The following is a 57,671-nucleotide window of genomic DNA, read 5'->3' as shown; positions in this document are numbered from 1 at the left end:
GTAATCTTCTCCTGGTTTAGAGGAAACGCGGAAACTGCGGTAAAAAAAGAGAGTTGATTTAGTCTCTGCGGAGCAGGACTACTGCTGCGACTGCACCAAGGAGACCAAGGACTGCAATTCCCATCGGGGAGGAGGTCGGGGTCGGGTTTGGCGTCAGCGGAACATCAACAACGGTGGTCTTGCCGCTTGCGGGCATGTCGAGTGGCTTGGTTGCGGTCTGGTAACCAGCTGCTGAGACTCTGACCTGCGTTATCGGGGTTCCGGTAGCGTAAACTGCGAACTCTGCTTGGCCGTCTTTGATGGTGCCGGTCTCGGCAACTGTGCCGGAGACAGAGATAAGTTCAACGGTTGCGCCGTTCACGTTGGATTTAACCTGGATAACACCGCGGTCGCCTCCCATCGGCTCTTCAGGAGTCAGGGTAACGGTGACACTTGAGGTCTCGCCTTTTGCCGGCATGGTGACCGGGACTGTTGCGGTCTGGTAGCCAGGTGCTGAAACCTTCACCTGAGTGTACGGAGTTCCGGTGGTGTAGACAGAGAACTCTGTCTGACCGTTGACAATGGTCTGTGGTTCGCTTTCGTCGCCATTGACAGAGACTAAGACTACAGTTGCACCGTCAACGTCGCAGGAGACCTGGATTACTCCGCGGTCGCCGCCAACAGCGGTGGATGCCGAGACTGCTCCGGCAAAGAGTGCCAGAACAACTGCGGCGATAAGGATCATAGTGAGCTTTTTCATAATATTTTCCTCCTGAGTTCTTTGGGAACTTTGAGTCAATTAGTGTATCTTCTTTTATACTCCTAAAACCTTTTGCTATTCGCGGCATTGTGGTATGATTTTTGAAATACTCACGAAACGCATGCTTTTCGCTTGCGAGGTATGGTGAATGATGCCTGATGAAACACAAACTCTATTTCGTATTCCCAAGATAGAGTTAGGGAATGCATTCGTATGTTGAAAAGATTGCAAGTGTCGGGGCACAGGCGAATCCGACTTTTCAGACTCTTGGTATTGAACCGGTTTCCTGGGGGGGCGGTAAAGCTGTTCTGAAGATGAACGTGACTCCTGCTATTCATAACGGTTCAGGGTTTATGCAGGGAGGATTTTATGTGATTCTTGCTGACGAGGCAATTGCTCTGGCGATTTTTGCGGAGCTTGATGCGGAGAGCGGGGCTGCGACGATTTCAGAGACGACGAACTTTTTCCGCGGCGTGAATGAAGGTGTGATTTACGGAGTTGCACATGTTGTTCGGAAAGGAAGGAGAATTGTGTTCGCCGAGGGAGAGGTGCGGAAGGGATCTCCCGACGGCGAGCTGTTGTCAAAGACGATTGTGTCCTATACGATGACGAAGGCATAACCAATCAATTTTTTTCGGAAAGGCTTGTCACTCCTGCGTAAATAAATATGAGAACAAATATTGGCGCAAGTATCATTGCATATATTCCCCACCCAAGCAGAGCCATTGCGTTGATGCCGGCCATATGCATGTAGCGTGCGTACCAGCCTCCGCCAAACGCGAGGATCACTGCTGCTATGGTGAAGATGATTGAGAGTTTCTTGGTGAGTTCGACACAACGCGTTTTTGGGAATACGGCAAGAAGCAGGTAACAGATCAAGGGGCTGAAGAGGCACAGCATCATTGCGGATAGCAGCGATAAACCTGACGCGTTGAGGAGAACAAACACGGCAAATGCTGCTGCTATTCCAATGAAAATGTAAACGAAGTATTTCGATGCCGGTTTCATGTCCCGGAGATAGAGGTATGCTCCAAGGCAGGGGAGAAGAAAGAAAAGGATGACGAAAATAGTCTGAGAAACTCTGCCGAATGAGTCATAGTACGGGATAAAGATCGCAAACTGCGGCAGGCAGATCAGGGACGCAAGGATAATTCCCATCTTTGCCTGAAGATTGTCTGACATATTTTATAATAATCTTCAACTCTATATATTTTTTATGAGCAAATCCTCATCAGATCAGTCGCGGGTGATGAACTCTTCTTCGGCAACCGGTTTTCCATACCGGTCTATTTCTCCGCGGTAAATCCGTGTGGAGGATACAGCTTTTCCGTCATCAGCAAGGACGCACTGGATCTGATACAGATCGACCATGGGTTTTCCCATCTCCTTTCGTTTGCGGTTGATCTCGTTTCCAACCGGAAATGTTTCGTAGCTGACGACAAGAGCGTCAAAGTCCTGAGTTAAGGCACTGCCGTACTGATCATACAGCGGTTCAATCTCATAGGTTGCGGCAAACTTCTGCTTCTCAATCCATGCGGTGAGTTCATTGAACCGCACTTCGTAGCTTCTGACCGGATGCTGTTTTCGTGCAGCAAACGGATCAGCAGAAAGACCGATTACCACATGGCCTCCGCTGCCCGCAGTGGTGAATGCCCGCCGCAGCAGCAGCTGGTGTCCGATGTGGAGGGGATCAAATGTCCCGCCGACCATGACTTTCATCTGGGGTTTTGTATGGGCTGAGAAAAGAAAAGGATGTTGGTACTGCTGAATAATTTTTGAAACGCGAATAAACGCGAATAGCACGAATAACGCGAATAGCGCGAATAAAAAAATCGCCAATGGCGATTTTCAAGAATTTTCAGACTTGATTATTTTTGGAAAATTTTTCCATTCCAAAATATGATGACTATTTTTATTATTTGAAAAATCGCCATTGGCGATTTTTTATTCGCGCTATTCCGCGAAGCGGTGAGCAGGCCGCAGGCATGCGATTCGCACTATTCGCGTTTACTCGCGTCTCGAAATATTCGGAATATTTTTTATCCGCTCGGACCGTAATTGATATCATGAAAAAGCATGTTGTGTGTGGAATCCTCTGCTTCTGTCTGATCGCCGCAGTGATGATCTCAGGATGTATCGGAGTTCCTGATGCTGAAAAAAAACTGATCGTCGTTGGCATCGGAGAAAATAATCCTCCGTACGGATATCCTGATGAAAACGGCACTTATGTCGGTCTTGATGTTGAGTCCATCGAATGGATCGCCCAACAAAACGGCTATGACATTGCCTACATGGGGCTGCCCTGGACCAACATCGTCAACAATGTCGCCAACGAAACAGTGGACATCATCTACTGCGGCCTCACCATCACGCCTGAACGAAACGAGATCGTTGACTTCAGCGACCCCTACATGATCGTGAACTTTGCAATCGCTGTTCTGCCCAACTCCTCACTCACCAAAGAGGATGTCCTCTCCGGCAATGTTTCCATCAGCACACAGACCGGTGGAACCTCTCATGCATGGACCGAGAAAAATCTCAACGAAACCGGCATCCTTGGCAAGGGAAACCTCAGGCCGCAGGCAACCATTGATGACGCATTTGCCATGCTTGCTGACGGAAAATGTGACGCAATAATCTATGACGAGGTCACCGTGAACTCGTATGTTGCAAAAGGACTTGCAAAAAAAATCGGTGTGATTGAAGTCAACGAGCTCTACGGTGTTGCTGTCCGCAAAGGAGACAACGAAACCTTGCAGATGATCAACAAAGGCATTGCTGATCTTCAGGCTTCACCCAAATGGCAGGAACTGTTGGACAAGTACGGTGTCATTCTCTCCTGAACGTTTGGCGCCGGAAAAATTTCTGACTTGGTGAGCAGAAATTTTTCAAATGAAAAAAATAATTTTTTTTGGTGAAATTTTCGTGCCATCTCCTGCGGAAATGTAATTAGGGAAACCCGTCCAATGAATACCACAAACAATTTGGAACTCCCATGCATACCATCACACGACACATAACCGATCTTCTCCGCGGAGTCGCCATGGCAGTTGCCGACAGCGTGCCCGGCGTTTCCGGTGGAACGATCGCATTCCTTCTCGGCTTTTATGAGAAGTTCATTAACTCTGCCCACAATTTCCTCATGGGAACAAACGAAGAACGAAAAGCTGCATTTCCTTTCCTTTTCAAACTCGGTATCGGCTGGGTCGCAGGATTTTCGGTCTGTGTTCTGATCCTCTCAACTCTGTTTCACACGTATATCTATGAGATAAGTTCAGTTTTTATCGGTCTCACGCTGATTGCTGTGCCGATTGTGATCATAGAGGAGAAGGAGTACATCAAAGGCAAATATCTGAATCTGATCTTTACGGCGATCGGTATTGCTGTTGTGCCTCTTTTAATGATGCTGAGTCCGGCTACCGGAGGGAGCGGGGTTGATCTGACGCAGGTGTCCATCGGCCTTGCAATCTATCTTTTCATCGCGGCAATTATTGCGGTGTCCGCCCTCGTGCTTCCGGGAATTTCAGGTTCGACCCTTCTTCTTATCATGGGTCTCTACATTCCGCTGATTTCTGCGGTCAGTGCGGTGATGCATCTGGATTTCGCGTATGTTCCCATGCTGATTGCGTTCGGCCTTGGTATGATCGCAGGTCTTGCCATTAGTGTGAAGGTGATCCGTCACTGCTTTGCCTGCTATCGGCCGCAGACGATTTATCTCTGTATCGGTCTTTTGATCGGATCGTTGTATGCAATCGCTCTCGGTTCAACGACACTGGCCGAGCCGATGCCTGCGATGAGCTGGCAGACGTTCAATGTTGGTTTGTGTATTCTCGGTGCGGCGATTCTTGCGGCTCTTCAGCTGCTGAAGAAACGTACTGAGAAAAATGTGAATATGAAACGCGAATAACGCGAATCGCATGCCTGCGGCCTGCTCACCGCTTCGCGGAATAAAAAAATCGCCATTGGCGATTTTTAAAAAATATTAAAATTATTTATTTTGAAAAAGATCTCTTCGCTCAAATATACCAACGAAATTTATTTTTTTTTTGAAAAAGATCTACTCGTTCAAATATACCAACGAAATTTATTTTTTTTATTTGCGCTATTCGCGCTATTCGCGTTTCAAAAAAAAAATTATTCATCCAGCGTCGCACGAATCGCACGGCGGACACTCTCTTCCGAAGTAATCCCCGGCATCCATCCGGTCGCCTTCAGCAGATCAACAGACAGCCGCATCATCGGAACATCGCCGACCCATCCGCGGTCGCCGCCCGTGAAATTGAACGAAACATTACGAAGACACATCTCCTCAACAATCAGCTCCGCAATCCGCCGCACACTCACCCAGTCCTCAGACCCGATATTAAACACATTAAAAGTTCCCGAAGAAACCGTTGGCGCATACACCATTGCAGCAACACAGTTTTCTACCGCAAGATAGGACTTACTCTGCCTGCCGTCGCCGAGAATCTCCAGCTCCTTTGGATTCTGCTGAAGCTTCTGCACAAAATCATAAATCACCCCGTGCGTACTCCGTGAACCGATAATATTTGCAAACCGGTACACCCACGCCTTCATCCCATACGTCGCCGCATACGCAGAAATCATCGCCTCGCACGCAAGCTTACTTGCCCCGTATATCGAAATCGGCACCATCGGCGAATAATTCTCAGGCGTTGGAATAACACTCGCCTCACCGTAGACGGTTGAAGTCGACGTAAACACAATCTCCTTCACACCATACTCCTTCATCGCCTCAAGCACGCGAACCGTCGCGGTCACATTATTATTATACACCTCAAACGATTTTCTTGCTGACCCCCGCACATCAGGATCAGCCGCAATATGATACACACGGTCAGCGCCCGCAAGAGCATCCTGCCAGCCGTCTTCCAAAAGATCAGCATGGCGGAACTCGGTCAGAGCGCCGATATTTTCCTCAAGATTCATCATCCGGCCGGCAACCATCGAATCGATAACCGTAACCGTATCCCCACGGGAAAGGAGGAGGTCAACCAGATGCGAGCCGATAAAACCCGCCCCACCGGTAACAATACAGTGCATACAAAACTATTCGCGCTCAGCAGAGATTAACTCCGCGATTGTCCCGCAAACCAACCTGCCACATTCCCCACAAATGCGATAACCAGAAACGCCAGCGCATACACCAGAGCCGAGACATTATAGTAAAGATACACCGTCGGCAGAAACAGCAGCGCCACCAGCAGAGAAAACATCGGATGAAACGCAGAAAAAAATCCGTAAAAAAATCCTGAAGCAAAACAGATCAGCGGCAGAATAATTAAAAGCATTACCATAAAAAAGCCGGTGTCTCCCCCAAAAGTGGGGAGAACATAAAACGCAGCTCCGCAGACAAGCAGAAACGGAAGCATCTCTTTTACTGCGGAAAAAAATTTCATGATTCAGACTCTGGCAACAACAAGTCCGGTGTTGTCAACTTTTGTTTCAACCGCTATCTCAAGACCAAGCTGGGATACGATCGGCTGCATCTCGGCAGCGGTTTTTTCCGTAACCACACAGATCGACGGACCAACCGAACTCATTGCCACAAACTCAAGACCTGCGTTTCGCAGAGCATTCATGTGACTGTAGAGAACAAAGGTGTGGTGCTGGACCTCGGCACGTTTGGAACCGCGGAACTCAATCTCCCACATGGTATCACCCATCTTTTTCAGATTGTTTCTGGCAAGAGAAGGGATCATGTCCATCATCAGCATGTAGGCTTTGAGTTCGCGGTCGCGGTAGTCAAGAGTTCTCGCACGATTCATGAGAAGCGTGAACTCTTCGAGACCTGCGTTGTCATCCTCAGCATGAATTCTTGGAATGAGGACGAAGACGTTTTTGTCCTCGGCGAACGGGTGGTTGTAAACACGGGTCAGCCGATCGCCAACAAAGGTCATGCCGCCAAAAATACTTGCGGCAGAGCCTACGCCGGTTTCAAAACCGAACGCGACTTTGCCCTCTTCTTCGGTCTCTTCCACATAATTGTGGCCGATGACCATTCTGACATCCTCAAGGCTCAAGGGACAGCCGACCGCTTCGTTCATGGCGCTGACAACCGCAGTTGCGACTGTGCAGGTCGAACCAAGGCCTACATGTTCGCGGCCTTGATCGGCAGTTTTGATTACAAAGCCGCCGGTGTATCCGGTTACTGCTTTGAATGCTGCGACGAGGTGTTCGATGAGAAGTTTGCGGGGCGAGTCGATGATGACATGTTGGTCCGTGCAGGAGACGGTTGCTTCCGAATAAATCCGGAGGGCAAACCCGAGTCCGCCGCCGCCGGGAGTTCCGGGGCTGAACCGGTTCATGTCAAGAACGGAGAGGTGGATGCGTGCCGGGGCACGGGCTATTATGGTGTCTCCTGTCGGGTATGGTTCTTTTGCGACGGTTATGTCTGCAGTGTGCAGGCATTCGCCCGGATAAAAAGAACTGAACTCATACTCAACGAGATCGAGATCTCCACCCCGAATCTTCATGATGGTCATAGGTTTTTCCGGGTGTTATGTAGCGGCTGAAAAAATATAATGGTTTGGTCTGTTCCAGGAACGTTTCGTGGAGAGGCACCACTGATAAAAGCGACAACATCTCAACAAACATACTGAACAGAAGAAAAAAACAACGACGTCCCGGCTGGGACTTGAACCCAGGTCAAAAGCTCCGCAGGCTTCTAGGATATCCTCTACCCTACCGGGACATTACACCTATGTGCTCTAATACATTAGAGCAGCAGTGATATAAACCCACCGTTTCGTATTCTAACCCATTCTGTGAAAAAATTAGATACTGATCAGAATACTCTTCGGCTCGGTAAACTCATAGATGAAATCAGTACCATTTTCCCGACCGTATCCAGAATCCTTGGTGCCTCCAAAAGGAATTTCCGGTGGAAGGACCAGATGTTTGTTCACCCAGACAACACCGGATCTGATCTCCTCGGCAGCAGTATACGCAGTCGTAATATCCTTTGTCCATATCGACGCGCCAAGCCCGTAGGGAGTACTGTTGGCAATCTCGATTGCACTCTCCAGTGTCTCAAACACAATCACCGGCATCACAGGACCAAAGATCTCTTCACGCACCGCGTCAGGTGCTGCATCCGCAATCAGTGTCGGAGCATAGAAGTTACCTTTTCCTTCCAGTTTTTTTCCGCCGCACACAATCGTTCCAGCTCCCTCATCGACAATCCTGTCCACTGCGGATGCAACAGTATCACGCTGGTCGGAATTATTTAACGGTCCCATGTTCACCTTCTCAAGACCGTTGCCGACCGACAGTTTCTCAATTGCTGCTTTTGCTTTCCGCACAAACTCGTCTGAAACTTTTGCATCAACCAAAATCCGCTTCGCTGAAGTACAGACCTGACCGCAGTTGTAGAACCGGTTGCGAACAGCTCCGGTAACTGCTGCATCAATATCAGCATCTGCTGCAACAATGAACGCATCATTTCCGCCAAGTTCCAATGTCAGCCTCTTGAGTGCAGGAGCTGCGGCAAGAGCGACCGAGCGCCCGGTCGCAACAGAGCCGGTAAAGGAAACATGCCTGATATCAGCATTTCTCACCACCGCATCTCCGACAACTGAGCCTGAACCGGTCACCACATTCATTGCGCCGCCGGAAACTCCGGCATGAACGAGAATTTCCGCAAGTCTGAGAATGGTCAGCGGAGCGGTGTCTGACGGCTTTGCCACGACCGCATTCCCACAGGCAAGAGCAGCCCCTGCTTTCCATCCGAAAATCATCGCAGGCATGTTCCAGGGAACGATCGCACCACAGATGCCGATGGGTTTTCTGACGACGTTCATGTACCCGTACTTCGGAAGAGATGCAGCGTTGCCGCGGATGCTGCCGGTCATCGATGCATAATACTCAAACACGTGAGCGGTTCCAAGAATCTCATCCTTTGCTTCGCGCAGCGGTTTTCCCTGCTCGGTTGTCAGGAGTGTCGCAAGCGAGTCGGCCTCGGCACGAATCTGTGCTGCTGCGTTTATCAGGATGCGGGATTTATCCGCAGGACTGATGTTTGCCCATTTCGGCTGATCCGCTTCCGCCGCATCAACTGCTGCCAAAACATCGTCTGCGGTTCCGGCAGGGATGGTATCAATTACGTTTCCCGTCGCCGGATTAACAATCTGAGTGCGTTTTCCCGAAAGACTTTCGGCTGCCCTGCCGCCTACAAACATCTGCATAGTACAGGTATTATATTACGACAAAGAGGTTTAGAGGTGATCATCATGGCAAAATATCGTATTGCCGCCCATGGGATTTGTCGATAAAGTATACTCTCACAAAAAGATTTAGTTGGCTTTTTTTCAGATAAAAATAATTAAATTATTTCGCGGTATCACAGCTCCTGCGAAGCAGTGAGTACGACGGGACGGCATGTGGAAAGCACGCATTCCGTGGGAGACCAGAAATTAATAAACAACAACACGTCACAAACAAGGCAAACAAAAAAAAGTATTAGTAATACCCAAACCCGCGCTGGATTGTGCGGGTATCATTGAAGGTCTTGGTGAAGGATGAATGGAACTCGATTTGAGGAACCGTCACCCCAAACTCATGCTCAGGATACCAGTAAGTCTTATCGCCGTAACTCATACCAACGTTCGTAACAGATATCTTTGCCATATCATTATCCACATACAGGAACGTAATCTCCTGACTCTGTCCGCTGCCTGACGGCGGCGGGTTCAGAACTTTAAGCAGCCGGTTTTTGAGATCCTGCTTACCGAACAAAAACACCAGAAACGCAATCCATGGATCAATCGAGTAGTTGATCGTGTAGACCGCATCAACTCCCTTGCTTAAATCCACATCAACCGAGTCCACCGTAATGTATCCATAGTGATTCGTGAGAGCGGCATTCTGAAGCAGGATAAGTTTTGGCCCCGCATCCGCCGTATCATTCTCAATCGCAGCTGCAGCGCCTGCAAACAACGGCAAAACCAAAAATGCCGCAACCAAACACATGGCAACAGTACGCTGTAGCTTCATGATAATTCTTTATTGCACTCTTTATCAATATCTTTTCCTATGCAAATGGTATTGTCATGAAGTCCTGCCTTGCACAATAACAGTCACAGGAAGAGAGGGACATCCACAAAAGCATCAACATCGAACAGACCACGCGGCGTAATCTTCAGATGAGGAGTCACCGTCAGCGACAGAAACGACAGATGCACAAAAGCACGAGGGAACGTACCCGTGCGATTCAGATGCGAAGTCAGCGCATCAAACCTCTCAAGAAGAACCTCAACCGGCTCGTCTGTCATCAGTCCCGCAATCGGAAGAGGGAGAACAGTCGCCTCATCCCCGATCACAACAGCCATCCCGCCGCCGGCATCCGCAACCGCATGAACAGCTGCAAGAATCTCTGCATCAGTTGCACCGACAGCAATAATATTGTGGGCATCATGCGAGATGGACGCAGCAATTGCTCCCGCATGAATCTCAAATCCCTTCACCAGCCCAACAGAAAAACCGCGGCCTGCATACCGGTCAACACAGACGACCTTTTGAACACCATCCATCCCTACCGGCGCATGAATATTCTGCGTCACAATCTCTCCAAGAATCAGACCGATAACCCGAGCAATCCCCGAAACCGGCAGAGTGAGATCAGCGGCTGTCGGGAACCGGCAGTCAAACTTCGGCGAAACAAACGCTGCCGATGCGGATGGTGTAGAAATTTCTGATGCTAAAACACCGCACTTGTAAACCTGAACAACTCTGAACTCAGGTGAATCAGCAAGGACACAGAAATCAGCGAGACGTCCGGGCGCTATCAGACCGCGATCATGAAGCCCGAAACACTCTGCCGCAGAAAGGGTCGCCATACGAAGCGCCAGCTCAAGCGGCATACCGGACGCCACCGCAACGCGAATACAGTGATCGATCGAACCCTCGCGGACAAGAGAGTCAACATGACGGTCGTCGGTACAGAAACAGCAGCGGGACACCGTAAACGGCGTTACGACAGACGACAGCACCGCAACATCCTTTGCCGCATCACCCTCACGCAGGAAAATGTACATGCCGTGCCTGAGTTTCTCCCGCGCCTCCTCGGCAGCGGTACACTCATGATCGGTTTTGATGCCGTGCGAGATGTACTTACACAGATCCTCGCCGGTCACGCCCGGAGCATGACCGTCAACATGGTCGAAGAGTTCAAGCTTTGCAAGAACCTCGGGATCGTCATGAATAACACCGGGGAAATTCATCATCTCCCCAAGCCCGAGAACGCGGGGATTGCCCACATACTTTTTCAGGTCATCAGCGGTTACCACCGCTCCGCCAATATCAGCAGGAGTTGCCGGAACACAGGAGGGCACCATGAAAAAAATATCATTCGGCGCGTCATCTGCGTCACGGATCATAAAATCAATGCCGGCACAACCGCAGGCGTTTGCGATCTCATGCGGGTCGGCAACAGCGGTCGTTACTCCGTGGGACAAAACCGCACGCCCAAACTCACGGGGAACAAGCAGCGTGCTCTCGATATGTACATGCGCATCAATGAGTCCGGGAATTACCCGCGCACCTTTTAGATCGGTAACCACATCGCCGGCAAGCTGATTGCGTGCGCCAACTGAGATCACGACACCGTTCTCAACGGAAAAAGAAACTGACTGCCACTCTCCTGTGGAAGGTTTGAACAGGAGAGCGTTGTCAAAGATATGGATCATACTACCTCAAAATTTTTGATAAATGCCGCAAGCCGTGCGGATCCTTCATCTCGTTCCCTGACATAGAGCCGGACCGAGTAGGAACCGGGGGCAAGGTCGATGGGAAACTCACATACTTCGCGACCTTTGGAGAAGGTTTCTGCAAGTGACAGAACATCACCGATCTGTTCGGAAGAGAGCAGATCATCTACCCGAAATATTACACACTGAACCCAGACATCCTTTGGTTCGCCGTTGTACTGAAACGCTGCTACCAGATGTCCATTCTGATACACAGGATCCTCAGCGTCCACCAAAGCTCCCCCTGCCGTGATAATGATGACTACAAGGAAGCACACTATTATACCTGTCAGAATCAGTACGAGCTGTTTCATAACTCTTGGATCCGATACAAAAATTATTCGTCGGCGCGTTCGATGACGACCCGTATTATATCGCCGGTTTTCAGACCATGACCTTTGGGGACGTCGATGTTGAACCAGAGTTTTCCCTGCTGTGACATCAGGCAGTCCTTTGATCCTTCAATATCTGCAACGAACTCTATGGTTTCGACAATCTCAGCAATCTTTTTTCCCATAGATAAAAATGAGAAGAGAAACTTAATTAAGGTATTGCCTCGCCTTGACCATCCATGTGGTGCTGGTGGAGTAGCCCCACTGAACAATTTCCAGTTCCATGCACTTCTCTGCAAGAAGGGCAAGGTTCGTGCCTACCGCACGTGATGAGATGCCAAGCTCTTTGGCGATATATTTTGCTTTGAAAAATCTGGTGCCTGAGGATACACCGGCTTTCAGATAGTTGATAATCCGCTGCTGTGTGGAGTTGTATTCTGTTGTCTGTAGCTCCAAGTCACTTACCATAAGTAAGTCTTTGGTTTGAATACATATAAATCCTTCTTGTTGATTGGGAAATCATGATGAGGCAGGCATCCCCAGAAATTGGGCTATGAAGAAATACCGCAGAAATTTCGGCAGTTGCGAGACGTTACTTTGCGTAAGGATCAAAAAAGAAAGTGGGGAAGTATTTAGACTATTATTTTGTTCGTTACCATCCAGGTGGTGCTATTTGAGTAGCTCCAGCGCTGAATATCCAGTTCATCACAGATCTCGGAAAGGATGGCAAGATTGGTTCCGACCTCCTTGGAGGAGAGTCCAAGGTCTTTGGCAATGTACTTTGCCTTGAAGAAACGGCTTCCTTTTGCCACGCCGGCCATCAGATATCCAAGGATCCGAGACTGGGTGTCGTTATATCTTTCACGAATTGTTTTAGGTTCGGTCATAGTGACTTACCTCATGTAAGTATAGGATGTTTTACATAATAAAGGTAGTGCTTGGTACACAAATTTTTCTCTGGAAAATCGCCATACGAAGGTAGTTACGAAAAAAATTGCAGTTATTGTCTCTGAACTCTTCAGAGTTAATCTACTGGGAACTCAGAGATCTTTTCAATCATTTTGGCAATGACTTCAGACCGCATGCCTTCGACAAACTTGATGCTGCCGACGACAAGATGGCCTCCGCCGGAGATGCCTGCGCCCGGCATCTCGTCACGCATGGACCGAACCATCTGAGGGATGTTCATTTTCACGCCGCGGGAACGGATGACCGCAAAGTCCGGGCCAAGACCAAGGGTTACGACCGGCTGGTTCACATAGCGTTTGCAGAGGATATCATGCACTTCGCCGGAGGATTTGCCCGGCGGCGGGAACGTGAACCGGTGGGCAAACATCTCAACATCAGCAAGGAACAGATTTGCACCGGATGAGAGTTTCTGATCCTTGACATGCGGCATCATAGTGCTCATCTGATCCTCGATCGCTGCGTTTGCTTCGGTGACGAGGAGAGTCACGAGACGGTTGTGGCGTTCGGGAGCGTTGTTAAGATTCAGAATGTCTTTGACGATCTCGCGTCCGTCGTTAAATCTGAGCCAGTACTGCTCATAGTCTAACGCAAGAGCCATGTCTTTGCATTCGTCGCGGGTGTATTTTCCTTCAATTAAAGCAAGGTATGACCCGAGTTCAGGAGCCTCGCTGCGGTCGGCAACGCCTGCAACGCCCGGCAGGTGGAGAATTTTCTGTTCAACAGCCGGATTGATCAGGCGGGCAATCTCGGTTCCGAGCATTCCAGCGGTCACCCCAAAGTCGCCGCCGACATGGTACGGGTTGACGTGGGCAAGCAGATACTTGTCGATGGTGTCGTCAGGGTGGTGGTGGTCGGCAACGATGACGTCAAGCTGATAGACCTCGGTCATCTTGTAGGAGGGCATGTCCTCTTCGGTTGAGCCGTTGTCCATCAGCAGGATCAGCGGGAGTTTCTGACCGAATCTGACGTTGTCCTTCAGCATCATGTCAAGGTCGCGGGTGACGTCCTCAATCTCATAGAACGGTGCTTTGGACGGTGAGCGGCGGAAGAGGAAATTGTCCTGATCCGGGTCGCCTCCGTTGTCGCGGATGAACTGGAGGACTGCGGTTTCAACGGAAACTGCGGCACAGATACCGTCAGCGTCTGCGTGGTGACGGAGAATGATCGGCTGCTGGGTGAGGACCGCGCGGCGGATAATTTTTGCGAGTTTGCGCATCTCAGGCCACAGGGCTTTGAGAACGTCACTGTCAATGAGCGGCGCAACTTCTTCGGGAGGTTCAGCGCGTGCTTCAAGAGCTTTGTTGATGCGGGATCTGACCGAGTCTGCTTCAGCTCCTTTGAGGACATGCATGTCGGAGACTTCGATCTGCATCTGGTTGTTTCTGCGGGTTGCCTCGCCGAAGATTCGGACGATGTCGCCGAGGTTTACTTCTGGGTAGGAGCGAACACCTGCTTCAGTGAAGGCTGCGGCGTCTTCAACGCCTGAGTCATCACAGACGGTGAAGATGGTGGGACCAGACGTCTGTTTGATCTGCACAACGTCTGCTTCGATGGTGACGTTTCTGCCAACCTTGTTTTTGAGGTCGGAGAGACGGGAGAGGGTGATCTTTTTGGTGACCAGCTGCGTGTCATAGCTCCCTTCAGGGATGTCAACCTCGCGAAGGTCAATGTTGCCGTTCGGGCGGATCTGATTTACCTGTACGAGGATCTGATCCCGTTCTTTTTTGTCGCTTTTGATGTTGCTTTTATGCAGCAGTCCTTTGACGCGGTCGTTTAAGAGAACAAACGTGCCAAACGTTGCGAATCCCTGAACTTTTCCCAGATATATTTGGCCTTCTACGATATCATCCACTTCACAACCCGGGCCAAGCCGGTATACCATGTTATTATCCATTTTTTGGTTACTCCGAATCTTCAAAGTCTTCTATTTCGTCGGTGTCTGCTCCGCAGAGACCGTACAGTTTTTCTTCTCCGTCACGTCTGCCCCGGGCAACGAGTAGGTCGCCTGCATACAGGCATACATTGCGTCCCGGACGGTACGTCCAGTGGTTGCCGTGTTTGACGGCAAAGATCACCATGCCGGTAACGGTTCCGACATGGGATTCAGCGAGGGATTTTTTGTCAAGAGGGGACCCCTCATGAACAGATACCCATGAGATTATTTCGTCCGATTCACGGACGATTCTCTTGATGATTGGCGGGACGTCAATCTCACGGAGAATGACGTCGGCGATGGAACCTGCAGCGTCGGAGATGGATTCGGCAAACGAGGACATGTAGAGCATGCCGCGAAGGCTTGCAACATCGTCGGTACGTTTTGCTGCTTCGAGGGTCCAGAGGTCCAGTTTAAGCCGCATTTCATCAAGCTCTTCTTCGAGTGCCATGACTTCGTTGGCGAGGTCCATGTTTTCGTGAAGAAGGGCGGTATAGGCAAGTCCGACAGAGAGTTCGCTGATGTTTTTCATCTCGATCATGAGGGCCGCAGCCCGGTCGAGATCGCTGATCGCGGCTGAGTCGCAGCATTCGTCGTCAGGGACAGGCTGACCGGCCAGTTCGCAGAGAGCTGGGAAGCCATAGTCCGGTCCGCGGCCGACGAGGACGTCGCCGGCACGAAGTACGGCATGTTTGTCAGGGTCATAGAATCTCTGACGCATGCGCCGGATCATGATGATCCGGATGCCGGTTACGGACTGGAGTTTGATGTCTCCGAGCCGTGCGCCGTCAAGGTCGCTTGCGGCACCAACGACGACACGGTGGGTGGCTTCTTCTGCTTCCGGCAGGGCTTTTCTAAGGTTTGCCGGAAAAGAAACGTTGCGCATGATGCTCTTAGCAATGTCCGCGGCCTGGTTTGAGATCCGCTGAGAGGCTTCTGCGAGCTGCAGAAGACCGCTCATTGGTTCGGTCTCTTCCAGGCGGCGTACGCTCATCATGCTGGTGATACGCGCCTGATAGACGAGGTCGTTCATCCGTTCTTCGAGTTCGATGACTTCGTCTGCAATGGCGTTGCTTTCAAACAGCACCGCTGAGTAAGCCAGATCAACCATCAGTTCCGAGATGTCCTTCATTTCGACTAAGACATCTTTGAGGTTGATGGGTTGATAGTCGCGATCCATCATGCCTTACTAGTATAATGAGGTTTTCTGACTACTTAAGTCATGGTTTTGAACGGGGTCATTTTTCTTTCAGTGTCGTCCGTGGCATTATCGCTGAGTCGCCCACGATTCACATGCCTCCGGCCTGCTTACCGCTTCGCAGTTTCGCGGGAACACACGGAAAAAATATCACGGAATTTAAAAATAATTAGGAATTATCGCGGCAGTGAGCCTCAACGTATTAGATTTTATTTCTCCTTGGTTTCGTTTGAGTAATATCGGTGGTCATGAATCATGAATCATGAATTGATCACACCATATCAAAAAATCAGATTGACCGCCCGCGTCCCTCCTCTCGCACGAGAAGTGACGCTCTCCCGCTGTCTTGTTGTTTATTTATGGAACTAATATAATATAAACCTGCACAATTTCCTGATTCAGAAAAGAAAAAAAGAAAAAAATACCGGTCTCACTCATCCTCTGGAGCAGTGATCAACTCATGATTCATGATTCATGATCATGATTCATGATTCATGATCATTGACTCACGCACAACTCAGTGAAAAACATAGACGAAATCAGAAAACAACTCATTTCCGTGAAATTCCCGTGGGCGGCTCTGCAATAACACCGCGGATCACAAACCACAGGATCAACAATCGATGAAAAAAAAGATTATTTCATCACCGCACCGACATTGGCACCGTCCACGCCCCGGGCGTACCGTGCCAGCCAGCCGCTGGTGATCGTAGGTTTTGGCATTACCTGAGCCTGACGACGCTTCGCAAACTCCTCATCGCTCACAAGAACATTGATCTTACCGGAGGGGATATCGATCAGAATCGTATCTCCTTCCGCAACAAGACCAATCTCTCCGCCTGCCGCAGCCTCAGGGCACACATGACCGATCGAAGCTCCGCGGCTTGCACCGCTGAACCGACCGTCCGTAATCAGCGCAACAGACCGGTCAAGACCCATACCCGCAAGAGCAGACGTCGGATTCAGCATTTCCCGCATACCGGGTCCGCCTTTCGGACCCTCGTACCGGATAACAACCACATCGCCAGACACAATCGTACCAGCATAAATCGCAGCAATCGCTGAGTCCTCTGAATCAAACACCCGTGCAGGACCGCTGTGAACAAGCATCTCATCAGCAACAGCACTGCGCTTCACCACGCAGCCTTCCTTTGCAATGTTGCCCCAGAGAACCGCAATACCGCCTGTACTGCTGTACGGATTTTCGATCGGCCGGATAACGTTTGGATTCCTGTTTGTGACTCCGGCAATATTCTCGCCAAGCGTCTTGCCGGTCGCAGTCATAACCGACGTATCGATAAACCCGCCTCTCGCAAGCTCAGCCATCACCGCAGGAATACCGCCCGCAGCATCCAGATCCTGAATATGCGTCGGTCCTGCCGGAGCCAAATGACAGAGATTCGGCGTTACCGCACTCACGGAACTGATAACCGAAAGGTCCAGCGAAACATTCGCCTCATGAGCAATTGCCAAGAGGTGCAGCACACTGTTCGTACTGCATCCAAGCGCCATATCACTCGCAAGAGCATTCTTGAACGCCGCAGGAGTCAGGATTTTTCGTGCCGTGATATTTTTCTCCACAAGCTCCATGACCCGCATACCCGCATGCTTTGCCAGCTGAACTCGTGCAGCCATCACCGCAGGAATCGTACCATTGCCGGGGAGAGCAATACCGATCGCCTCAGCAAGACAGTTCATACTGTTCGCCGTGTACATCCCTGCACACGACCCGCAGCCCGGACATGCATTGTGCTCAATCCGGTTCAGATCAGCGTCCGTGATAGCATTCACTTTGCGTGCGCCGACCGCCTCGAAAAGTTTCGACAGACTGATCTCATCCCCGCCTTCAACACCCGCAAGCATCGGACCGCCGCTGCACATCACCGCAGGAATGTCAAGACGTGCCGCAGCCATAATCATGCCCGGCACAATCTTGTCGCAGTTGGGAACAAGCACAAGACCATCAAAGCAGTGCGCCATCGTCATCGTCTCAACACTGTCAGCAATCAGTTCGCGGCTTGCAAGCGAGTACTTCATGCCGGAGTGTCCCATCGCAATACCATCGCAGACGCCGATTGACGGAATCAGAACAGGTGTTCCGCCTGCCATGCGGACACCGGCCTTCACCGCTTCAGCAATTTTGTCCAGATGAATGTGACCCGGCACAATCTCGCTGTACGCAGAGACCACACCGATCAGCGGACGGGACAGTTCCTCCTCCGTATATCCCATTGCGTAAAACAATGAGCGGTTCGGTGCCCGCTCAACACCGCGGGTCACCGTATGGCTTCGAAGCTCCATCGCACTCACTTCTTTAACCAGCACATCATTTTTCTGAGTTTTGCGCCGACCTTTTCCACCTGATGCTCAGACTCGAGCTGGCGGGTTGCAAGGAACTTTGCACGGCGGCCTGCACGGTTCTCCGTGACCCACTCGCTGGCAAACGTTCCGTCCTGAATCTCGCGGAGGACTTTTTCCATCTCCTTTCTGGTCTCGTCAGTAATGATGCGGCGTCCGGTCCGGTAGTCGCCGTACTCGGCGGTGTCGGAGATTGAGTAGCGCATGAACGAAAATCCGCCTGAGTTGATCAGATCCACGATCAGTTTCATCTCGTGAACGCACTCAAAGTATGCCATCTCAGGTGCGTAGCCTGCCTTAACGAGCGTGTCAAAACCTGCCTTCATCAGTTCGGTTACACCGCCGCAGAGAACAGCCTGCTCACCGAACAGATCGGTCTCGGTCTCTTCACGGAAACTGGTCTCAATGATGCCGGCTCTGCCTGCACCAATTCCGCAGGCATACGCAAGAGCGTACTCGCGGGCTTTGCCGGATGCATCCTGATGGATAGCAATTAAGGATGGCACACCGCGTCCTTCGGTGTACTGGCTGCGGACGGTGTGTCCCGGTCCTTTGGGGGCGACCATGATCACGTCAACGTTTGTTGGCGGTGCGATCTGTTTGAAGTGGATGTTGAATCCGTGTGCGAACATCAGCACATTGCCTTCGGTTAAGTTCGGGGCAATCTGGGAGGTGTAGATGTCGGCCTGCTGCTCGTCAGGGACGAGCATCATGATGAGATCAGCAGCCTTTGCAGCGTCTGCGACCTCCATTACCTTGAGGCCTGCTGCCTCTGCTTTTGCTCTGGATGCTGAGTCTTTTCTCAGACCTACCACCACGTTTACGCCGCTGTCTTTGAGGTTCTGAGCGTGTGCGTGTCCCTGGCTGCCGTAGCCGATGACAGCCACGGTCTTTTTGTCGAGGAGTCCTAAGTTGCAGTCTGTGTCATAGTACATTGTTACCATAATATTCACCTTATTTTTTAATTCCGCGTTCGAGGGCGGTAATGCCCGTGCGGCACATCTCAATGATGTCGTATTCGCCAATCACTCCAAGAAATGCGTCGATTTTACTCGGCGCGCCGGTCAGTTCCACAATCATGCTGTCGACCGACAGGTCGACAATGGTGGCTCCGTAGATATCGGCAACCTCACGGATCGCACTGCGTTTTGATTCGTTTGCTGATAGTTTCACGAGCAGCAGTTCCCGTAGAAGGGAACGGCAGTCGTTGAGTGCAAAGATGTCACGAGTCTCTTCGAGTTTGCGGGTCTGGCTGATGATCTGGTTGATAACCGCTTCGTCGCCGGAGACGACGATGGTGATCCGCGAGATATCAGGATCGTTTGTCGCAGATACCGTGAGTGAGTCAATGTTGTAGCCGCGTCTGCCAAAGAGGCTTGCAACGCGGGCCAGAACTCCTGAATGGTTGTCCACGAGAACGGAGAGTACTTCTTTTTTCGTCATCTGCAATCACTTCGTTATCATGTCCCGGACAGTGCCGCCGGCAGGAATCATGGGCAGGACTTTTTCATCTTTGTCAATCAGGCATTCTATCCAGATCGGTTTGTTGTCGGCAAGCGCTTGCGTAAACGCTTTTTCAAACTCGGCAGGGGTTCTGACGCAAACGCCGGAGAGTCCGAAGCCTTCGGCAACTTTGGCGAAGTCAGTCTTACGCTCGGGCGAGGTGCTGGAGTAGCGGCCGCCGTAGAAGACGGTCTGCCACTGCCTGACCATGCCGAGAACGGTGTTATTGACGATCACGGTAATGATCGGCAGGTCATAGCTCACTACCGTACATGCTTCGTTCAGATTCATATGGAAACTGCCGTCGCCGGTGATGTGGACCACACGGCGGTCGGGGTTCGCAATTTTTGCGCCGATTGCAGCACCGTATCCAAATCCCATGGTTCCCAGTCCGCCGCTGGTTAAGAACGAGCGTGGCTGGGTGCGTTCGCAGTACTGAGCGGCCCACATCTGATGCTGGCCGACGTCGGTGGCGATGATGGCGTCTTCTCCTGCGAGTCGTGCGATGGTTGATACGATCTGATGCGGACGAAGAACTTCGCTGCTGTCTTCAGGGACATAGTCCTCGGTCTGCCATTTGGTAATCCGTTCCCGCCACTCGGTGTGTTCTGCTGGTGCAATCATCGGCAGCATGGCTGCGAGGATTGCGCCGACGTCGCCGATGAGGCTTGCGTGGGCGATCACGTTTTTGCTGATTTCGCTTGGGTCGATGTCGATGTGGATGATCTTTGCATGCTTTGCAAACGCAGTTGTGTTGAGGGCGACGCGGTCGCTGAATCGTGTGCCGATCGCAATCACGAGGTCACTTTCGTCAATGGCTTTGTTGGTTGTAAAGCAGCCGTGCATTCCAACCATGCCGAGGTTCAGGGGATCGGAGTCTCCGATGACGCCGGTTCCCATAATTGTGTGGCATGCGGGAATGTTTGCGGTATGAATGAGGTCGGCGAGGACGACTTCAGCGCCGCTGCTGACTACGCCGCCGCCGAAGTAGATGATCGGCCGGGCAGCTTGGTTGATGTCGTTTGCTGCGCGACGGATGTCGTCTGCTGCCGGCAGGGCAGGCTGCGGAATTACCACCGGACCAAGCGGTTCGAACTCGGTTTTGGCTGCGGTGACGTCTTTGGGGATGTCAACGAGAACCGGACCACACCGTCCGGTCTGGGCGATTCTGAATGCATCCCGTAGAACGTCTGCCAACTGTGTTACGTCCCGCACAACGAAGTTGTGTTTGGTTATGGGCATGGTGATTCCGGCGATATATACCTCCTGGAAACTGTCGCGCCCGATGAGACTGGTTCCAACATTGCCGGTTAGTGCAACGAGGGGGACGCTGTCCATGTAGGCGGTAGCAATTCCTGTAACAAGGTTGGTTGCTCCGGGCCCGGATGTTGCAAGTACGACGCCGGTTTTGCCGGTTGAACGTGCGTATCCGTCAGCCGCGTGAGAGGCTCCCTCCTCGTGGGCTGTCATGATGTGACGGATTTTGTCACGGTATTCGTAGAGGGCATCGTAGATGTTGAGAACCGCTCCTCCGGGGTATCCGAAGATGGTGGTGGCTCCCTGTTCGATGAGAACTTCTGCGATGATCTCTGCACCAGTTAGTAACATGTTCTTTTCCACTGTTTAGTTCCGGGTACCGTCCCGGACTAATCTTTCCATTAACGCAAATGGCCTAAGACGTTAATCCTTATAGATATGTGCGTGTGTGTTGAAATAGCTTTGGAAGATGGTAGGGAAACAGGGAAAATATCCAGATAAATCTGTTGAAATAATCGGATAATAGTGGTTCTCTGGTGTGATTTTGAGACGGGTTGTCTCGCTTGGAGTAACCACAGAACTTCTATTGAAATAACCATGGATCACCTGTCTTTGTGAGAGACAGGACGCAAAGTGCACCACCAAATTTTTTTGGTTTTTTTGGTTTTTTTCCTCTCTGAAATGTATCGGTATCCGAATTGTTAATGTGTTAGAAATAAAAAATAGATAACGGCGAATTTATCATGCAAACAGAATACTGTGAGTTATGTGGTGCACCTCTCACCAAGAAGGGCAGACTGGTGCAGATTGAGGGTGCCAAACCAATGAAGGTTTGCGATAAATGTGCCAAGCTTGGCACAGAGGTCCAGGCACCAAAGCCTGCAGGCGCCGGATACGGGAGACCGACGCTGACGAGGAAACCTGCGGCCGCCGGTTCCGCTCCGTCACCCAGTCGCAAACGTGATATGTTTGATTATATTGAAGGGGATGTGGTGGAGGATTTCGCAAAGCGGATCACTGCGGCACGTCAGGACAAGGGGTATTCCCAGAAGGATCTCGCTTTTATTCTGAAAATGCAGGAGGGCGATATCAAGAAGCTTGAGCGCGGAGACCGTGCGCCGACCGAGGCGGAGCGTACCAAGCTTGAGAATGAACTTGGTATCCAGCTTCTTGATTCAGGCAGTGATGCAGACGCGCTTCAGCAGGGCGGTGTTCCTGCAACGACGCTGGGCGATGTGCTGCAGGTTAAGAAGAAATAAGCGGACTGTTTCAAATGGCATCTCCACTTATTCTTATTAATTTTAAGTCGTACCGCGAGGGTGCGGGAAATAATGCCGGTCAGATAGGGACTGCGGCAGAGCTTGTGATGCAGGAGTCGGGAGTGACGATCGGGGTTGCGCCGCAGTTTACGGAGCTTCATCCGTTCTGTAAGCATTATGAGATTCCGGTGTATGCCCAGCATATTGATCCTGTTGAGGGTGCGTTTACGGGACGTGTTCCTGCGTTTACGGTTCGTGCGGCAGGTTGTGTCGGGTCGCTGATTAATCATTCGGAGCGCAGGTTAACGATTGCTGATATTGAGGCAACGGTTGCTGCGGCAAAGTTTCATCATCTGGAGTCGGTGGTCTGCACGAATAATGCGGCGGTGTCGGCGGCAGCGGCAGCGTTTGCGCCGACGTATGTTGCAATCGAGCCTCCGGAGCTGATCGGTTCAGGCATTTCGGTTGCTACGGCAAATCCTGAGATTATTGAGAGCTCGGTTGCAGGGGTGCACCGGGTGAATCCTGAGGTGAAGGTTTTGTGCGGGGCAGGTATTCAGTCAGGCGAGTGCGTGAAAAAGGCGTTGTCTCTTGGAGCGGACGGTGTGCTCCTTGCGTCGAGCGTGGTGAAGGCGAAGGATCCCGAGGCTGTCCTGCGCGATTTAATTTCAAAGATCTAATGTTTGCATGATTTTATTGGGGATTTCCCCTCGAATACTTTTTTTTGGTAATGTTCGTCAGTTATCGTATTTCAGCCCACGGAACACACAGACCACACGGAAATTTCACGGAAAAACATCACGGAGCAGACGTGAACATCACGGAATTCACATTTGAAATAATATTTCTGTGATGTTCACGTCTGCTCCGTGATGTTTTTCCGTGTGTTCCGTTTTTCCGTGGGCTGTCGAACTCAAACAGCAAAAAAAAAATTATTTGCGCATCTGTACAATCAGATACGCTGTGTTCTGCGCAAATTTCCGCATCGTTGCGATGCCTTCTGCGTCGTCAGCAACCGTTCCTGCTGCATGGCCGAATGCAATATTCCAGTAGCTCGAACCCGGAACAATCATATCAGAGATGAAAAACATCATCAGCATCTCCTGTAATGTTGCCGAGTGACCGCCGCGGCGTGCGACAACAACCGGGCCGCCGACTTTTCGAGACAGCCAGTTGCCATTTACCCGGGCAACCATCGCAACGCGCTGCAGGAGATTCATCACATCCCCGCGTGCGGTTCCAAAGTAGACCGGAGCACCGACAATAAAACCGTCAGCTTCGCGAATATCAGGGAGCATCTCGTTTAAACCGTCCTGCAAGGAACATTTGCCAAGCTTTGCACACTGACCGCAAGCGATGCAGGACTGAATCGGATTTCCGCGGAGCGAGAGAATTTTTGCGGTGAGGCCTGCCGCTTCCAGCTCCTCTTTGCATACATTCAGCAAAAACTCCGTGTTGCTGTCTGCACGCGGACTTCCTGAGATTAAAACTACGTCTGCCATTATGAGTACTTGTTGTGTTTTTGGGATTATCAATCCGCCACAATATTACAGAGGGATTTTGCTCCGCATGCATTCAGAGGATTTTCATCCTGAGTCGTAAGTCGCAACTCGTAAACTAACTACCAGGAAAAAGAAGGATCAATAATTTTTCCAACTGCCCCTACTTTTTCCCCTCTGCAATTACTCAGCTGTATTGATGTTTAGTGAGATAAAATAACAACAGGACTGAGTTGTTGTCATATTTCGTTGCGAAATGTGGACATGAGCCCGCTCTTTTTGAAACTGTTATCAGGATACGAGTTGCGAGTGTTGATTTGCGAGTTACGATCACAAACCTTCTCAAACACCGGACAACCGCCAAAGCCATTTTTTTCTCACAGCGCACACTACTACTATAATAGACATGTACTCAATATCCACCCACTGTCTCCATGCAGAGTCCCTTCACTCAGCCCTCGACAAACTTGTCCCCTATACCAAAAACGTCGAGATCATGAGCGACGGCCCGCATCTGTTAACCGATACCAAACTCCTCGAATCCTACAGCTTCAGGTACAGCATTCACGCTCCCTCACGCGGCGTGAACATTGCATCCGTTCTTGAACCCATCCGCCGTGCATCAGTCGAGGTGATCGCCGACACCTTTGCCCTTGCCGCAGAAGTTGACGCACCGGTTGTTGTCCATCCCGGCTACTTTGCCTGGGAGTACGAGTATGAACTTGCCGAACAGCACCTTCGCGCCTCCCTCGCACAGATTCGTGCCGAGTCCATTCAGTACGGCGTGACCTACTTTATTGAAAACATGGGCAACTGGGGCTACTTTTTCCTCAAAGAGCCAAAGGACCTCCCCCTGCTTGACGGTGCCCTCTTCTGCCTTGACGTCGGCCATGCAAATGAGTGCGGCAACCTTGACCGGTTCCTCCCGTCCTCCTTCGCCCACGTGCATCTCCATGACAACGACGGCAAAAGCGACAGCCATGAGTCAGTTGGTAAAGGAACCATTGACTTTGACGCGGTAATGAAACGTGTCGCTGAAAACAATGTCAAGACTCCGGTCATCGAGGTTGAGTCCTTTGACGGAGCACTTGAAACCCTCGACATCCTCACAAAACGTTATGGATCCTAAACACATGGTAAAACTTACCTGGGAACAGCGGCTGATTATTGCGCTTATCTGCATATCCGTCATCGTCTATATAGTAAAACTTCTCGTGTTCGGCGACGACGGCGAGAGCAACACGCTCTCCTACATCTTCAACAGCCTCGGGTTTCTGCCGATCAATATTCTGATTGTAACGATCATCATCAACCGGCTTCTTTCAATGCGGGCAAAACAGCAGCAACAGGAGAAGATGAAGATGGTTATCGGTCTTTTTTTCTCAGAGATGGGAGTGCGGCTGCTCAGACTGATTACTGCGTCAGATTCCAACGCAGAGGAGATCCGAAACATCCTGGCGGTGCACAAGGCATGGACGCCCGGGGACTTTTCCCAGGCAAAGCAGCAGCTTGCCTCCTGCCGGTTTACTGCGTCACCTTCTGCTGCAGATCTTATTGAGATCCGCGGTCTTCTTGAAAAGCATCATGAGTTTCTGCTCAGATTGATTGAAAATCCTGTTCTTCTTGAACACAACAGTATCTCAAAACTTTTACAGGATCTTTTCCACCTTGGTGAGGAGCTTGCAAGCCGCGGAAATATTGCTGATCTTCCAAAGACCGATATTGCACATCTTGCGGGTGATGTGAACCGCGTCTATCCGCAGCTGACCTTTGTCTGGCTCGATCACATGGAGTATCTTGCGGCAAACTATCCGTATCTGTTGTCGCTTTCGATCCGAAAAAGTCCGTTCACGCCTCAATGCGATGTGGTTGTTCGCGAGTGAGTATCAGCTTCAAAATAATTAAAACGCGAATCGCATGCCTGCGGTCTGCTCACCGATTCGCGCTATTCGTGCTATTCGCGTTTATTTCGTGCTGAAGTCCAGCCGGTCCCACCACTTCGTAGCAGGTTTACCGGCGGTTTTCTCCTCTGCTTCCCGCTTCTCCTCAAGATCGATCACATGATGCATGACCCGCACCTCTTTTTTCAGCTCGTCCATACTCCGCAGAAGCAGATCCACATTCTTCTGCATCTTAGCAAACTCCTTGAAGTCACGTTTTGGTGCGGGCGGCATTTCCCCTTTCTGCTCGGCCTGAAAGAGGCCGGCCTCGATCAGCCTGAGTACTGCCTCATTGCGGTCGATCTCCTGTTTTTTTGCAAACAGATCGATTCGTTCCGACAGTTCAGTATCCAGTGTGAATGATAACCTGAGCGCCATCTCTCCTCACATAGTGGTTGGGTGCCGGACACTGATTTAGTTAACCGTTGAGAGCGCAACAATCCGCTCCACATCAAGACAGCCTTCCAGATGCCGTGCAAGGACCGCATACGGATCACCGGCATCTCCGGCAGGAGTGTAAGAAACATTCTTTTTCCCGGCAAGATAGCCGACAAGCGCATCAACCGCTCCGGCATTTGCAAACAGTCCGTGCATGTAGGTGCCGAATATGAGTCCGGTATCATCAACGCATCCCTCATCCGTGAACGCGGGAGTTCCTGCAACACTGCTTTTGCCTGAGTGTATCTCGTAACCTGCGGCAATGTTCATTCGGGAAAGGATTGGCCCCTGCCCTTTTGAGACCCTTTTCACCTGACGGGTGATCTTGTCATAGTGATCAAAGATGGTGTGCACAGGAAGGAGGTTCAGCCCTTCGTAGTCTGCAATGATCTCACCCTCGATCGCGTTGTCGAAGATGGACGTCCCCATCATCTGATATCCGCCGCAGATACCGATCACCGGTTTTCCGGTTTTTGCATAGGCGACTATCTGATCTGCAGCGCCAGATTCTCTGAGCACTGCAAGGTCGCTGACCGTGTTTTTTGTTCCGGGCAGGATGACCGCGTCATATGCGTTGAGCAGTGTTCCCGGCTCAACGTACTCAACTGCTGCTGCTTCTTCAAGTAAGGAGAAGTCGGTGAAGTTTGCAATGTGAGGGTAGCGGATGATGGCGATTCTGATATTTTTTTCAGCAGGTGTTTTGTCTGCAAGTGAGAGTGAGTCCTCTTCCGGGAGTGCGAGTTTTATCCATGGCACGACACCAAGCACCGGTACTCCGGTGAGCTCTTCGAGAATTTTTTTTCCTGATTCAAAGAGCTGGGCATCACCACGGAATTTGTTGACAATGATTCCTTTCACGAGAGGGCGGACATCGTCGGGCAGAAGGGCGATCGTTCCATATATCTGTGCGAATACTCCTCCGCGTTCGATGTCACCGACAAGGATGATTGGTATCTGCAAACGTTTTGCGAGCTGGATGTTGGCGATGTCGCGGTCGTAGAGGTTTACTTCGGCAGCTCCTCCTGCTCCTTCGACGATGATGTTGGTGTACTCGCGTTTCAGCCGGTCGTATGCCTGGACTGCTTCACCAAGCAGGTATTCGGTCTCTGTGTAATAGTCGGTGATTTTGGTGTCCTTCCAGGGTTTTCCAAGGAGCACAACCTGCGAGACTGCATTTCCTTTGGGTTTTAAGAGTACCGGATTCATGTCTGCGACCGGACGGGCGCGGGCTGCGAATGCCTGGGTTGCCTGGGCGATGCCGATCTCTGCTCCTTCTTCGGTGATATAGGAGTTCAGGCTCATGTTCTGCGCCTTGAACGGTGCTACAGGGATGCCCCGGTCGCTGAGTATGCGGCAAATTCCTGCGGTTATTGAGCTTTTACCTGCATGGGAGGAGGTTCCGAGGACCATCAGAGACATGAGATACTCGTTTGCGGTGCGGAAAAATAATTATTTGGTTTGGGTTTGACACAGGTTTGTTTGGGTTACCCCAAACAAAGCCACATAAAAAAATCCCCATAAACGAAAATCGAACTTATGAGAAAAACAGAATTCAAAAAAAAATTATTTCCTCTCTTCGAGGAGTTTACGGATTGCCGCAACTTCAGCAATGAGTGAAGCCATATCGGCGTTGGCCGCTGGTTGTGCCGTCACCACCGGTGCACCACCGGTTGCCGCAGGGCTTGGGGCAGTGCCGCGGACGAAGTCCATGATGAGTGCCCGCAGGGGTTCCGGCTCTTCGATACCTTCAAGCGAGATCTCCGCAGACCCGTTCGTTCCCGAGTATCCGGCAGTCTGGATTTTAAGATTTGAGATCCCGAAAATTCTCATAACCGGGCCCTGGACAATGTCAACATTGGTGATTCTGTTGTAGGGAACAATACCGGTTTTGCGGAACCAGACACCACGCTTCCAGGTCATCTCGGTCTCGTTGAGATGATAGACGACCGACTTGTAGTAGAGAACAACCCATACAAGTCCGAAGATCAGACATGCGATGAGAATTACTGCTGCGGCAATGGCAATGGATGCGCCAAGACCGAATACGTCGCCAATGAACACCCATCCCAAACAGAGAGCCCAGATGAAGGCTATAAGTAAGATCGTGGCGATTGCGAGGTAGGGCTTGTACTTCAGTGAAGGTTTGAAGTCTTCTCCAAGTTGAATCATTATAGGGATACGTCGTAGTGAGATGAGATAAACTTTCTTGAAAGTCTGGTCTTACCAGATTGGTAAAAATGAGTGATGCATAAGACATGCATCAATTTTTTCGCATGAGATTATCACGCAGCTAATACGTAAATCCGGACGGCATGTACATACCCCCCGCTGAAGAGTAGGTGTGCGTCTCACCGGTTTGCTTGTCAACAATCGTGTAGTGAACTACCCCGTTTGCATCAGTGGTCCAGGTCATGGTACTGCCGTCTTCAGTGACCGCAGTTCCTGACTGTTGGTTTCCAACAACACTGGAACCGTCAGTTCCCTGATAGTTGACATCACCGCCCTTACTTCCGGTGACAGTAGAGCCGTCGGTTGTTTTTCCTGAATAGGAACCGTCAGGGTTGACCCATGCTTCATTTCCTTCCTCGTCAACAGCGTAATGGGATCCGTCAACATTCTGGTAGACCGTAGTCCCGTCCTCAGTGTATACCGGAGTCCCCACAGAAGGAGTTCCCACACAACCAGCGGAGGCAACCAGCAGAACAATACACACTATCAAAACAATCAGCAATCGCTTCATACATGAGTATCTTCTTGCTATGGGGTATATAGTAGTTCTTATGAAATATTCAGAGTTCGCATGGCTTTTTCCAAAATATTTCAGCACAATAGTATATCAATATCAAAATTCAACCTCATTTGAATCGATAAAATCAAAAATAACGCAGTGTGCATGAGGACATCTCTTCTGAAAAAAACATGCGCGAAACATTGAACAACAGAAATCAGGAAAAGTACGGTGACTCTGTTCGAGGGCCGAGAATATTCATCTCTTTTCACGACCCATACATACACATGAAATTCTCGCGGGAGATCGAACTCAGGGGTCACATCGTTGACTCAGGCATTCTTGCCAAAGTAATGGACTGCGTTGTTGAGTACAACGGAGACTTTGAAACCGAGGAGTTCAGCCTCGGTCGGCAGAAGACCGACCCGAGTTACGCCCGCATGCAGATCTCCGCAAAAACTCCCGAAGAGCTCACCCAGATCATCAGCGAACTCCGCAGGCTTGGTGTACTCGTCACCGGAGAAGAAGAGGTCACTCTCCAGAACGTCATCAAAGCAAAAGTAGCTCCCGAAGGCTTTTACTCCACCACCAACCACCCGACCTACATTCATCATGATGGTGAATGGATCGCTGTTGCCAATATGAAGATGGATGCACTCATCCGCGTTGATGCCGCAACGAAAACTGCGTCCTGTGTTGTACAGGGAAAACTTCTTCCAGGGGACAATGTCGTTGTCGGTGAAGAAGGTGTCCGCGTCGATTTCCCCGAACGTCCCCGTGAGATCGGTGTCTTCGAGTTTATGGGAGGCGAGGTCTCGTCAGAGCGGCCCAGCAAAACCATGATCCGCCAGATCGCAAAGGAACTTCTGCAGATCAAACAGTCAGGCAAAAAAATCGCACTCGTCGGAGGGCCTGCGATCATTCACACCGGAGCTGCGGAGGCCGTATCTGCTATGATTCGCGAAGGATACATCAATGTTCTCTTCGCCGGCAACGCTCTTGCAGCGCACGATCTTGAGTACAGCATCTTTGGAACTTCGCTTGGGATGGACCTCCGCACCGGCGAGCTTGTCAGCGGCGGCCACCGCCATCACCTGTATGCTATCAACAAAATCATGGACGCAGGTTCCATCTATGCGGCGGTCAAAACCGGCATTGTAACAAGCGGCATCATGCATGAGTGCATCAAAAATAATGTTCCGTTTGTCCTCGCAGGGTCCATTCGTGATGACGGCCCTCTGCCTGACGTCATCCAGAATGTGATTGATGCACAGGATGCGATGCGAAAACACATCCCTGAGCTTGGTATGGTTTTAATGGTTGCAACCCTCCTGCACTCGATTGCGGTCGGTAACCTTCTCCCCTCCCACGTCAAAACCATCTGCGTCGATATCAATCCGGCGTCTGTCACGAAACTCATGGACCGCGGGACATCCCAGGCGATCGGTATGGTCAGTGATGCAGGAACGTTCATGCCCCTCCTCCTTGAGGAGCTGCGTGCTCTCTCCTCTGCATAATTTAAATGCAGCAGCCCACGGAAAAACAGAACACACGGAAATATCAACATCACGGAGCAGACGTGAACATCACGGAATCCGAAAACAATTCATTTCCGTGATGTTCACGTCTGCTCCGTGATGTTTTTTTTCCGCGAAATTTATGTGTGTTCCGTTTTTCCGTGGGAGACTCAACGATAATGCCGCAGCCGCCCCATCGATACTACCGCATAACTCACCACATTTATCAGCAATGAGTATCAACTCATATCTGTATGAATCCTCGAACGGTGGTGCTCTCAATAACTCTCCTCCTTCTTTTCTGCGGTCCGGCCTGTGCAGGAGTTGCCATGGGTCCCTATATTACCCAGACAACCGAAAATTCGAACGTCATCAGTTTTGTAACCGACAACATCTCTGAAAGCATCATTGAGATTCAGGGTTGTGATGCAGTCAGCAGTCAGCCTGCACGGTATCATCATGTGCAGATTGAAAATCTCAAAAAAGATACTCAGTACCTTTACCGTGTCACCGCTGACGGAGAAACCACTCCCTGGTACCAGTTCAAAACATTTGGCAGCGACAAAATCACCTTTGCCGTCGTCGGCGACACCCAGCAGATTGTCAACGAAACCACCAACATCCTTGAGTTTTCAGAAACAAAACGACACGGCCTTATTGCATCAGAGATCGCCTCAGCACATCCAGACATCGTTATTCACACAGGAGACCTCGTCTACGACGGATCCGTATATGAGTACTGGACCGACTTTTTTGCAGCAGCCGACCCTTACATCCACAACGTCACCTTCATCGCAGCGCCCGGAAACCATGACATCCCCTACATCACCTACAGCCTCTGGCATGATCTCTTCGGCGACCGGTATTACACCGCTGACGCTGGTCCCGTCACCTTCATCATCCTTGACACCAGCGTGAAAATCCGTCCCAACTACTACCCAGACGACGTCGTTGTCCTCCCCGACATCGATACCCAGCTCGTCTATCTTGAGAGTGAGCTCGGCACATCTGAAGGCAGAAAAATTGTCATTTTCCACCAGCCGCTCTTCAGCTCAAACGACCCTTACCGCCAGCAGGTAACCGATGCACAGCGCGAAAAAATGCTGGAGCTTTTCGATTGCTACAACGTGGACTTCGTCTTCGGCGGGCACGAACACTGGTATGAGCATTATCTGATGAATGGTACTCATCACATCATCGCAGGAACCAGCGGTGCTGCCATGATACCGCAGGGAATCGCACCCGCACGCGAGTTGAAAAACTCCCAGTATCACACCCTCGGCTGGCAGCTGTTTGAAGCAACCTCTGATTCAATCACCGGCAAACGGCTTATCGCAGCAGACATCAGCCCTGACAATCAGGATGTCCTGAAGATCTATCAGTCAGCAGTCGCAGAAAAATACCGTGTCGGAAACCCTTTTGCGACAATTTTTGCCGCATGGCAGAAAAAATAGATTATTGTGTTAAAGGCATGTTCCAGGAAAACTCGTTTTCCAGAACATACTCCCACTCTTCTCTGCAGGAACAGCCTTCGTCCCACACCTTCTGCAGCTCGGACTTGTCCGCAGACAGTGAGTAGGCATTGATTGCCGCAACGATCTCCTTGTCGCAGGTTCCGCAGTTGTGCGGTCCGCGGCGGAATCCTCCACCGACCGGATCGCATGCAACCGGCACGTTTGCCTCCAGCAGAACTTTGACCGCAGACCACAGATACGGCGGCCGGAACGATCCGCGCTGCCAGTACTGCTCAACCTCTGTTCGTCCCTGCACCGTGCACAGGTTCATCGAGATCATATCTGCATAGGGCGCTGCCTCGGCAATCGATGTCTGCATATCTAAAAGTGCCTCGTTCTCGGTTAAAAACAACGGCTTCATCATCAGATATGCTTTCACGCCGACACCTGCTTCATGACACACATCTGCAGCGCGGATGAAGTCTGCGAAGGAAAATCCTTTGTCGATTGACTTTTCCCGGATGGCATCGTTTGTTGTCTCAAGACCGATCGCAACGGTCAGCGGATGTGCCTGACCCTGATCCAGCGTTTTGAGAAAACGTGATAAGGCCTCCTCGGTTACATACTCAGCGCGTGACTCGGCAATCACCGGTTTTCCGGCAAACAGATTTCCAAACGAGTCCAGGACCTCAAGCGGCACCTCATTTGGGTCGAACACACTGCCTGAGGTAAAGATCTTTCCAAGGCCATACTCCCCGGCCGAAAAATTTTCAGAAATCCAGGCAATCTGGGCATTCATGTGGGTGATAAGTTCATCACGCGACGCGCAGCTGTTGCGGTCATTTTTGTACCCGCACATCCTGCAGCGGTTCCAGCTGCACCCGCCGGAAAGAAAAATTCCGGTGAGCGACGGCAGGACTTCGCCGAAATATCTGTCCTGTCCCTTCCAGGACGCGAGCGGTTTTACGGATGCCAACATTCTCTGATATAATGGCATTGCAGTGGTTATCTTAGTTTGGTTGGCAGTGTCAACGGCAAAGACTATCTGTAAAGAAATTAACTAACTAAATTATGATTAATGGTACGAGAAAAACCCGTATTCTCCTTCTCGCTGCCGGTCTGCTGGTTCTGTTGTGTTGCGCAGGAACTGTGTCAGCGTACTCGTTTGATTTCATCACGCCTGACCCGCAGACCGCCACTCTGAAGATGGGGGTCGGATCCCAAATTGTTGTTGAGTGTGTAACGGATGCGAGTCTTGCTGGAACGACAAAGCGAATTGTGCTCAAAAAATCCGGGACATCATCGGGAACTGTTGACTCCAAATCAGTTGTCATCCAGTCCAATGGTCACTTTGGTACAACCTTTGACACATGGGATCTCAAAGGCGGCATGTATACAGTGACCGTTGAAGATCCAGGGGAGGACTTTGGCAGCAAACGTACTTTCTTCACCGTCCAGCTGGTCGATCGTACCAGTGAGCTGACCAGCACGTCACCAAGAGTCCAGTACTCTACCACTGATGTTGAGGTCTCCGGCAAGGCGAGTGAAACCGGTGCAAAAGGTGTTGAGCTGACGATGTACGAAGGCAGTGTTGTTGACGGCCGCGTTGTTTACGGCCCTTACTGGGTGGGAACTGATGCAAACGGCCAGTTCTCTGAAGTGCTCCCGGCAACCGGTGCAGGCATGTATCAGGTAGCAGTCAGAGATAAAGACGGCTACATTGGTCTTTTAACCTACACCCTGATGAGCGGAAGCCCGACCAGCTCGGTAACGGCCACAGCAACCCAGACATCCTCCGGTCAGACGCTGACGGCAAATGCAGTTGCATCCAAAGCAAAACCTGCTTACTTTGCCATCAAAACCGGAACCGGAACTTCGACCATCACCGCGTTCCGCGGAACCGACTGGACTCTTGAGTACACGGTCAACGGCGGAACCCCGATCAAAGTCAACGAAAAAGATGAAAACTCTGACGAGTCCTTCACGGTCACGACCAGTGATGCAAACGTGAATCTGATGGTATATCCGTCCAGCGGCGATGCGTCAGCAACAGTCTATATCAGTGCGAAGAATGTGGTCTCGCTTGCCGCAGATCCAAACCTTGCGAACACCTTCGGCAAACCAGGTGCTGACCCGTCCGCAACCGAAAGCCCGGTAGGAATCATCCTTCCGTTCCTTGGAGTACTTGCAGCGGCCGGCATTGTTCGCATGCGACGCACGTGAAACGACAAATCAGAACACAAATCTTTTTTTAGGCAGCATGCATACTATGTGTGGACTTCGATGCCGAGATAGTCTAGTCCGGAAAGGCGGTGGCCTTGAAAGCCTCTGGTGGTGACACCTCGGGAGTTCAAATCTCCCTCTCGGCGCTTTTACTGTTTTTCTTTATCGTTGTCTTTATCACTCTTCTTCACCAATATACCGGTATATGTGCATAGCAGTTCCCGCAGAAATACTGGAAATACGCGATGGAAATGTGGCTCTCGTTGACTACGGAGACCTTCAGCAGGAGGTCAGAATTGATCTCGTTGATGTAGCGGTCGGTGAGTTCGTTCTCGTCCACGTAGGTTTTGCTATTCAGCGCCTTTCCCGTGAGGAGGGTCTTGAGACCCGCGAACTGTTCAAAGAAGTCTACAAAGCAATGGAAGAGGGGCCGCAGCACCATGCATGAGTCCGGCATCGCATATGATATTTATGCGACCTCGAAACGTGCAGCCGAGGATAACGGCGCAGTAAAGGTCAAAACAATTTATGTGGATGTTGGCTCGATGGCGATGGTCAACCCTGATCAGGTTGAGTTTATGTTTGGAACATTCATCACCGATGACCCCCTGTTTGCCGGAACAAAACTGGTGTTTACTACCATTCCCCCAATCGCCGAGTGCGAGTGCGGTTACTGTGGCTCTGAGATATTTGTCTGTCCCACCTGCGGAAAACTGCCGCGTCTGGTGCAGGGCCGCGAAATTTTAGTGAAAAATATTGAGATCGATACCGAGGAGTAACAATGAAAAAGGATACTGAGGTCAACATGATGCATGGTGCGGGAGGGGAGGTCATGGGAGAACTTCTCCAGACTCTGACCGCATTCAAACACAATAATGCAGGCGGCATCGGTCTTGAGTCGCTTGACGACGGTTCAACATTTGATATCGGCGGAAAAACTGTTGTGCTGACCACCGACTCGCACGTGGTGAAGCCGATCTTTTTCCCGGGCGGCGACATCGGTCGTGTTGCGGTTTCAGGAACGATTAATGATCTTTCCGTGATGGGTGCAAGACCTGTTGCCCTGACGTGTGCGATGGTGATTGAGGAAGGGTTCCCGATTGCAGATCTGGAAAAAATTGTTGCATCGATGGACGAGGCTCTCGGAGAGTGCGGGGCTTCGATCATCACCGGCGACACAAAAGTTGTGGAGAAGGGGAGCCTTGACGGTATTGTGATCAACACCGCCGGTGTTGGCGTGGTGGACGCGGACTCGTACCTGATCCGTGATCGTGCTCTTGCCATTGGCGACAAGATCATTGTGTCCGGAACTCTTGGTGATCACGGTATGGCAATTGTTGCCTACCGCGAAGGATTTGATCTCGGCGATCAGCTGAAGTCTGATGTGGCTCCTCTGTACGCGATGATCCATGGCGCAGTGACAGCTGCACCAAAAGGTGCTGTTCATGCGATGAAGGATCCGACCCGCGGTGGGTTTGCGGCATGCATCAATGAGATGGCACGAAAAGCAGGAGTAAAGGTTGTGGTGGAGCAGGATGCTATGCCTGTTCGCGAGAGCGTTGCGTCCGCCGGCAGTCTCCTTGGAATTGATCCGCTGCAGGTGGCAAACGAGGGCAAGTGTGTGATGGGTGTTTCAGCAGATGCTGCTGACGCGGTGCTTGCTGCTCTGAAGAAGCATCCGTACGGCAAAAATGCAGTGATCGTCGGAGAGGTTGTGGAAGGATCAGGTGTAGTAATGCGGACACGTATCGGAGGCGAGAGATTTATCGAGCCGCCGATGGGTGATCCGGTTCCAAGGGTCTGCTGAATGACTGATCTGGTGCTGAAGTCTGCACGGCTGCCGGACGGCAGGATTGCAGATATTTCAATCGACCGTGGGGTAATCACTCATATTGGAAGCTCGGGGCCAGTCGATACGACGATCGACTGCCGCAGCTGTCTGTGTATTCCAGCGGCGATTGATATGCATGTGCATATGCGGGACGGGCCGCAGTCTGCGAAGGAGGACTGGGGGACGGGAACGCAGTCTGCTGTTGCGGGCGGTGTTGCGGCGGTTGTTGACCAGCCGAACACGATGCCGCCGATGGAGTCTGTGGAAAACTTTTCCGCCCGCGTCGCTCATGCACACGAAACAAGTTTCTGCCATTTTGCAATCAATGGTTCGGTTACGGAGACTGCTGATCTGACCGGTCTTTGGGAAGCAGGCGCTCTTGCGTTTGGAGAGATGTTTGCTGCTCCGTCAAGTTATGGGTCAGCACTGTCCCCCGAGGTAATCCGCTCGTCCCTTGTTGTCCTCGGAAATGCAGGTGCTCTGACAACGGTACATGCTGAAGAGGTTCGGCCTGGCGAGGTGCACAGTCTTGTCGAGCATGCGATGTTGCGGCCAGTTAGCGGGGAGGCGGCGGCGGTTGATCTGGTGAACTCTCTTGCTCCTGCAAACGCACGGCTTCACTACTGTCATATGAGTGGGGCCGCATCCATCGCCCGCGTTGTGACGCGGCCAGGGAACAGTTATGAGGTTACGCCGCATCATCTGTTTCTCTCTTTTGAGGAACAGGATCCTTCCAACACACATTTCCGAATGAATCCGCCTCTGCGGACGAAGGCTGAACGGATGGAGTTGTGGCGGATGTTTGAATCTATTCCGGTCATTGCCTCAGATCATGCTCCGCACACTACTCTTGAAAAGGCCCAGCCGTTTTCGACTGCGCCATCCGGTGTTCCGGGTGTTGAGACGATGATGCCGCTTCTGATGAATGCGGTGTTTGAGGGAAAAATTTCCCTTGATGCAGTTGTTGCAAAGACGGTCACCAACCCGTACCATATTCTCGGACTTGCCGCACCAAAGATTGCAGTAGGCAGTCGTGCGGACATTGCTGTGTATGCAAAGCAGCCTGAGAAAATTCTTCCAGAGCGTCTCCACAGCAGATGCGGCTGGACGCCGTATGAGGGAATGGCAGGAGTTTTTCCGGTGACGACTGTTGTTGGCGGAGTTCCTGCCTGGCATAATGGTGAGTTTTCCCGCGGTGAGGCTCTCTGGTTTGCCGGAAAGGGTAAATCATTCACTGCCCCATAAGTATACTGTGTCGATACTTCGGCATGTGTTAGGCCCCCGGGTGACGCATACGCAGTCGCGGAGAATGATCCACGGGACAACATGACATGCTACAGGCACCCCCCGTCCGGTCAAAGATCCACAAGGGACGGCAGCAGCCACCAATGAGTGTGATCGGTTAACGACGGGGGACATATATCCCTTTTGCATTGACATTTCATAGTCATTTGGTAGCCAAAACTCTATCATTTCTGAAACGGTACTGTTTTTTTATTGTGTGGAAACTTCATATTGTGTGCAAACGTAACCCCGCAGTGTCTCCGGTAATCGCAACTCTTCTTCTTGTTTTTCTTACAGTGCTTATTGCTGCTATTCTTTTGATTCTCTGTTCAGGTATGACGAACATATCCCTGTCCTCCCCTGAACCGGTTCCGGAGATACTGGATATTCAAAGCATTCATCATGAAAATCATCTGGGACAACTCACTCTTGCCAGCAGATTGTATGTAGTGCACAAAGGTCGTGAGCCTGAGCCCGTGTTTCAGATGCAGAATGGTCGTTTTTCTTATGTTATCAAAGAGTACGGCCCGATTATTCTTTCAGATTATCGTGCGGAAATTTACGTGAACGGTGTTAAGAAGAATGTCTTCATCTCAACGCTTCAGGGCAGTGATTTTATTCCTACCAGCCACTATGGTGTCAAGCTGCTTGGCGGTACAGGAGTTCGAGGTACCGAGTGGTCGTCCGGACAGTGGGCATGGATTGATCTTAAAGATCAGATGATATCTGAAGGAGATGTCGTCACGCTTGAAATCATCAGAAAATCCGATGGAAAAGTTGTTTCCAGATCCACGGAAACCGCACCGGAAATTGTCAGATCATAACCTCCCCACCTAATACTTTTCGGTCAGACAATTTATATGCGTCAAGAGTACATATCCTATTCATCTATGGTTACTTCTTACATTACTCATTTCAACCATGGAGGCTTACTTACATGTACTCACCTGACACTACCAAGTATCTCATTCATATTCATATTGAAGCAGAGGGGGTGGTCGAAAAACCCGACGTAGTCGGGGCTGTTTTCGGCCAGACCGAAGGATTATTAGGCGAAGATCTGGATTTACGCGACCTGCAGCGAAGCGGTCGTGTCGGCAGAATCGATGTGCAGATCATGAGCAAGCACGGAAAAACCACCGGCGAACTCTATATTGCATCATCTCTCGACCGTGCGGAAACGGCAATTCTTGCTGCGTCCCTTGAAACCATCGAACGGGTTGGCCCGTGCGTTTCAGTGATCAAGGTGCAGGGAATCGAGGATCTGCGGGCGATCAAACGCCGGCAGATTGTGGATCGTGCAAAGGAGCTGTTGCTTGAGGCATTCGATGATGTCGGCATTTCCACCAATGATATTCTTGCGGAGGTCCGCGAGTCCATCAGAGTGGAGAAGGTTTCTTCGATTGGCGAGGAACGCCTCCCCGCAGGCCCCAATGTCATGGACTCGGATGCCATAATTATTGTGGAGGGAAGGGCCGACGTGCTGAACCTTCTCAAATGCGGCATCAAAAACACGGTGGCTGTTGAGGGGACGAAGGTTCCCCAAACAGTCATTGATCTGAGCATCAAGAAAAACACGACAGTGTTTGTGGACGGCGACCGCGGAGGAGATCTGATTCTGCGTGAACTTTTGCAGGTTGCAGAGATTGATTTTGTGGCATTTTCTCCCCGCGGTCGAAGCGTGGAGGATATGTCGCGTAAGGAGATTGTGAAGTCTCTGCGCAACAAGATTCCTGCTGATACGCTGCGTGCACAGATTACACGGGATGAGCCGATTGCAGATATCATTCCTGAACTGATTCAGATTCATGATGCGGCTGCGGAGCTTGGGATGGTGCAGGCTGTCTCAGAGCCGGAAGTGCCCGAGATAATTCCGGCCCCTTTGTCTGAACCGGTGGTGCCGGTTCCCGTAGTTATTCCTGATGCAGTACCGCTGGTATCTGTTCCGATACCGGTTCAAAAGGAGTCCGCTGTTCCTGAGAAGGTGACCCGCTCCAGAAAAACGGTGACTCCCACTGAATCGGTTGTTCTGCAGCCCAAAGAGGTTGAGGTCCCGCTTGCAGCGGTCGCTGTGATCACCGGTGAGTCTGAACAGGCTGCTTTGCAGCAGAAGGAGGCCGGGGTTGCCATTGAACCTGTGATGGTTGTTTCACCGCAGAAGGAGATTGAGGTTTCACCTGTACCAGCCGCGTCTGCGGCCAAGGTGAAGCCTGCGGTACCGCAACCAATTTTGGTTGCCGAGCCAAGGACTGTCGGGGAGCATGCTGACTGGATGCGCCAGACCGGAAGGGCACGCGTTCTTACTGCAGAAGGTACTATCTACGGCGACTACTCTCTTGCCGAGATGCGTGATATCCTGCCGAAGCTGAAAGGAAATTTTGCCGGTGTGATCATTGATGAGGTGGTGAACCAGCGGTTTGTGGATACGGCAGCGGAAAAGGGAATGAAGTTTGTTGTGGCGAAAAACTTTGACGGCATTGTCCGGCGTCCTGTGTCTATCAGGATGGTTTTACTCTAATTTTTTTTTAGGGCGGCTCTGCCTCCCACGGAAAAACGGAACACACTGAACTCCACGGAAAAAAAACATCACAGAGCAGACGTGAACATCACGGAAATATTATTTTGAATGGTTTGTCTTATTATGATGCTCTGCCTTTCATGGAAATATATGGTCCCTTTCAGGAGTCGTTTCGGCATGTGATTCGTGTTCTCTACTTCAGTGATGGTATGAAAATATTTCTGCGACAATTTTTTTTTGAAAAATTTTCAGAATGAAATCGACTAATTTTTTTTGATACCACAATAATTCATTTCCGTTCTGTTCACGTCTGCTCCGTGATGTTTTTTTCCGTGTGTTCCCACGAAGCGGTAAGCAGGCCGCAAGCATGCGTCTCGTGTTTTCCGTGGGCGGAGCTGATCAAGTACAGACAGTGCCCTTCACAACCCACGCACTGTATAGAACTCACGTTCCAGCACCGCAAGCTCTTCACGCGTATTGATATTGAATGCAAGACCCGGCTCGTCAAGCAGGAGACAGAACTCCTCCTGCGCCTCACCAATCAGACTGCCGGTCAGTATGTTTACAGCGCAGGGTGTTGCCGCAACACCGCAGACTGTTTCACAGTAGCGGGGCTGCATGCCATAGGCCTCGCACCTGCTGACCGGTACCCAGGCTGAGCATGCAGGAAGCCCGTGCTCGGCATGTGCCGCACGGATGCGGCAGATAATGCTCTCGGTGAGACAGGGGATGTCTGCTGCCGAGGTAAAGAGCGGGCCCTCTTCATCGGTCATCTCCACCGCCTCAATGAGATCCTCCACATAGCCGGTTCCGGCTGTGTCAAGGAAGTCGATACCGTTTGCCCGGCACCAGTTTCTCGTGAACGGTGTTTTGTGCGAAGTGATCACAAGCGGTTCACAGTCAGCCGCGGCAAACGCATCCAGCACCCAGGAGATCATCGGCCGGTCATGCACCATCACCAGCGCTTTTTCCCCAAGCCGCAGGCGCGACCCTTCGCCGCCGGCAAGAATCAGCGCAAGCATTCCTCAACTGCCTCCAGCACCCGGAGATTTTTCTCCCTCGTCTCAACCGACACCCGGATGCTTCCTGGAAGACCAAACGAGGTGCAGTCGCGGACAAGAATGCCTTTGTCGATCATCGCTCTGGTGAAGTGAGCTGCGTCACGGTCAAGATGGATGAGAATATAATTGACTGTTGACTCTTCATACTTCAGCCCGAGGTCCCTCAGACGGGCATAATACCAGTCACGCTCCTCCGCAAGTCTGCGCGCAGATTCCCGTAGTTCATGATAGTGAGCGAACGCAAGTTTGGCATAATACTCGGCGAATGCGTTCACCGTCCACGGCGTGCGGGCGGTTTCAATTTTTGCGATAAGATCCGGATCGCCGAACCCGAACCCGAATCTGATGCCAGGCACCGAGAAGGATTTGGTCAGCGACCGCATCACGAAAAGATCCGGAGACCGCAGGTCCGTGATCGAGTCTTCGGGCTCGGAGAGGTCCATGAACGCTTCATCCACGAAAAGTTTTGTTCCATCGTGTGTGCAGAGCTCGAGTTCGGTCTGCATCTGATCTCTTGACAGGAGTGTTCCGGTGGGATTGTTCGGGTTGCAGATGAATCTGACCTTTGGCTTTTGGCCGTGCAACTGTCCGCAGGAACGGACATCTGCTCCGGCAAGTTCTGCCGAGAGGCCATACTCGGAAAATGTCGGAGGATCAATTCTTGCAATGTCACCGGTTTTGAGTAGGGTGTGGCAGTACACGCGTATGAGCTCCGCAGATCCGTTGCCGACGCAAATTTCATCCGTATTTCTTGAGAATACGCGTGAGATGCTTTCTTTTAGTTCAATGTAGCTGTCGTCAGGGTAGATAGAGAGGTCCGCGCAAGAGTAATCGACGGAAAATGCCGGAACATAGGGGTTCATACTTGCGCTCACGTCAAGAAATTCGTGGCCGAACGTACGCCGTAGTTCCTGGGCTTTTCCTCCATGCACAGCTTTTTTTGGAAAATTTCTCTCCATACTCTTAAATTCCTGCTTACTACTATCAACGCACGGGCATAAATACACTGCAGAAAGGCAATATTTCTTAGTTGATCTTTCTGGTCAGGCATCCATATCTATATATGGGAAGAGATTCAATTATGATTTGTCCAAAACAGGACGTCAGTCGAGTGTCTTACAAACGTCAGACAAATGTCAGACGAATGACTGACAATTGTCTGAATGGAGTTATGATGGACAGAATCACAATTCGTTTACCGCCGCAGCAGGTGGAACTACTGGAGAAACTTGTAGAAACTGGGGAGTTTCCTACGGTATCTGAAGCCGTCAGATACGCCGTAAGGGAGTTTCTCGCAGGCAGAAGTGAACGGATTATTCGTGAGAGTGACCAGGTATCCACATTCGACGTACGACTTTAATGTTAAAATTTATTGGGGTGTGAAAAAACATGCAGAGTATTATTAATGAGGCATTAAAAAATTCAGAACTTGAAAAGGGAATGCAGAAGACCTCCATCGTTGACGATGACGACATGCTTGGACAGCCAAGAATTGTGATCGTCGGATGCGGTGGCGCAGGAAACAACACCATCAACCGTCTGCACAACATGAAGGTTGCCGGTGCTGAAACAATTGCAATCAACACCGACAAGCAGCACCTGGACATGATTCAGGCAGACAAGCGTGTCCTTATCGGCAAGTCCCTGACCCGCGGTCTTGGTGCCGGAGGTTTCCCTGATGTTGGTCGCCGTGCCGCAGAGATGGCCAGACCGACGCTTGAAGAGATCTTAAAGGATGCAGACCTTGTGTTCGTCACTGCCGGTATGGGCGGTGGAACTGGTACTGGATCTGCACCGGTTGTTGCACAGATTGCAAAGGAACACGGAGCTATTGTTATTGCAATGGTCAGCTACCCGTTCCAGGTTGAGCGTGCGAGAATGCTGAAGGCAGAGGATGGTCTTGAGGCAATGCGTCAGGCAGCAGACTCAGTCATTGTTCTCGACAACAACAGACTGAAGAACTTTGTTCCAAACCTTCCGCTCGGTCAGGCCTTCTCCGTGATGGACCAGATCATTGCAGAGACTGTAAAAGGAATCTCTGAGACGATCACTGAGCCGTCCTTAATCAACATCGACTACGCAGATGTCCGTGCAATCATGAGCAAGGGCGGTCTTGCAGTTATGCTGGTCGGCGAGTCCAAGCAGCAGAACAAGGCTGAGAGTGTTATCCGCGACTGTCTTGCACACCCGCTTCTTGACATCGACTTCAGAGGCGCAACCGGCGGTCTGATCCACATCACGGGCGGTAATGATCTTACGCTCCATGATGCTGAGGAGATTGCCCAGCAGCTGACGTATGAGCTTGATCCGCACGCAGATGTTATCTGGGGCGCACGTGTCCGCAAGGACTTTGAGGGCAAGGTGTCTGTTATGGCAATCATGACCGGTATCCAGAGCCCGCAGATTCTCGGCGGCCACTCAGTGAACCTGGCATCCAAACCCTCTCAGTCAAGCGGCAGCGGCTTCAACTATGCCCAGTCTTCGTCCCCCGCATCACACTCTTCGTCAGGCAATGCTGCAACTGCACGCAGCGGTTCAAGCTTTGACTGGATCATGTGAACCAGGACAGCTACCATAGTTACACAAGGTTTCCATACATTACACCAAACGGCCCGGGAAAAAAAAACCCACACCAACCCACACTCAGATTCCCGGTGCCATCCCACGGAGTACAAAGGACTCAGATATTCCAACGAAATAAAATACTATAATTCACGCGGGGCAGGATTCACACTCAACTGCCCCGAATACCCCAACCCGATTCGGGGTTGGTCAGCCTCTTTTGTTTTTTGTTGTTTTTTGGTATCGTGTATTTTTTTCCGTTTCGCCCACGGAGCACACAGGACGCATGTAAATTCATCCCCTCCGACAGGTATAAATGTTAATCTCTCCATTTATTATAGGAAAGTCGTATATCTGAAAGGCAGAGTGCCTGAAGACAGACGGCAGAAAGTACAGGAGGTTGAATACCATTCGTTCGCTTGAGATCTTAGATTCGTTTTTGTGTCATTTTTCATGCAATTTTGTATTTGATTCCCGTCTTTTTCCGGTTATGTTTTCCACTCGAGTCAATCAGGCGGCTACTCAGGATAGGTAAGAACGTTGACCGAAGATCTTGTCGCAAAGAGAAAAACACTCCTCGAAGAGTCTGAAGAACACAAAACAAAGCGCAATGAGTTGAACGCGCAGGCAAGCCAGTTTGCCCGCGAGAGAAACGAGTTGAACAATGCAACCCGTCAGTATGTTGAGGATGCACAGAAGAATAAAGAGCTTCGTGATCAGAACAACAACGAGGTTCAGGCTCTTAAGGAACAGCGCAATGAATTAAACGATAAGGCAAATGCGCTTTTCGAGGAGATTGACGCACTCAGAGGCGATGCAGGTTCCGGCGCAGCCGCTGCAAGCCATGAGAAGAAGGCATCCGCAAAGGACATTCTCCGTCAGATTGAGGCTCTTGAAGAGAGACAGCAGACTGAGGTCATGACTACGGAAAAGGAGCGTGAGCTTGTCGACAAGATCAAGCAGCTCCGTGCTGAAGTCAAAGAGCAGGAAGTTGAGCACGAGCAGAACAAGGAAGTCCGCGGCCGCTTAATTGAGGCACGTGAGTTCCGCAAGCAGGCATCCGCTCTCCACGCAGATGTGACCGAGAAGGCAGAGCTTGCACAGAAGCACCATGATCTGATGGTCGAGTGCTACCGCAAGGCTGACAAGTCACGCGAGGGTGCAGATGCAAAGCACAAGCAGTTTGTTGAGGCTCAGGAAGCAGCAGATGCTGAGCACAAGGCATTCCTTGAGTGCCAGAAGAATCTCCGCGATTATGATAAGGTCCTGACCGGTATGCGCAGCAAGCAGAAGAAGGTCAAGACTGTGAAGGATAACAAGTCCGCACGCAAAGAGGCAGAGACTATCTTCAATGCCTTCAAGAGCGGTGAGAAGCTGACGACCGAGGATCTGTTAAAGCTCCAGCGGTCAAAGCTTATCTAAATTCCATATTTTTTTTCTGTTTTATTTTGTTTCTGAGTTGCTTAAGAAACGCATGTCTGCGGCATGTTTGCCATGGACGGAGTTATGACGAATGATTCCTGTCAATGAACGAATAAATGATACAATGCTTTTTTGCCCACAGGTATATTATCGATTAACTCGCAAGGTATAATGGATGACTGCGGGACGAATTCTGATTCTCAGCGTCGATCGGGACGATGATATCGGATATAAGGCAGGCGTGACGAGTCCTGTTGTGGGGAGAGAGGCGTGTCTGGACGCTGCGACGCGTCTTGGTATTGCGGATCCTGAGGATTCGGATACGAATGCGATTTTCCAGGCGATCAAGACGTATGATGAGCTGAAGGGCAAGGGCGAGGATGTGGAGGTTGCGGTTATCGGCGGTAATCATATGAATATGCTGGAGGGTGACCGCCGGATTGCCGAGCTTTTGGAGGATCTGGTTGCGCAGACTGGTGTTGAGAGTTGTGTGCTGATCTCGGATGGTGCGGAGGATGAGTTTGTTCTGCCGATTATTCAGTCGCATCTGAAGGTGGCGGGTGTTGTGCGTGTGGTGATTAAGCAGCTGCCGAATATCGAGGGTACATATTATATTATTAAGAAGCTGTTTAATGATCCGAAGATTTCCCGAAGCGTTCTGGTGCCGATTGCGCTTGCGATGATTTTGTATGTGGCAGCGTCTTTGCTGTCTCCTGAGATTCCTGCGATGCTTGTGGTGATCGGTATTATCGGTGTGTATCTGCTGATTAAAGGGTTTGATCTGGATGAGTATGTGGGGTATATCTATTACGGGTTTGTTGATTCATTCCACAAAGGGCGAATTTCGTTCGTGGCGTATGCGATTGCCGGAATTTTGACGCTTTGCGGTGTGATCGCGGGTCTGATGAGTATTGTGACGTACTATCCGGTGACGGGGGATGCTGGTCTGCTCTATAATGTGATGACGTTCCTGTATGGTGCGGTTGTCTGGATGGTTGTTGCAGGTCTTGTTGCGGTGGCAGGTAAGATTGCGGACTGTGTGCAGAATGAGCGGGCTGCTCTTGCACGGATGTTTGTGGTGCCGTTCTTTATCGTTGCTTTAGGGATGATTGTGTATGGTGCGGTGATTTATTTTCTGTCGATTTCACCGATCGAGCCGTTCCCGTTTACGACGACTGAGGGTGTTATTGCGATTATTCTCCTGACGCTTGCAGGATTGATTGTGGCGTTTACGGGTATTTATTACCGGCCGCTTGTGCAGCGGTATGTACTTGCCTGGATTGATCGAAAGATGAGGCAGGATAAGGAGGATGAGGAAAAGACGCATGCTCCGGTGTATAAGAAAATAAAATACTGATTTTTCTATTTTTTTGTGTTTGGATTCACACAAATTTTCAATTTATCAATCGTCATTATCTTGCGCTCGCGCGAGACGACCTCTCAATTCAACAACATTTTTTCCTGACAAAAAAAGATAAATTCCTTTCCCAAGTTTCCTACTCCCCCTCGCCCGTCTCCCCTAAAATCCGGCTCTCCGTCTCCAGGCGGTCGCGGTACGCAACAAGCGCTGCCGCATACTCCTCTGACTCATGGAACCCTTTCAGGAACTCATCCGTTGTCTCCCCCATAACCGCGCTTGCCTCCTCGGTCAGATCTGGAATGATCTCTGCGGCCTGCTCATCAACAACATTCTGCGAATCCACCGCCACATCCATCAGCGCATTGATTGCCGTCTGATCTGCAAAATACTTCCCCATCGAATTGCAGTAATTCATCAGAATCTCTGCCGCCTGCTTCTCCTTCTTCAGCTCCTTCAGCGTCTTCTTCGCAGCCTTCGTCTGCTTCGCAAGCTTCTTGTGCGACTCGTTCGCCTTCTTCGGCATCTTTGCCTTCTGCTTACCGCCGTCGCTGTCTGGTTGATTTTTTCCCTTATTCGGAGCAGTTACAATAACGATCTTCTTCTCGCCGTTCAGTTTAATGACATTACTGCTGCCTTTTGATTTCTCTGAGGCCATGGTGGGTTACAACTCCCTGTAGAGTACTACATTGACCCTGCACTGATATTAGTGTTTAGATGATTTCGATTTTCTTCGCTAAACTCGGTTGTACTCGCATTTTGCAATTTTTCCGCGTGCAGTTACCTGGCAAAATCAATTGGATGATGACGCCATGAAAATATCTCTCAGTGATTTTTGTGATTACTCAAAACAAAACCAAGGACAGAAAAAAAATCGCAAAAAAAAATTGATCAAACGAACTCACATAAGTTTGTAACCGGCACCCAGCAGAGCACTCTTGATCTCATCGATCTGTTCCTGATCGCGTGTCTCCATACCGATCTTAATCACACAGCTGTTGATCGCAGAGTTTGCCTCCCCGCGATCATGATGCACGCTCACCACATTACCGCCAAGCTGTGCAATAATCTCTGAGATTCCCTGAAGCTGCCCCGGCTTATCGATCAGCGGAATCGTCAGATTCGCAACACGTCCCGACTTCAGAAGACCGCGGGTGATAACGCGGCTCAAAATCGTCACATCAATATTGCCACCCGAAAGTACGCACACCACATTTTTGCCTGCAACATCGATTTTTCCAAACATCACCGCAGCAACAGAAACCGCTCCCGCCCCTTCAGCGATCAGCTTCTGATGCTCAATCAGCTCAAGAACAGCGCTCGCAACCTCATCGTCGGTGACCGTCACAATCTCATCAACATACCTGCTGACCATATCAAACGTAATATCGCCCGGACACTTCACCGCAATACCGTCCGCAAACGTCGACACCGCAGCAAGCGACGACTTCTTCTGCTGATCAACAGACCGCTTCATCGAAGGAGCCCCCTCCGCCTGCACACCGTAAACCTTACAATTCGGTCTCAGATGCTTCACCGCAAACGCAATACCCGAGATCAGACCGCCGCCGCCGATCGGAACAACAACCGCATCAACATTCGGCAACTGATCCAAAATCTCAAGACCAATCGTTCCCTGCCCCGCGATCACATCATCATCATCGAACGGATGAATAAACGTCATGCTCTGCTCCTTCTGCAGCTCGCACGCCTTCGCATACGCATCATCATACGCCCCTGCCACAAGCTCCACCTCAGCACCGTACGACTTCGTCGCCTCAATCTTTGAGATCGGCGCACTGTCAGGAATACAGATCAGAGAATGAATGCCATTCTTCGCCGCCGCAAGAGCAACACCCTGCGCATGGTTTCCTGCCGAACACGCAATAACCCCCCGTGATTTTTCCTCCGGACTGAGCTGCGAAATCTTATAATAGGCACCGCGAACCTTGAACGAACCAGTAATCTGAAGATTCTCCGTCTTCAGATACACAAACCCGTCCTTACTGAGATTGGGAGCATAGATGATATCGGTCTTCCTGATGACCGGCCGCAGAATGTAGGCGGCATGATAGATCTTGTCGAGTGTGAGCATCGGAAAATATCGCTATAATTGTACACACTCTGAGGGAATAATTGTTCACTCTCAAATGGTGTTCCATGATTCCTGAGCTGTCTGTCACCTGCCAAAAGATTAATATTCAGCATATACCCCAAACGTTGTACTATGCAGCATTCCTTACTCCTTCATCGCCTCGTACTGTTTCGCGGCCTCCTCGACCTCCCGGTCTATCAAAAACTCTCCCTCTTACTTGCCGACGACGGAACAGACACCGTCCGGTTCATCGACCATTACACCGACTTTGTTGCCGAACTCTACAGTCACACCGACAACATCAGCGAATACATCAAAAAAACCGTCTACGAAAGTGACAACCTCTACCTCCGCCAGATTGTTGAAAACAAACCAGCCTCACCGCACATCACATCCGCTCTGAACGAAGAACTCAAAATCCTCGAAGAACTCAGCCGCATAACTCCGCAAGACCTCCCCTCCCCATGTCCCGAATCCCTGCCCCAGTGGAACACCACAACAATCGATCTTGTCAGTGGCTACGCAGACCGCATGGCAAATATTCACCGGACCGGCTACGGCATTTTTGCCGCACATCACATGTTCCTTGTCAAAGACAACCAGATCCTCCCTCTCCGGTACCCGGACCCGCAGACACTTGATGATCTCTACGGCTACGAAGCAGAAAAGAATAAAGTAATCGCCAACACCCTCGCCCTCCTCAACGGAAAACCCGCAGTCAATGTTCTCCTCTACGGTGATGCAGGAACCGGCAAAAGCTCCACCGTCAAAGCCATCGTCAACGAATATGCTTCCCTGGGACTCCGGTTGATCGAAATAAAAAAGTCCCAGTTTGAAACCATCCCCACCCTCATCGAAGAACTCGCATCAAATCCTCTCAAGTTCATCCTCTTCATCGACGATCTCTCCTTCGCCGAAGGAGACGGAGACTTCGCCGCACTAAAAGCAATTCTGGAAGGGAGTGCCGCCGCCCGTACCAAAAACATCGTCATCTACGCAACCAGCAACCGCCGCCACCTTGTTCGTGTCACCTTTCGCGGCCGCGAGGGTGACGACATTCATCTAAACGAAACCCTCGAGGAAACCATCAGCCTCTCCGCACGTTTCGGTCTCGTCATCACCTTCCAAAAACCTGATCGTGACGCATACCTCGAAATCGTCTCCTCACTTGCTGAGGAGCACGGACTCACCATTCCGCAGGAGACACTCTTCAAAGGAGCGGAAATGCATGCACTCCGCAGCAGCGGCAGAACCCCGCGTGCCGCAAAACACTACATCGAACTGCTTGCAGCCAACACCACAAAATAACCAAAACCTCTTTTTTTATCATATTATGCGGTGTGATTTTGAGATGGACAAAGCTATGAAGAACGTTACTTTCCAACAAACGAATTTATGAACTAAGTAAAAAACCGAGACTCGAATGAGAAGATATTTTAGCGATATAGACTGATATACCCATAAGTTGCCATGTCAGAAACACCGGATATTGTATCGCCTCTCTCCAGCGGTCAGAATGCGGCAGACAACAGAATCTCATTGTCTGAAGAAGGCGAACTTGCAGCTCTGCGGAAAACAAACGTTGCGTTGGAAAGCAGAAACTACGAACTTCGCGAACAGGTCCGCCAGCTCCGGCTCCAGAACGCGGCAGCAGAATCTCAGCGTGATCAGCACAAGCGCGAGATAAAAAAACTGCGTGATGAGCTTGACAGCTACCGCAGTCCGCCTTTGGTACTTGGAACGATTGAATCGGTTTTGGATGAAAACCATGCGGTGGTGCGAAGCACTACCGGCCCGCAGTTCCTTTCACGGATCAGCGAGCATCTCACATCCACAAAGGGTCTGGTGCCGGGCGCCCAGTGCGCTATGCATCTGCAGTCATTTACTGTTGTTGACATTCTGCCGCCAAGGTATGATATGCAGGTGGAGGCGATGGAAATTCTGGATGCCCCGCTGGTCACATATGACGACATCGGCGGTCTTGATGAGCAGAAGCAGCTGCTCCGCGAATCAATTGAGCTGCCGCTCAAGTCGCCGCGTCTGTTTGAGGCCGTCGGCATTGAACCGCCAAAAGGAGTGCTGATGTTCGGGCCGCCCGGAACCGGTAAGACTCTGCTCGCTAAAGCTGTCGCCCATCACACGAAGGCGACGTTCATTCATGTGGTAGGGTCTGAGCTTGTGCAGAAGTACATCGGCGAAGGTGCGAGACTCGTTCGCGAGCTGTTCCAGATGGCACGCGAACGGGCACCGGCGATTGTTTTCATCGATGAGATCGATGCAATAGGGGCTTCAAGGACGCATGATGCCTACTCGGCAGGAGACCATGAGGTGAACAGGACACTTATGCAGCTGCTTGCTGAACTTGACGGGTTTGACAACCGTGGTGATGTGAAAATTATCGGCGCAACCAACCGTCATGACATTCTTGACAAAGCACTCCTGCGCCCGGGACGGTTCGACCGCATCATTGAGTTCCCGCTGCCGGATGCGAAAGGACGAAAAGTAATTCTTGAGATTCATACAAAAAAGATGAATCTGAGAAAAACGGTTTCCTTAGAAGAGATCGCAGGCCAGACCGAAGGAATGAACGGCTCAGAACTTATGGCGGTCTGTGTTGAAGCAGGAATGAATGCGATCCGCAAGCGGCGGACGATGATCAATCAGGAAGATTTCGCAAAAGCTCTTGCATCGGTGAAGAGCGGCAGGACCGGTATTGTGATGCAGCAGCCGGACGCGATGTACTCCTAAATTTTTTTTTACATTTCCAGCGCTAAAAATGCGAAGGGTTGAGATAATTGCGGACTGGATGATAATTTGAAACGCGAATAGCACGAATGAAAAAATCGCCAATGGCAAGTTTTCAGAATAGAAATTATGCGGCGTGATTTTTGAAACACAAGACACACGAACAAAAATGCAAACAAATTAGTGGTGAGTGGGAGTGATGAGGAAAAATCAACCACAGATTCACACAGATTCCAAATTTGCCAATCGCTGTTATCTTGCGTTCGGGCGGGACTCCAGCTGATCGCCTACGTCCTTTTCGCCCTCACTGGATAACAGCTGGCAAATTTTTCTGGCGTAGACTCACTCGCATTTTCAGGGCGGTGAATCCGTGATGATTTTTTCTCATTACATCCTCTCACTACTTATCCGATTACATTTTCCAGAAAAAAACATATTAAATTTTTTTCACATCACACTGCATAACTTCTATCAGAAAAAACAATATACAAAAACTCCTGCACACAACTCCGAGACGCGAAGCGTCGAGTGCATCGGGATTGTGTGTTTCTGTGGGGTTCGCTACCCCGCAGGGGATGCGAACCCCACATTAGAAATAGCAATCCCGAGTAATATATCTATCACTAACTATGGTCCCTCCAAAGAAACTCACCCCTGCGATGGAACAGGTCAGGACGTTCAAGGAACAGTATCCTGACTGCGTTCTTTTCATGCGGATGGGGGACTTTTACGAAACCTTCTGGGAGGACGCAGAGATATGTGCCAGGGAACTTGACATCGTGCAGACCACACGATCCAAAGATCCTGACGGCAACCAGATACCGCTTGCCGGCATCCCTTATCATGCACTGGACCTGTATCTGCCGCGGATGATCCGCAAAGGCTACAAAGTGGCAATCTGCGAACAGGTCGAGGACCCAAAAACCGCCAAAGGCTGTGTAAAGCGTGATGTCGTCCGCGTGGTAACTCCCGGAACCGCTATTGACACCGGCATTGTGGACGGCAGTGCGGCGCATTATCTGATGGCATTATCAGTTGACGCCAAAAAAAAATCATGCGGACTTGCCTTTCTTGACATCACCACCGGCGAATTTTTTGTCAAAGACATTGCGTCAGAAGAAAATCATGCCTCTCTTGCAACCGAGATCGAACGCTACACTCCCGCAGAAATTTTAGTGCCGCAGGGAGTCTCGAGCGACCTCATCAGTTTTCTTGCAGGCACTGGCCGGGTCCTCACCCCCGGACGGTCAGGCCTTTTCGCTGATGGTGAAACAGTGCTCTCTGAAGCATTCGGTGTTGCAACACTGGAAGGATTTGACTGTGCGGACTCTCCCCTTTGCATCAGCGCCGCAGGAGCCGCACTCAGATACGCAAAGGAGACCCAGAAGACCGCACTCCCGCACATCAGCGGATTTTCCCGCAGACATGCAAACAACGCAATGGTGCTGGACGCAATAACGCTGCGAAATCTGGAGATCCTCTCACCGCTCCGTGGGGACCGGAACGACACCACCCTGTTCGGATTTTTGAACCGGACCAAAACACCGATGGGAAGCAGAACACTCCGCTCGGTTGTCACCGTCCCCCTTGTGGACCCGGCAGCCATCAACCGCAGACTTGATGCTGTGGAATTTTTCAACAACCGTCCCGTGCTCTGCGGAACGCTTGGAACAGTACTTGCAAAAGTTGCCGACATTGAGCGGATCGCTGGCCGCATCGCCTACGGCAATGCATCTCCACGCGATCTTCTGTCGCTTGCATCAACCGTTGTCAGACTGCCGGAGATCGGAGAATCGGTTGGAGAAGCATCAGGACTTCTCGCAGAACAAATTGCAAAAATTCCTGACTTCACCGGTGTCGCGGATCTGATCAATGCCGCAATCATCGACGACCCGCCGGCAGTATACAGAAACGGCAACGTGATTCGTGCAGGCTACAACGCCGACCTCGACGAGCTTCGTGACGTGCTGGCAAACGGACGCGGCTGGATCGCCGAGTTGCAGCAGACCGAACGTGACCGGACCGGCATCAAATCTTTGAAGATCGCCTACAACAACATCTTCGGCTACTATATCGAGGTCACGAAAGCGAACCTCGATAAAGTTCCACCCGAGTACGAGCGCAAGCAGACGACCGTGAACGGCGAGCGGTTCACACTTCCGGCACTCCGCGAACGAGAAGCCCTGATGGCACAGGCGGACAGCCGGATTCTCGCGCTTGAAGTGGCGCTCTATGAATCACTGATTGAGACGCTGCGCAGCTATGTTCCTGCATTCAAGGAGACCGCAGAAGCAGTTGGAACTATTGACATGATCGCATCCTTTGCCGAGCTCGCGTCCGCAAACAGGTATGTGCGGCCCGAGTTCTCAAAAGGCGAAGACCTCCTCATCCGTGACGGTCGCCACCCGATTGTCGAGAACTCGGTTCCGGGCGGCTATGTCCCAAACGACACCGAGATGAATGCATCCGGCGACCAGATTCTGATTCTGACCGGCGCAAACATGGCAGGTAAGTCCACCTACATGCGAAGCGTTGCCCTCATCTGCATCATGGCACAGATCGGCAGTTTCGTTCCCGCACGCTATGCAAAGGTCGGCATCGTGGACAGAATCTTTACCCGTGTCGGGGCATCGGACGACCTCGCCGGAGGTCAGAGTACTTTTATGGTTGAGATGCTTGAGTTAGCCAACATCTTAAACAATGCAACCAACAAAAGTCTGATCCTTCTTGACGAGATCGGCAGAGGCACGAGCACGGTGGACGGCTATGCAATTGCAAGGGCAGTTCTTGAGTATCTGCATGGAAAAGGGGCCGCAGGTCCCCGGACGCTGTTTGCAACACACTTCCATCAGTTGATCGGTATGGAGCAGGAGCTTCGCCGCGTGAGGAACTATCACTTCGCGGTGAAGGAGGATCAGTATGACATTACGTTCCTTCGAAAACTCATTCCGGGAGCTACCGACCGGAGTTATGGTATTCATGTCGCCCGCATTGCAGGTGTCCCAAAAAAAGTTCTGACACGTGCCGAGGCTGTTCTGGATCAGGCGCTTCGCGAGGATGCAGGGTCAGGCGGAAAAAAATACTACACCCAGATGCTTCTGGTGGACACGGCATCAGAATCCCTCACGCCGGCGGTTTCCGCAGTTGAGGAACGGGTCCGCGAGGCGAACCTCAATGAGATGACGCCGATGCAGGCGCTGATGTTTGTGAATGAACTGAAATCGATGATGGAGAGAAAGTGATGAATGAGATGTTGACGGAGAAAAAGTAATGGGCATCATCACCGTCCTTGATGAAGAGACGATCAGCCACATCGCCGCGGGGGAAGTAGTGGAGCGTGCGGCATCAGTGGTAAAAGAGCTGGTCGAAAACGCCATTGATGCGGATGCACACAGAATCAAAATCGAACTTTTCGCCGACAGCACCGCAGTCACACGAATTATCGTCACCGACGACGGCATCGGCATGAGCGAAGAGGACGCACTTCTTGTCTTCCGCCAGCATGCCACAAGCAAAATCTCACGACCGTCCGACCTTGCCGCAATTGCCACACTCGGATTCCGGGGCGAAGCAATGGCAAGCATAGCCGCAGTCTCCCAGGTCACCCTCGTCACCAAAGAGCGCGGCAGCAGCAGTCCTGCCGCATGCCGCGTCACTATTCACGGCGGCGAACTTATCGAGTGCACAGCAGCAGGCGCTCCCGAAGGAACCAGTGTACTCGTTGAAGGCCTCTTTTACAACACACCGGCACGAAGAAAATTTCAGAAAAGTGTCGCAACCGAACTATCCCACATCTATGACATGGTGGAGCGGCTCGCACTCGCGCACCGCAGCATCTCATTTGTTCTCCTCTATCAGGGAAAGGAACGGTTCCGTACCTATGGAAACGGCAGTTATGCGGATGTAATAGCAGCAGTCTTTGGCGCAACATTTGCCAAAGAACTTGTACCAGTTGAAGGAACCTACGGACTCGTCAAAGTCTCAGGACTCATAACGAGACCCGGGTCAGAGATGAAAACAACGCCGAGCAGATTTTATCTCTCCATCAACCACCGACAGATAAGTTCGCGGAGCATCCAGTGGGCGGTCCGCGAAGGATACGGCACACTGCTGCCGAAAGGAATGTACCCGGCAGCATTTCTCGACCTCGCGATTGACCCGCGCGATGTGGACGTCAACGTCCACCCAACGAAAAAAGAGGTCAGGCTCTCCCGTGAACGTGACGTCCAGCGGGGCGTGCAGGACGCAGTATACTGTGCACTGCATGACAGTCCGGTCTTTTCTGCTACAAAACCAGCAGAGCCCGCAGTGCTGGATACACCAAAACCAAAAACAGTATCTCCCGCAGTACCGCTTCCGGAGACAATTCTTGGTGAAGCAGTTGCCCCATACGAACGGCGGGCACGCCCTGCTCAGGAGATCCAAAAATCTGCCGCAGCTGCCTTCCGGCAAACCGACAAACAACTGAGAAGGACCGAGACCTTTGAAGTTCCGGAGACTACAGAGTTCGTACCTCAGGTTCTTGGTCAGATCGCAGACACCTACATTCTCGCAAAAAATGAAGCAGGAGATCTCATCGTCGTGGACCAGCATGCAGCGCACGAACGGGTGATGTATGATCTTCTGCTCGCACGACAGAGGAAGGGACTTGCCGGTCAGGAACTCATCGTACCAATCCAGCTGCATCTGACAAAACGTGAGACCGCGGCGATCACAGATCTTTTGGACGTACTTGCCGGAGCAGGGTATCTGCTTGAACCGTTCGGCAAAGATATCTGGATGGTGCGTACCGTGCCGGTAGTCTCAGAGACTCTCGGCGATCCGTCGGTGATCCATGAGATCATCGCAGAGGCTCTTGACAAAACCTCGGGCGGCGGTGAAGAAAGCGTGCTTGACCGTGTGCTCAAAACCGCAGCCTGCCGGTCAGTGGTCAAAGGTGCAACGCCCATGACCCTCGAACAGATGCAGAGACTGCTTCGCCAGTTGATGGCAACCACGTCCCCCTACACCTGCCCGCACGGACGACCGACCACCATCGTGCTGACAAAAGAGCGGCTTGCAGCAATGTTTTTACGGACATGAGGATTTTATTTTTGTGAGGAGCATTTTATTACAGGAAAACAAAATCACACCATTTTCTCCCGACATCAATGTGATAAACGGGAGAACGGTGTTTGGAAAAACACAACAGGCAGGATGATTTTGAGGTAAACGAAAAAAATGTCAGAGAAGAAAATCCCGGAACTCTACCACTCAGTTCAGAAGCGGAAGCTTTTGATCTTTGGAGTACTGCTTCTCCTTCTCTTCATTGCAGCAATTATCGCCTGCGGTATTGGAACGGTTGCCATTCCTCCCGGCGATGTCCTCGCCGCCTTTGGCCACGCAGTCCTGCCCGGACTCATTGACGCTCCCGCAACCCAGAGCGCTGAGTTCATCATCACCGGTTACCGGCTGCCCCGCATCCTGCTTGCCATTCTTGCCGGCATCAGCCTTGCGGTTGCCGGAGCAGTCATGCAGGGACTGCTCCGCAATCCGCTTGTCAGCCCTTTCACTCTCGGCCTGTCGTCTGCGGCATCCTTTGGTGCTGCGTTCATGATTGTGCTCGGCCCGGTTCTTTTCGGTGCAGCATTTGCCGGAGCAGTAACCATTGCAGGCATTACATTTTCTGCGAGCACAATTCTTCTGATCCTTTCTGCATTCCTGTTCGGCTGGATGAGTGTCGTGCTGGTCTATCTGATCTCCCGCACGAAGATGACCTCGCAGGCGATCATGATTCTTGCAGGAGTTGTTATCGGCTACCTCTTTCAGGCAGGACTGCTTGCTCTGCAGTACATCTCAAACGATGAGGCGCTCAGGGACATTGTTACCTGGCTGATGGGCGGGATGTGGGGTGCGACCTGGCCAGCGGTGATTGTTCTTTTGCCGATAGTTTTCCTCTGTTTCTTTCTGGTTGAACGGCGGGCATGGGATCTCAACGCACTTTCCGGCGGCGATGATGTGGCGAAAAATCTCGGCATCAATGTTCCGCAGTTTCGGATACGCGGACTTATGATCGTCAGCTTTGCTGCATCCGCATGTCTTGCGTTTACCGGCGTGATTGGATTTATCGGTCTTATGGCACCGCACATATGCCGCATGATTGTTGGAAATGACTATCGCTACCTTCTCCCCTGCTCTGCGGTGATGGGCGCACTGATTCTTTTAGTCTCCGACACTGCGGCGAGAAGTATTTTTGCGCCGGTTGAGATTCCGGTTGGCGTTATCATGTACATCCTCGGCGGTCTCTTTTTCCTTTATCTGATAACACGGGGACACGGGAGGTATCTTGGATGAAGATTGATGTCGTATCCCTTTCGCAGAAGTACGGAAACCTGCAGGTTTTGCATGATGTCAGCTTCACTGCTGATGCAGGCGAGGTGGTTGCACTGCTTGGACCAAATGGATCGGGCAAGTCAACGCTGATCAAAACCATCGCTGATATTTTACCTCCGGCGTCCGGAAAAATTTTGATCGACGGAGCAGACACTGCTGCAATTGATCCAATCGATCGTGCAAAACTTATCGGATATGTGCCGCAGTACTTTCATTACACGCCGTTCACCACTGTCCTTGACACGGTGTTGATCGGACGACGGCCGTACATGAGCTGGTCGGTTACCGACGAGGATCTTATTGCGGTGGAC

56 protein-coding genes and 2 tRNA genes (2 of these 58 running past the window's edge) are annotated in these 57,671 nt (G+C 51.0%); 28 read left to right on the top strand and 30 right to left on the bottom strand.

Going from position 1 to position 57,671, the window contains the following annotated elements; translation table 11 throughout:
• Positions 1–57, top strand: the final stretch of a protein-coding gene (locus McpAg1_RS02280; protein ID WP_338093669.1) for an MFS transporter. Its footprint begins 1,344 nt before the window's first position; only the last 57 of its 1,401 coding nucleotides appear in the window; its start codon lies off the left edge, out of view; the stop codon is at positions 55–57.
• A 1-nt stretch (position 58) separates the two neighbouring features.
• On the opposite strand, the gene McpAg1_RS02275 is transcribed toward McpAg1_RS02280, so the two are convergent.
• A complete protein-coding gene (locus McpAg1_RS02275) occupies positions 59–739 on the bottom strand; it encodes a hypothetical protein (protein WP_338093668.1) in 681 nt (226 codons plus the stop codon).
• A gap of 203 nt (positions 740–942) precedes the next feature.
• Here McpAg1_RS02275 and McpAg1_RS02270 point away from each other — a divergent pair, with 203 nt between their 5' ends.
• On the top strand, positions 943–1,359 hold the full coding sequence (locus McpAg1_RS02270) for a PaaI family thioesterase (protein WP_338093667.1): 417 nt from the start codon (positions 943–945) through the stop codon (positions 1,357–1,359).
• A gap of 4 nt (positions 1,360–1,363) precedes the next feature.
• On the opposite strand, the gene McpAg1_RS02265 is transcribed toward McpAg1_RS02270, so the two are convergent.
• Together McpAg1_RS02265 and McpAg1_RS02260 are read right to left on the bottom strand one after the other, a co-directional pair.
• Positions 1,364–1,921 (bottom strand): hypothetical protein, encoded by a 558-nt coding sequence (locus tag McpAg1_RS02265; protein ID WP_338093666.1) that lies wholly within the window; start codon positions 1,919–1,921, stop codon positions 1,364–1,366.
• Positions 1,922–1,975: 54 nt separating this feature from the next.
• The gene (locus McpAg1_RS02260) at positions 1,976–2,458 is read right to left on the bottom strand and encodes a phosphopantetheine adenylyltransferase (RefSeq protein WP_338093665.1); all 483 of its coding nucleotides are present in this window, start codon (positions 2,456–2,458) and stop codon (positions 1,976–1,978) included.
• 347 nt (positions 2,459–2,805) lie between these two features.
• On the opposite strand from McpAg1_RS02260, the gene McpAg1_RS02255 reads away from it, so the two are divergent.
• Both McpAg1_RS02255 and McpAg1_RS02250 read left to right on the top strand, forming a co-directional pair.
• Positions 2,806–3,582, top strand: coding sequence for an ABC transporter substrate-binding protein (locus McpAg1_RS02255; protein ID WP_338093664.1), 777 nt, complete (start codon positions 2,806–2,808; stop codon positions 3,580–3,582).
• A 152-nt stretch (positions 3,583–3,734) separates the two neighbouring features.
• Complete coding sequence (locus McpAg1_RS02250) at positions 3,735–4,646, top strand: DUF368 domain-containing protein (RefSeq protein WP_338093663.1); 912 nt, start codon at positions 3,735–3,737, stop codon at positions 4,644–4,646.
• Between the two features lie 227 nt (positions 4,647–4,873).
• On the opposite strand, the gene McpAg1_RS02245 is transcribed toward McpAg1_RS02250, so the two are convergent.
• The 17 genes from McpAg1_RS02245 to ilvB form a co-directional block, all read right to left on the bottom strand.
• Positions 4,874–5,803, bottom strand: coding sequence for an NAD-dependent epimerase/dehydratase family protein (locus McpAg1_RS02245; protein ID WP_338093662.1), 930 nt, complete (start codon positions 5,801–5,803; stop codon positions 4,874–4,876).
• Between the two features lie 26 nt (positions 5,804–5,829).
• Positions 5,830–6,159, bottom strand: coding sequence for a hypothetical protein (locus McpAg1_RS02240; RefSeq protein WP_338093661.1), 330 nt, complete (start codon positions 6,157–6,159; stop codon positions 5,830–5,832).
• 3 nt (positions 6,160–6,162) lie between these two features.
• Positions 6,163–7,245 carry a GHMP kinase gene (locus tag McpAg1_RS02235; RefSeq protein ID WP_338093660.1) on the bottom strand — a complete coding sequence of 361 codons (1,083 nt, stop codon included), beginning with the start codon at positions 7,243–7,245 and terminating at the stop codon, positions 6,163–6,165.
• A gap of 137 nt (positions 7,246–7,382) precedes the next feature.
• A tRNA-Arg gene (locus McpAg1_RS02230) sits at positions 7,383–7,454 on the bottom strand.
• 82 nt (positions 7,455–7,536) lie between these two features.
• Positions 7,537–8,946: an aldehyde dehydrogenase family protein gene (locus McpAg1_RS02225; RefSeq protein WP_338093659.1), complete on the bottom strand. Its 1,410-nt coding sequence runs from the start codon at positions 8,944–8,946 to the stop codon at positions 7,537–7,539.
• A 274-nt stretch (positions 8,947–9,220) separates the two neighbouring features.
• Positions 9,221–9,754, bottom strand: a complete 534-nt coding sequence (locus McpAg1_RS02220; protein ID WP_338093658.1) for a hypothetical protein — start codon at positions 9,752–9,754, stop codon at positions 9,221–9,223.
• Between the two features lie 83 nt (positions 9,755–9,837).
• Entirely contained in the window at positions 9,838–11,445 is a 1,608-nt protein-coding gene (ade, locus tag McpAg1_RS02215) for an adenine deaminase (RefSeq protein ID WP_338093657.1), read from the bottom strand.
• On the bottom strand, positions 11,442–11,819 hold the full coding sequence (locus McpAg1_RS02210) for a hypothetical protein (protein WP_338093656.1): 378 nt from the start codon (positions 11,817–11,819) through the stop codon (positions 11,442–11,444). The genes ade and McpAg1_RS02210 overlap by 4 nt, the downstream gene beginning before the upstream one ends.
• A gap of 23 nt (positions 11,820–11,842) precedes the next feature.
• A complete protein-coding gene (locus tag McpAg1_RS02205) occupies positions 11,843–12,022 on the bottom strand; it encodes a hypothetical protein (protein ID WP_338093655.1) in 180 nt (59 codons plus the stop codon).
• A gap of 22 nt (positions 12,023–12,044) precedes the next feature.
• Complete coding sequence (locus McpAg1_RS02200) at positions 12,045–12,305, bottom strand: DUF7123 family protein (RefSeq protein ID WP_338093654.1); 261 nt, start codon at positions 12,303–12,305, stop codon at positions 12,045–12,047.
• Positions 12,306–12,469: 164 nt separating this feature from the next.
• Positions 12,470–12,724 (bottom strand): DUF7123 family protein, encoded by a 255-nt coding sequence (locus McpAg1_RS02195; RefSeq protein WP_338093653.1) that lies wholly within the window; start codon positions 12,722–12,724, stop codon positions 12,470–12,472.
• 137 nt (positions 12,725–12,861) lie between these two features.
• Entirely contained in the window at positions 12,862–14,700 is a 1,839-nt protein-coding gene (locus McpAg1_RS02190) for a DHH family phosphoesterase (protein ID WP_338093652.1), read from the bottom strand.
• Between the two features lie 7 nt (positions 14,701–14,707).
• The gene (locus McpAg1_RS02185; RefSeq protein ID WP_338093651.1) at positions 14,708–15,922 is read right to left on the bottom strand and encodes a potassium channel family protein; all 1,215 of its coding nucleotides are present in this window, start codon (positions 15,920–15,922) and stop codon (positions 14,708–14,710) included.
• A 651-nt stretch (positions 15,923–16,573) separates the two neighbouring features.
• Complete coding sequence (gene ilvD / locus McpAg1_RS02180; RefSeq protein ID WP_338093650.1) at positions 16,574–18,262, bottom strand: dihydroxy-acid dehydratase; 1,689 nt, start codon at positions 18,260–18,262, stop codon at positions 16,574–16,576.
• Entirely contained in the window at positions 18,244–19,239 is a 996-nt protein-coding gene (ilvC, locus tag McpAg1_RS02175) for a ketol-acid reductoisomerase (RefSeq protein ID WP_338093649.1), read from the bottom strand. Before ilvC ends, ilvD begins: the two co-directional genes overlap by 19 nt.
• A 10-nt stretch (positions 19,240–19,249) precedes the next feature.
• Positions 19,250–19,738, bottom strand: a complete 489-nt coding sequence (gene ilvN, locus McpAg1_RS02170; RefSeq protein WP_338093648.1) for an acetolactate synthase small subunit — start codon at positions 19,736–19,738, stop codon at positions 19,250–19,252.
• A gap of 6 nt (positions 19,739–19,744) precedes the next feature.
• Entirely contained in the window at positions 19,745–21,406 is a 1,662-nt protein-coding gene (gene ilvB / locus McpAg1_RS02165; protein WP_338093647.1) for a biosynthetic-type acetolactate synthase large subunit, read from the bottom strand.
• A gap of 392 nt (positions 21,407–21,798) precedes the next feature.
• On the opposite strand from ilvB, the gene McpAg1_RS02160 reads away from it, so the two are divergent.
• On the top strand, positions 21,799–22,314 hold the full coding sequence (locus tag McpAg1_RS02160; RefSeq protein ID WP_338093646.1) for a multiprotein bridging factor aMBF1: 516 nt from the start codon (positions 21,799–21,801) through the stop codon (positions 22,312–22,314).
• Positions 22,315–22,328: 14 nt separating this feature from the next.
• A complete protein-coding gene (gene tpiA / locus McpAg1_RS02155; RefSeq protein WP_338093645.1) occupies positions 22,329–22,994 on the top strand; it encodes a triose-phosphate isomerase in 666 nt (221 codons plus the stop codon).
• 252 nt (positions 22,995–23,246) lie between these two features.
• Here tpiA and McpAg1_RS02150 read toward each other — a convergent pair whose 3' ends face one another.
• Positions 23,247–23,816 carry a flavodoxin family protein gene (locus McpAg1_RS02150; RefSeq protein ID WP_338093644.1) on the bottom strand — a complete coding sequence of 190 codons (570 nt, stop codon included), beginning with the start codon at positions 23,814–23,816 and terminating at the stop codon, positions 23,247–23,249.
• Between the two features lie 403 nt (positions 23,817–24,219).
• On the opposite strand from McpAg1_RS02150, the gene McpAg1_RS02145 reads away from it, so the two are divergent.
• Complete coding sequence (locus tag McpAg1_RS02145; protein ID WP_338093643.1) at positions 24,220–24,942, top strand: sugar phosphate isomerase/epimerase family protein; 723 nt, start codon at positions 24,220–24,222, stop codon at positions 24,940–24,942.
• A 4-nt stretch (positions 24,943–24,946) separates the two neighbouring features.
• Positions 24,947–25,696, top strand: coding sequence for a hypothetical protein (locus McpAg1_RS02140; protein ID WP_338093642.1), 750 nt, complete (start codon positions 24,947–24,949; stop codon positions 25,694–25,696).
• Positions 25,697–25,777: 81 nt separating this feature from the next.
• Here McpAg1_RS02140 and McpAg1_RS02135 read toward each other — a convergent pair whose 3' ends face one another.
• The 4 genes from McpAg1_RS02135 to McpAg1_RS02120 all read right to left on the bottom strand — a co-directional run bounded on the left by McpAg1_RS02135 (position 25,778) and on the right by McpAg1_RS02120 (position 28,931).
• Positions 25,778–26,131, bottom strand: a complete 354-nt coding sequence (locus tag McpAg1_RS02135; protein WP_338093641.1) for a type II secretion system protein E — start codon at positions 26,129–26,131, stop codon at positions 25,778–25,780.
• 36 nt (positions 26,132–26,167) lie between these two features.
• Positions 26,168–27,610, bottom strand: a complete 1,443-nt coding sequence (locus tag McpAg1_RS02130) for a cobyric acid synthase (protein ID WP_338093640.1) — start codon at positions 27,608–27,610, stop codon at positions 26,168–26,170.
• A 144-nt stretch (positions 27,611–27,754) separates the two neighbouring features.
• Positions 27,755–28,360 (bottom strand): PH domain-containing protein, encoded by a 606-nt coding sequence (locus McpAg1_RS02125; protein ID WP_338093639.1) that lies wholly within the window; start codon positions 28,358–28,360, stop codon positions 27,755–27,757.
• 121 nt (positions 28,361–28,481) lie between these two features.
• The gene (locus McpAg1_RS02120) at positions 28,482–28,931 is read right to left on the bottom strand and encodes a hypothetical protein (RefSeq protein ID WP_338093638.1); all 450 of its coding nucleotides are present in this window, start codon (positions 28,929–28,931) and stop codon (positions 28,482–28,484) included.
• A 275-nt stretch (positions 28,932–29,206) separates the two neighbouring features.
• Here McpAg1_RS02120 and McpAg1_RS02115 point away from each other — a divergent pair, with 275 nt between their 5' ends.
• Both McpAg1_RS02115 and McpAg1_RS02110 read left to right on the top strand, forming a co-directional pair.
• Complete coding sequence (locus McpAg1_RS02115; protein WP_338093637.1) at positions 29,207–30,436, top strand: ornithine cyclodeaminase, nickel-pincer nucleotide-dependent; 1,230 nt, start codon at positions 29,207–29,209, stop codon at positions 30,434–30,436.
• 254 nt (positions 30,437–30,690) lie between these two features.
• Complete coding sequence (locus tag McpAg1_RS02110; RefSeq protein ID WP_338093636.1) at positions 30,691–31,890, top strand: purple acid phosphatase family protein; 1,200 nt, start codon at positions 30,691–30,693, stop codon at positions 31,888–31,890.
• Between the two features lies 1 nt (position 31,891).
• On the opposite strand, the gene McpAg1_RS02105 is transcribed toward McpAg1_RS02110, so the two are convergent.
• Positions 31,892–32,869, bottom strand: a complete 978-nt coding sequence (locus McpAg1_RS02105; protein ID WP_338093635.1) for an archaeosine biosynthesis radical SAM protein RaSEA — start codon at positions 32,867–32,869, stop codon at positions 31,892–31,894.
• 92 nt (positions 32,870–32,961) lie between these two features.
• Here McpAg1_RS02105 and McpAg1_RS02100 point away from each other — a divergent pair, with 92 nt between their 5' ends.
• The 8 genes from McpAg1_RS02100 to dnaG all read left to right on the top strand — a co-directional run bounded on the left by McpAg1_RS02100 (position 32,962) and on the right by dnaG (position 39,746).
• Positions 32,962–34,113, top strand: a complete 1,152-nt coding sequence (locus tag McpAg1_RS02100) for a hypothetical protein (RefSeq protein ID WP_338093634.1) — start codon at positions 32,962–32,964, stop codon at positions 34,111–34,113.
• 62 nt (positions 34,114–34,175) lie between these two features.
• Positions 34,176–34,259: transfer RNA gene (locus McpAg1_RS02095), tRNA-Ser, on the top strand.
• A 59-nt stretch (positions 34,260–34,318) separates the two neighbouring features.
• Positions 34,319–34,561 (top strand): HypC/HybG/HupF family hydrogenase formation chaperone, encoded by a 243-nt coding sequence (locus tag McpAg1_RS02090; protein ID WP_338093633.1) that lies wholly within the window; start codon positions 34,319–34,321, stop codon positions 34,559–34,561.
• Entirely contained in the window at positions 34,554–34,892 is a 339-nt protein-coding gene (locus tag McpAg1_RS02085) for a hydrogenase maturation nickel metallochaperone HypA/HybF (protein ID WP_338093632.1), read from the top strand. The genes McpAg1_RS02090 and McpAg1_RS02085 overlap by 8 nt, the downstream gene beginning before the upstream one ends.
• A gap of 2 nt (positions 34,893–34,894) precedes the next feature.
• A complete protein-coding gene (hypE, locus tag McpAg1_RS02080; RefSeq protein WP_338093631.1) occupies positions 34,895–35,920 on the top strand; it encodes a hydrogenase expression/formation protein HypE in 1,026 nt (341 codons plus the stop codon).
• Positions 35,921–37,189 carry a dihydroorotase gene (pyrC, locus tag McpAg1_RS02075; RefSeq protein ID WP_338093630.1) on the top strand — a complete coding sequence of 423 codons (1,269 nt, stop codon included), beginning with the start codon at positions 35,921–35,923 and terminating at the stop codon, positions 37,187–37,189. It begins immediately after the preceding gene.
• Positions 37,190–37,482: 293 nt separating this feature from the next.
• Complete coding sequence (locus tag McpAg1_RS02070) at positions 37,483–38,052, top strand: hypothetical protein (protein WP_338093629.1); 570 nt, start codon at positions 37,483–37,485, stop codon at positions 38,050–38,052.
• 113 nt (positions 38,053–38,165) lie between these two features.
• Positions 38,166–39,746, top strand: coding sequence for a DNA primase DnaG (dnaG, locus tag McpAg1_RS02065; RefSeq protein ID WP_338093628.1), 1,581 nt, complete (start codon positions 38,166–38,168; stop codon positions 39,744–39,746).
• A gap of 419 nt (positions 39,747–40,165) precedes the next feature.
• On the opposite strand, the gene McpAg1_RS02060 is transcribed toward dnaG, so the two are convergent.
• Both McpAg1_RS02060 and McpAg1_RS02055 read right to left on the bottom strand, forming a co-directional pair.
• A complete protein-coding gene (locus tag McpAg1_RS02060) occupies positions 40,166–40,768 on the bottom strand; it encodes an NTP transferase domain-containing protein (protein WP_338093627.1) in 603 nt (200 codons plus the stop codon).
• On the bottom strand, positions 40,756–41,766 hold the full coding sequence (locus McpAg1_RS02055) for a pyridoxal phosphate-dependent aminotransferase (RefSeq protein ID WP_338093626.1): 1,011 nt from the start codon (positions 41,764–41,766) through the stop codon (positions 40,756–40,758). Before McpAg1_RS02055 ends, McpAg1_RS02060 begins: the two co-directional genes overlap by 13 nt.
• 215 nt (positions 41,767–41,981) lie before the next feature.
• Here McpAg1_RS02055 and McpAg1_RS02050 point away from each other — a divergent pair, with 215 nt between their 5' ends.
• The 4 genes from McpAg1_RS02050 (at position 41,982) to McpAg1_RS02035 (ending at position 46,148) form a co-directional block, all read left to right on the top strand.
• On the top strand, positions 41,982–42,167 hold the full coding sequence (locus McpAg1_RS02050; RefSeq protein WP_338093773.1) for a ribbon-helix-helix domain-containing protein: 186 nt from the start codon (positions 41,982–41,984) through the stop codon (positions 42,165–42,167).
• Between the two features lie 29 nt (positions 42,168–42,196).
• Positions 42,197–43,366, top strand: a complete 1,170-nt coding sequence (gene ftsZ, locus McpAg1_RS02045; RefSeq protein WP_338093625.1) for a cell division protein FtsZ — start codon at positions 42,197–42,199, stop codon at positions 43,364–43,366.
• 543 nt (positions 43,367–43,909) lie between these two features.
• Complete coding sequence (locus McpAg1_RS02040) at positions 43,910–44,791, top strand: coiled-coil protein (protein ID WP_338093624.1); 882 nt, start codon at positions 43,910–43,912, stop codon at positions 44,789–44,791.
• A gap of 175 nt (positions 44,792–44,966) precedes the next feature.
• A complete protein-coding gene (locus McpAg1_RS02035; RefSeq protein WP_338093623.1) occupies positions 44,967–46,148 on the top strand; it encodes a DUF373 family protein in 1,182 nt (393 codons plus the stop codon).
• A 139-nt stretch (positions 46,149–46,287) separates the two neighbouring features.
• Here the strand turns inward: McpAg1_RS02035 and McpAg1_RS02030 are convergent, their stop codons facing one another.
• Both McpAg1_RS02030 and ilvA read right to left on the bottom strand, forming a co-directional pair.
• Positions 46,288–46,806, bottom strand: coding sequence for a hypothetical protein (locus tag McpAg1_RS02030; protein ID WP_338093622.1), 519 nt, complete (start codon positions 46,804–46,806; stop codon positions 46,288–46,290).
• 243 nt (positions 46,807–47,049) lie between these two features.
• A complete protein-coding gene (gene ilvA, locus McpAg1_RS02025) occupies positions 47,050–48,243 on the bottom strand; it encodes a threonine ammonia-lyase (protein ID WP_338093621.1) in 1,194 nt (397 codons plus the stop codon).
• A 132-nt stretch (positions 48,244–48,375) separates the two neighbouring features.
• On the opposite strand from ilvA, the gene McpAg1_RS02020 reads away from it, so the two are divergent.
• From McpAg1_RS02020 to McpAg1_RS01995, 6 genes are all read left to right on the top strand, one after another.
• The gene (locus tag McpAg1_RS02020) at positions 48,376–49,551 is read left to right on the top strand and encodes an ATP-binding protein (RefSeq protein ID WP_338093620.1); all 1,176 of its coding nucleotides are present in this window, start codon (positions 48,376–48,378) and stop codon (positions 49,549–49,551) included.
• A 162-nt stretch (positions 49,552–49,713) separates the two neighbouring features.
• Positions 49,714–50,991: a proteasome-activating nucleotidase gene (locus tag McpAg1_RS02015; RefSeq protein WP_338093619.1), complete on the top strand. Its 1,278-nt coding sequence runs from the start codon at positions 49,714–49,716 to the stop codon at positions 50,989–50,991.
• 626 nt (positions 50,992–51,617) lie between these two features.
• The gene (gene mutS, locus McpAg1_RS02010) at positions 51,618–54,230 is read left to right on the top strand and encodes a DNA mismatch repair protein MutS (protein WP_338093618.1); all 2,613 of its coding nucleotides are present in this window, start codon (positions 51,618–51,620) and stop codon (positions 54,228–54,230) included.
• Between the two features lie 28 nt (positions 54,231–54,258).
• Entirely contained in the window at positions 54,259–56,070 is a 1,812-nt protein-coding gene (gene mutL / locus McpAg1_RS02005) for a DNA mismatch repair endonuclease MutL (RefSeq protein ID WP_338093617.1), read from the top strand.
• 138 nt (positions 56,071–56,208) lie between these two features.
• Positions 56,209–57,321 (top strand): FecCD family ABC transporter permease, encoded by a 1,113-nt coding sequence (locus McpAg1_RS02000; RefSeq protein ID WP_338093616.1) that lies wholly within the window; start codon positions 56,209–56,211, stop codon positions 57,319–57,321.
• A protein-coding gene (locus tag McpAg1_RS01995) for an ABC transporter ATP-binding protein (protein ID WP_338093615.1) crosses the window boundary here: on the top strand, positions 57,318–57,671 show its 5' end (the start). It continues 420 nt past the right edge of the window; 354 of the gene's 774 nt are visible here — the first part of the coding sequence; the start codon lies at positions 57,318–57,320; its stop codon lies beyond the right edge, outside the window. The genes McpAg1_RS02000 and McpAg1_RS01995 overlap by 4 nt, the downstream gene beginning before the upstream one ends.

Origin of the sequence: Methanorbis furvi, assembly GCF_032714615.1 — an archaeon.
Taxonomy (GTDB): domain Archaea; phylum Halobacteriota; class Methanomicrobia; order Methanomicrobiales; family Methanocorpusculaceae; genus Methanocorpusculum; species Methanocorpusculum furvi.
The sequence above is the reverse complement of the archived record's forward strand: the minus strand, read 5'-3'. Positions and strand labels throughout refer to the sequence as shown.

Bases quoted from the DNA above. Each gene is read 5' to 3' on its own strand.
- McpAg1_RS02275 (WP_338093668.1), bottom strand. From the start codon at position 739: ATGAAAAAGCTCACTATGATCCTTATCGCCGCAGTTGTTCTGGCACTC.
- McpAg1_RS02270 (WP_338093667.1), top strand. From the start codon at position 943: ATGCATTCGTATGTTGAAAAGATTGCAAGTGTCGGGGCACAGGCGAAT.
- McpAg1_RS02265 (WP_338093666.1), bottom strand. From the start codon at position 1,921: ATGTCAGACAATCTTCAGGCAAAGATGGGAATTATCCTTGCGTCCCTG.
- McpAg1_RS02260 (WP_338093665.1), bottom strand. From the start codon at position 2,458: ATGAAAGTCATGGTCGGCGGGACATTTGATCCCCTCCACATCGGACAC.
- McpAg1_RS02255 (WP_338093664.1), top strand. From the start codon at position 2,806: ATGAAAAAGCATGTTGTGTGTGGAATCCTCTGCTTCTGTCTGATCGCC.
- McpAg1_RS02250 (WP_338093663.1), top strand. From the start codon at position 3,735: ATGCATACCATCACACGACACATAACCGATCTTCTCCGCGGAGTCGCC.
- McpAg1_RS02245 (WP_338093662.1), bottom strand. From the start codon at position 5,803: ATGCACTGTATTGTTACCGGTGGGGCGGGTTTTATCGGCTCGCATCTG.
- McpAg1_RS02240 (WP_338093661.1), bottom strand. From the start codon at position 6,159: ATGAAATTTTTTTCCGCAGTAAAAGAGATGCTTCCGTTTCTGCTTGTC.
- McpAg1_RS02235 (WP_338093660.1), bottom strand. From the start codon at position 7,245: ATGACCATCATGAAGATTCGGGGTGGAGATCTCGATCTCGTTGAGTAT.
- McpAg1_RS02225 (WP_338093659.1), bottom strand. From the start codon at position 8,946: ATGCAGATGTTTGTAGGCGGCAGGGCAGCCGAAAGTCTTTCGGGAAAA.
- McpAg1_RS02220 (WP_338093658.1), bottom strand. From the start codon at position 9,754: ATGAAGCTACAGCGTACTGTTGCCATGTGTTTGGTTGCGGCATTTTTG.
- ade (WP_338093657.1), bottom strand. From the start codon at position 11,445: ATGATCCATATCTTTGACAACGCTCTCCTGTTCAAACCTTCCACAGGA.
- McpAg1_RS02210 (WP_338093656.1), bottom strand. From the start codon at position 11,819: ATGAAACAGCTCGTACTGATTCTGACAGGTATAATAGTGTGCTTCCTT.
- McpAg1_RS02205 (WP_338093655.1), bottom strand. From the start codon at position 12,022: ATGGGAAAAAAGATTGCTGAGATTGTCGAAACCATAGAGTTCGTTGCA.
- McpAg1_RS02200 (WP_338093654.1), bottom strand. From the start codon at position 12,305: ATGGTAAGTGACTTGGAGCTACAGACAACAGAATACAACTCCACACAG.
- McpAg1_RS02195 (WP_338093653.1), bottom strand. From the start codon at position 12,724: ATGACCGAACCTAAAACAATTCGTGAAAGATATAACGACACCCAGTCT.
- McpAg1_RS02190 (WP_338093652.1), bottom strand. From the start codon at position 14,700: ATGGATAATAACATGGTATACCGGCTTGGCCCGGGTTGTGAAGTGGAT.
- McpAg1_RS02185 (WP_338093651.1), bottom strand. From the start codon at position 15,922: ATGATGGATCGCGACTATCAACCCATCAACCTCAAAGATGTCTTAGTC.
- ilvC (WP_338093649.1), bottom strand. From the start codon at position 19,239: ATGGTAACAATGTACTATGACACAGACTGCAACTTAGGACTCCTCGAC.
- ilvN (WP_338093648.1), bottom strand. From the start codon at position 19,738: ATGACGAAAAAAGAAGTACTCTCCGTTCTCGTGGACAACCATTCAGGA.
- ilvB (WP_338093647.1), bottom strand. From the start codon at position 21,406: ATGTTACTAACTGGTGCAGAGATCATCGCAGAAGTTCTCATCGAACAG.
- McpAg1_RS02160 (WP_338093646.1), top strand. From the start codon at position 21,799: ATGCAAACAGAATACTGTGAGTTATGTGGTGCACCTCTCACCAAGAAG.
- tpiA (WP_338093645.1), top strand. From the start codon at position 22,329: ATGGCATCTCCACTTATTCTTATTAATTTTAAGTCGTACCGCGAGGGT.
- McpAg1_RS02150 (WP_338093644.1), bottom strand. From the start codon at position 23,816: ATGGCAGACGTAGTTTTAATCTCAGGAAGTCCGCGTGCAGACAGCAAC.
- McpAg1_RS02145 (WP_338093643.1), top strand. From the start codon at position 24,220: ATGTACTCAATATCCACCCACTGTCTCCATGCAGAGTCCCTTCACTCA.
- McpAg1_RS02140 (WP_338093642.1), top strand. From the start codon at position 24,947: ATGGTAAAACTTACCTGGGAACAGCGGCTGATTATTGCGCTTATCTGC.
- McpAg1_RS02135 (WP_338093641.1), bottom strand. From the start codon at position 26,131: ATGGCGCTCAGGTTATCATTCACACTGGATACTGAACTGTCGGAACGA.
- McpAg1_RS02130 (WP_338093640.1), bottom strand. From the start codon at position 27,610: ATGTCTCTGATGGTCCTCGGAACCTCCTCCCATGCAGGTAAAAGCTCA.
- McpAg1_RS02125 (WP_338093639.1), bottom strand. From the start codon at position 28,360: ATGATTCAACTTGGAGAAGACTTCAAACCTTCACTGAAGTACAAGCCC.
- McpAg1_RS02120 (WP_338093638.1), bottom strand. From the start codon at position 28,931: ATGAAGCGATTGCTGATTGTTTTGATAGTGTGTATTGTTCTGCTGGTT.
- McpAg1_RS02115 (WP_338093637.1), top strand. From the start codon at position 29,207: ATGAAATTCTCGCGGGAGATCGAACTCAGGGGTCACATCGTTGACTCA.
- McpAg1_RS02110 (WP_338093636.1), top strand. From the start codon at position 30,691: ATGAATCCTCGAACGGTGGTGCTCTCAATAACTCTCCTCCTTCTTTTC.
- McpAg1_RS02105 (WP_338093635.1), bottom strand. From the start codon at position 32,869: ATGTTGGCATCCGTAAAACCGCTCGCGTCCTGGAAGGGACAGGACAGA.
- McpAg1_RS02100 (WP_338093634.1), top strand. From the start codon at position 32,962: ATGATTAATGGTACGAGAAAAACCCGTATTCTCCTTCTCGCTGCCGGT.
- McpAg1_RS02090 (WP_338093633.1), top strand. From the start codon at position 34,319: ATGTGCATAGCAGTTCCCGCAGAAATACTGGAAATACGCGATGGAAAT.
- McpAg1_RS02085 (WP_338093632.1), top strand. From the start codon at position 34,554: ATGCATGAGTCCGGCATCGCATATGATATTTATGCGACCTCGAAACGT.
- hypE (WP_338093631.1), top strand. From the start codon at position 34,895: ATGAAAAAGGATACTGAGGTCAACATGATGCATGGTGCGGGAGGGGAG.
- pyrC (WP_338093630.1), top strand. From the start codon at position 35,921: ATGACTGATCTGGTGCTGAAGTCTGCACGGCTGCCGGACGGCAGGATT.
- dnaG (WP_338093628.1), top strand. From the start codon at position 38,166: ATGTACTCACCTGACACTACCAAGTATCTCATTCATATTCATATTGAA.
- McpAg1_RS02060 (WP_338093627.1), bottom strand. From the start codon at position 40,768: ATGCTTGCGCTGATTCTTGCCGGCGGCGAAGGGTCGCGCCTGCGGCTT.
- McpAg1_RS02055 (WP_338093626.1), bottom strand. From the start codon at position 41,766: ATGGAGAGAAATTTTCCAAAAAAAGCTGTGCATGGAGGAAAAGCCCAG.
- McpAg1_RS02050 (WP_338093773.1), top strand. From the start codon at position 41,982: ATGGACAGAATCACAATTCGTTTACCGCCGCAGCAGGTGGAACTACTG.
- ftsZ (WP_338093625.1), top strand. From the start codon at position 42,197: ATGCAGAGTATTATTAATGAGGCATTAAAAAATTCAGAACTTGAAAAG.
- McpAg1_RS02035 (WP_338093623.1), top strand. From the start codon at position 44,967: ATGACTGCGGGACGAATTCTGATTCTCAGCGTCGATCGGGACGATGAT.
- McpAg1_RS02030 (WP_338093622.1), bottom strand. From the start codon at position 46,806: ATGGCCTCAGAGAAATCAAAAGGCAGCAGTAATGTCATTAAACTGAAC.
- ilvA (WP_338093621.1), bottom strand. From the start codon at position 48,243: ATGCTCACACTCGACAAGATCTATCATGCCGCCTACATTCTGCGGCCG.
- McpAg1_RS02020 (WP_338093620.1), top strand. From the start codon at position 48,376: ATGCAGCATTCCTTACTCCTTCATCGCCTCGTACTGTTTCGCGGCCTC.
- McpAg1_RS02015 (WP_338093619.1), top strand. From the start codon at position 49,714: ATGTCAGAAACACCGGATATTGTATCGCCTCTCTCCAGCGGTCAGAAT.
- mutS (WP_338093618.1), top strand. From the start codon at position 51,618: ATGGTCCCTCCAAAGAAACTCACCCCTGCGATGGAACAGGTCAGGACG.
- mutL (WP_338093617.1), top strand. From the start codon at position 54,259: ATGGGCATCATCACCGTCCTTGATGAAGAGACGATCAGCCACATCGCC.
- McpAg1_RS02000 (WP_338093616.1), top strand. From the start codon at position 56,209: ATGTCAGAGAAGAAAATCCCGGAACTCTACCACTCAGTTCAGAAGCGG.